Annotated in this window: 43 protein-coding genes; 27 read left to right on the top strand and 16 right to left on the bottom strand. The window is 61.8% G+C overall.

Going from position 1 to position 51,881, the window contains the following annotated elements; all coding sequences use genetic code 11:
* Positions 1-380 precede the first annotated feature (380 nt).
* A complete protein-coding gene (locus ABW043_RS19375; RefSeq protein WP_353922841.1) occupies positions 381-1,553 on the bottom strand; it encodes a GAF domain-containing sensor histidine kinase in 1,173 nt (390 codons plus the stop codon).
* Positions 1,554-1,714: 161 nt separating this feature from the next.
* On the opposite strand from ABW043_RS19375, the gene ABW043_RS19370 reads away from it, so the two are divergent.
* Positions 1,715-2,077: a response regulator gene (locus ABW043_RS19370; protein WP_353922840.1), complete on the top strand. Its 363-nt coding sequence runs from the start codon at positions 1,715-1,717 to the stop codon at positions 2,075-2,077.
* 210 nt (positions 2,078-2,287) lie between these two features.
* Here ABW043_RS19370 and ABW043_RS19365 read toward each other — a convergent pair whose 3' ends face one another.
* On the bottom strand, positions 2,288-5,080 hold the full coding sequence (locus ABW043_RS19365) for a bifunctional aconitate hydratase 2/2-methylisocitrate dehydratase (protein WP_353922839.1): 2,793 nt from the start codon (positions 5,078-5,080) through the stop codon (positions 2,288-2,290).
* Between the two features lie 323 nt (positions 5,081-5,403).
* On the opposite strand from ABW043_RS19365, the gene ABW043_RS19360 reads away from it, so the two are divergent.
* Entirely contained in the window at positions 5,404-10,887 is a 5,484-nt protein-coding gene (locus ABW043_RS19360) for an alpha-2-macroglobulin family protein (protein ID WP_353922838.1), read from the top strand.
* Positions 10,884-13,013: a penicillin-binding protein 1C gene (pbpC, locus tag ABW043_RS19355; protein WP_353922837.1), complete on the top strand. Its 2,130-nt coding sequence runs from the start codon at positions 10,884-10,886 to the stop codon at positions 13,011-13,013. The genes ABW043_RS19360 and pbpC overlap by 4 nt, the downstream gene beginning before the upstream one ends.
* Here the strand turns inward: pbpC and ABW043_RS19350 are convergent.
* The 3 genes from ABW043_RS19350 to ABW043_RS19340 form a co-directional block, all read right to left on the bottom strand.
* Positions 13,010-13,288 carry a helix-turn-helix domain-containing protein gene (locus ABW043_RS19350; protein ID WP_353922836.1) on the bottom strand — a complete coding sequence of 93 codons (279 nt, stop codon included), beginning with the start codon at positions 13,286-13,288 and terminating at the stop codon, positions 13,010-13,012. The genes pbpC and ABW043_RS19350 overlap by 4 nt on opposite strands.
* A gap of 54 nt (positions 13,289-13,342) precedes the next feature.
* Entirely contained in the window at positions 13,343-13,600 is a 258-nt protein-coding gene (locus ABW043_RS19345) for a helix-turn-helix domain-containing protein (RefSeq protein ID WP_353922835.1), read from the bottom strand.
* 81 nt (positions 13,601-13,681) lie between these two features.
* Complete coding sequence (locus ABW043_RS19340) at positions 13,682-15,217, bottom strand: sensor histidine kinase (protein ID WP_353922834.1); 1,536 nt, start codon at positions 15,215-15,217, stop codon at positions 13,682-13,684.
* A 32-nt stretch (positions 15,218-15,249) separates the two neighbouring features.
* Here ABW043_RS19340 and ABW043_RS19335 point away from each other — a divergent pair, with 32 nt between their 5' ends.
* The 4 genes from ABW043_RS19335 (at position 15,250) to ABW043_RS19320 (ending at position 18,806) form a co-directional block, all read left to right on the top strand.
* Complete coding sequence (locus tag ABW043_RS19335) at positions 15,250-15,843, top strand: response regulator transcription factor (protein ID WP_353922833.1); 594 nt, start codon at positions 15,250-15,252, stop codon at positions 15,841-15,843.
* Between the two features lie 205 nt (positions 15,844-16,048).
* Positions 16,049-18,100: a flagellin N-terminal helical domain-containing protein gene (locus ABW043_RS19330; protein WP_353922832.1), complete on the top strand. Its 2,052-nt coding sequence runs from the start codon at positions 16,049-16,051 to the stop codon at positions 18,098-18,100.
* Between the two features lie 59 nt (positions 18,101-18,159).
* Positions 18,160-18,561, top strand: a complete 402-nt coding sequence (locus ABW043_RS19325) for a flagellar biosynthesis repressor FlbT (RefSeq protein WP_353922831.1) — start codon at positions 18,160-18,162, stop codon at positions 18,559-18,561.
* A 5-nt stretch (positions 18,562-18,566) separates the two neighbouring features.
* Positions 18,567-18,806 carry a helix-turn-helix domain-containing protein gene (locus tag ABW043_RS19320; protein WP_353922830.1) on the top strand — a complete coding sequence of 80 codons (240 nt, stop codon included), beginning with the start codon at positions 18,567-18,569 and terminating at the stop codon, positions 18,804-18,806.
* A gap of 144 nt (positions 18,807-18,950) precedes the next feature.
* Here ABW043_RS19320 and ABW043_RS19315 read toward each other — a convergent pair whose 3' ends face one another.
* Both ABW043_RS19315 and ABW043_RS19310 read right to left on the bottom strand, forming a co-directional pair.
* Positions 18,951-19,721, bottom strand: coding sequence for an SDR family NAD(P)-dependent oxidoreductase (locus ABW043_RS19315; RefSeq protein ID WP_353922829.1), 771 nt, complete (start codon positions 19,719-19,721; stop codon positions 18,951-18,953).
* Between the two features lie 18 nt (positions 19,722-19,739).
* Positions 19,740-20,426 carry a GntR family transcriptional regulator gene (locus ABW043_RS19310; RefSeq protein ID WP_353922828.1) on the bottom strand — a complete coding sequence of 229 codons (687 nt, stop codon included), beginning with the start codon at positions 20,424-20,426 and terminating at the stop codon, positions 19,740-19,742.
* Between the two features lie 118 nt (positions 20,427-20,544).
* On the opposite strand from ABW043_RS19310, the gene ABW043_RS19305 reads away from it, so the two are divergent.
* The 4 genes from ABW043_RS19305 to ABW043_RS19290 all read left to right on the top strand — a co-directional run bounded on the left by ABW043_RS19305 (position 20,545) and on the right by ABW043_RS19290 (position 25,110).
* Positions 20,545-22,086, top strand: coding sequence for an aldehyde dehydrogenase family protein (locus tag ABW043_RS19305; RefSeq protein ID WP_353922827.1), 1,542 nt, complete (start codon positions 20,545-20,547; stop codon positions 22,084-22,086).
* A 263-nt stretch (positions 22,087-22,349) separates the two neighbouring features.
* A complete protein-coding gene (locus ABW043_RS19300) occupies positions 22,350-23,309 on the top strand; it encodes a sugar ABC transporter substrate-binding protein (protein WP_353922826.1) in 960 nt (319 codons plus the stop codon).
* A 65-nt stretch (positions 23,310-23,374) separates the two neighbouring features.
* A complete protein-coding gene (locus ABW043_RS19295; RefSeq protein WP_353922843.1) occupies positions 23,375-24,385 on the top strand; it encodes an ABC transporter permease in 1,011 nt (336 codons plus the stop codon).
* A complete protein-coding gene (locus tag ABW043_RS19290; RefSeq protein WP_353922825.1) occupies positions 24,382-25,110 on the top strand; it encodes an ATP-binding cassette domain-containing protein in 729 nt (242 codons plus the stop codon). Before ABW043_RS19295 ends, ABW043_RS19290 begins: the two co-directional genes overlap by 4 nt.
* Before the next feature lie 2 nt (positions 25,111-25,112).
* Here ABW043_RS19290 and ABW043_RS19285 read toward each other — a convergent pair whose 3' ends face one another.
* Positions 25,113-26,999 (bottom strand): bifunctional sugar phosphate isomerase/epimerase/4-hydroxyphenylpyruvate dioxygenase family protein, encoded by a 1,887-nt coding sequence (locus tag ABW043_RS19285; protein WP_353922824.1) that lies wholly within the window; start codon positions 26,997-26,999, stop codon positions 25,113-25,115.
* A 351-nt stretch (positions 27,000-27,350) separates the two neighbouring features.
* Between ABW043_RS19285 and ABW043_RS19280 the strand changes: the two genes are divergently transcribed.
* Genes ABW043_RS19280 through ABW043_RS19265 form a run of 4 tightly spaced genes read left to right on the top strand, consistent with a single transcriptional unit; the run spans position 27,351 to position 28,260 of the window.
* Positions 27,351-27,497: a hypothetical protein gene (locus ABW043_RS19280; protein ID WP_295415152.1), complete on the top strand. Its 147-nt coding sequence runs from the start codon at positions 27,351-27,353 to the stop codon at positions 27,495-27,497.
* Between the two features lie 9 nt (positions 27,498-27,506).
* Positions 27,507-27,965, top strand: a complete 459-nt coding sequence (locus ABW043_RS19275) for a GNAT family N-acetyltransferase (protein ID WP_353922823.1) — start codon at positions 27,507-27,509, stop codon at positions 27,963-27,965.
* Complete coding sequence (locus ABW043_RS19270) at positions 27,962-28,096, top strand: hypothetical protein (protein WP_353922822.1); 135 nt, start codon at positions 27,962-27,964, stop codon at positions 28,094-28,096. The genes ABW043_RS19275 and ABW043_RS19270 overlap by 4 nt, the downstream gene beginning before the upstream one ends.
* Entirely contained in the window at positions 28,096-28,260 is a 165-nt protein-coding gene (locus tag ABW043_RS19265; RefSeq protein ID WP_353922821.1) for a hypothetical protein, read from the top strand. The genes ABW043_RS19270 and ABW043_RS19265 overlap by 1 nt, the downstream gene beginning before the upstream one ends.
* Positions 28,261-28,274: 14 nt before the next feature.
* Here the strand turns inward: ABW043_RS19265 and ABW043_RS19260 are convergent, their stop codons facing one another.
* Entirely contained in the window at positions 28,275-28,955 is a 681-nt protein-coding gene (locus ABW043_RS19260) for a TetR/AcrR family transcriptional regulator (RefSeq protein ID WP_353922820.1), read from the bottom strand.
* A 154-nt stretch (positions 28,956-29,109) separates the two neighbouring features.
* Between ABW043_RS19260 and ABW043_RS19255 the strand changes: the two genes are divergently transcribed.
* Positions 29,110-30,030: a shikimate dehydrogenase gene (locus ABW043_RS19255; protein ID WP_353922819.1), complete on the top strand. Its 921-nt coding sequence runs from the start codon at positions 29,110-29,112 to the stop codon at positions 30,028-30,030.
* Here ABW043_RS19255 and ABW043_RS19250 read toward each other — a convergent pair.
* Positions 30,021-30,704 (bottom strand): GntR family transcriptional regulator, encoded by a 684-nt coding sequence (locus tag ABW043_RS19250; RefSeq protein ID WP_353922818.1) that lies wholly within the window; start codon positions 30,702-30,704, stop codon positions 30,021-30,023. The genes ABW043_RS19255 and ABW043_RS19250 overlap by 10 nt on opposite strands.
* A gap of 199 nt (positions 30,705-30,903) precedes the next feature.
* On the opposite strand from ABW043_RS19250, the gene dctP reads away from it, so the two are divergent.
* From dctP to ABW043_RS19230, 4 genes are all read left to right on the top strand, one after another.
* Entirely contained in the window at positions 30,904-31,884 is a 981-nt protein-coding gene (gene dctP / locus ABW043_RS19245) for a TRAP transporter substrate-binding protein DctP (RefSeq protein WP_353922817.1), read from the top strand.
* A gap of 88 nt (positions 31,885-31,972) precedes the next feature.
* Entirely contained in the window at positions 31,973-32,491 is a 519-nt protein-coding gene (locus ABW043_RS19240; protein ID WP_353922816.1) for a TRAP transporter small permease, read from the top strand.
* Complete coding sequence (locus tag ABW043_RS19235; RefSeq protein WP_353922815.1) at positions 32,488-33,798, top strand: TRAP transporter large permease; 1,311 nt, start codon at positions 32,488-32,490, stop codon at positions 33,796-33,798. Before ABW043_RS19240 ends, ABW043_RS19235 begins: the two co-directional genes overlap by 4 nt.
* Positions 33,795-34,226 (top strand): type II 3-dehydroquinate dehydratase, encoded by a 432-nt coding sequence (locus ABW043_RS19230; protein WP_353922814.1) that lies wholly within the window; start codon positions 33,795-33,797, stop codon positions 34,224-34,226. The genes ABW043_RS19235 and ABW043_RS19230 overlap by 4 nt, the downstream gene beginning before the upstream one ends.
* A gap of 247 nt (positions 34,227-34,473) precedes the next feature.
* On the opposite strand, the gene ABW043_RS19225 is transcribed toward ABW043_RS19230, so the two are convergent.
* The 4 genes from ABW043_RS19225 to ABW043_RS19210 all read right to left on the bottom strand — a co-directional run bounded on the left by ABW043_RS19225 (position 34,474) and on the right by ABW043_RS19210 (position 40,056).
* Positions 34,474-35,373, bottom strand: a complete 900-nt coding sequence (locus ABW043_RS19225) for a dihydrodipicolinate synthase family protein (protein WP_353922813.1) — start codon at positions 35,371-35,373, stop codon at positions 34,474-34,476.
* 65 nt (positions 35,374-35,438) lie between these two features.
* Entirely contained in the window at positions 35,439-37,169 is a 1,731-nt protein-coding gene (gene araD, locus ABW043_RS19220; RefSeq protein WP_353922812.1) for an L-arabinonate dehydratase, read from the bottom strand.
* Positions 37,170-37,271: 102 nt separating this feature from the next.
* Positions 37,272-38,552: a Gfo/Idh/MocA family oxidoreductase gene (locus ABW043_RS19215; RefSeq protein WP_353922811.1), complete on the bottom strand. Its 1,281-nt coding sequence runs from the start codon at positions 38,550-38,552 to the stop codon at positions 37,272-37,274.
* A 175-nt stretch (positions 38,553-38,727) separates the two neighbouring features.
* Positions 38,728-40,056, bottom strand: a complete 1,329-nt coding sequence (locus ABW043_RS19210; RefSeq protein ID WP_353922810.1) for an MFS transporter — start codon at positions 40,054-40,056, stop codon at positions 38,728-38,730.
* Between the two features lie 202 nt (positions 40,057-40,258).
* Here ABW043_RS19210 and cyoA point away from each other — a divergent pair, with 202 nt between their 5' ends.
* The 5 genes from cyoA to ABW043_RS19185 are packed head-to-tail and all read left to right on the top strand — an operon-like array spanning position 40,259 to position 45,205.
* Positions 40,259-41,449: a ubiquinol oxidase subunit II gene (gene cyoA, locus ABW043_RS19205; protein WP_353922809.1), complete on the top strand. Its 1,191-nt coding sequence runs from the start codon at positions 40,259-40,261 to the stop codon at positions 41,447-41,449.
* The gene (gene cyoB, locus ABW043_RS19200) at positions 41,446-43,443 is read left to right on the top strand and encodes a cytochrome o ubiquinol oxidase subunit I (RefSeq protein ID WP_353922808.1); all 1,998 of its coding nucleotides are present in this window, start codon (positions 41,446-41,448) and stop codon (positions 43,441-43,443) included. Before cyoA ends, cyoB begins: the two co-directional genes overlap by 4 nt.
* Position 43,444: 1 nt before the next feature.
* Complete coding sequence (cyoC, locus tag ABW043_RS19195; protein ID WP_353922807.1) at positions 43,445-44,074, top strand: cytochrome o ubiquinol oxidase subunit III; 630 nt, start codon at positions 43,445-43,447, stop codon at positions 44,072-44,074.
* Positions 44,071-44,481, top strand: a complete 411-nt coding sequence (gene cyoD / locus ABW043_RS19190; RefSeq protein ID WP_449394759.1) for a cytochrome o ubiquinol oxidase subunit IV — start codon at positions 44,071-44,073, stop codon at positions 44,479-44,481. The genes cyoC and cyoD overlap by 4 nt, the downstream gene beginning before the upstream one ends.
* A 4-nt stretch (positions 44,482-44,485) precedes the next feature.
* Positions 44,486-45,205 (top strand): SURF1 family protein, encoded by a 720-nt coding sequence (locus ABW043_RS19185; RefSeq protein WP_353922806.1) that lies wholly within the window; start codon positions 44,486-44,488, stop codon positions 45,203-45,205.
* On the opposite strand, the gene ABW043_RS19180 is transcribed toward ABW043_RS19185, so the two are convergent.
* Both ABW043_RS19180 and ABW043_RS19175 read right to left on the bottom strand, forming a co-directional pair.
* A complete protein-coding gene (locus ABW043_RS19180) occupies positions 45,202-46,548 on the bottom strand; it encodes a sensor histidine kinase (protein WP_353922805.1) in 1,347 nt (448 codons plus the stop codon). The genes ABW043_RS19185 and ABW043_RS19180 overlap by 4 nt on opposite strands.
* A complete protein-coding gene (locus tag ABW043_RS19175) occupies positions 46,545-47,213 on the bottom strand; it encodes a response regulator (RefSeq protein WP_353922804.1) in 669 nt (222 codons plus the stop codon). The genes ABW043_RS19180 and ABW043_RS19175 overlap by 4 nt, the downstream gene beginning before the upstream one ends.
* 312 nt (positions 47,214-47,525) lie before the next feature.
* Between ABW043_RS19175 and ABW043_RS19170 the strand changes: the two genes are divergently transcribed.
* On the top strand, positions 47,526-48,722 hold the full coding sequence (locus tag ABW043_RS19170; protein WP_353922803.1) for an efflux RND transporter periplasmic adaptor subunit: 1,197 nt from the start codon (positions 47,526-47,528) through the stop codon (positions 48,720-48,722).
* A 5-nt stretch (positions 48,723-48,727) separates the two neighbouring features.
* Positions 48,728-51,880, top strand: a complete 3,153-nt coding sequence (locus ABW043_RS19165) for an efflux RND transporter permease subunit (protein WP_353922802.1) — start codon at positions 48,728-48,730, stop codon at positions 51,878-51,880.
* The last annotated feature ends 1 nt before the right edge of the window (position 51,881 follow it).

The raw sequence follows: 51,881 nt of genomic DNA, 5'->3' as shown, positions 1-51,881 counted from the left end.
TGCGATACTCATTTCCTGGTTCTTAAAAATTGAAAGATACGCAACAACAGCAATTATTAGCGACACGATACTGCGCCAATTTCGGCCTAGCGAACGACCGATTTCTTGATAGCTAACTTTCATTTCCTCAACCGCCAGAGTGCTCATTCTCAAATCATACTATAGATTAGCGCAGCGTTGCGTCTGGTGACGCCGGAGGCAGGGATGGGGTGGGAAACGGAACGGCCGCTATTGGCTCTAAGGATGCAAAAGCGGACCTAAGTTTTCTCGCGTCTGTTAGCCATTCGCGCGCCGCCTTTTAGGTGCCAAGCTGAGGGCATCCTTTGCCCAGATGCCATAGCCTTCGCTGGGAAACGTAGCCGGAGCTGGGTGAGGATTGGTCACAACGGCATGGTGAACGTGAAACGGGTTTCGCGGGCGTCTGACGAGACCTTGATAGTCCCGCCATGAGCTTCAGCAATTTCCGAGGCGATATAGAGACCTAAACCAAGTCCCTGGAGGCTTGATTGCGCGTCGCCACGATGAAAGGGCTGAAACAACCTTGCAATTGCTGCATCGGGAATTGGCTGCCCCCCATTCGCGACCGACAACTGCAAATTGCCATCGACGACCGCCGCCTCGACAAGGATGGGCTGGTCTTCAGAACCGTGGGTAATTGCGTTGCCGAGCAGATTTGAGAACATTTGCCCAATGCGTGCCTGATCCACCTCCACGCCGTGTGACAGGTCGAAGTGCATTTCAATGACACGGTCAGGGTGGCCGGCTTTGATCTCGTTGACGATCTGGGCTAGCAGCGGCTCCAGCCGCTGATCGACCGCGCGCTGCAGGCCAATTCCCCCGCCAAGACGTCCCCGGGCAAAGTCCATCAAATTGTCGATGAGCCCGCCCATCCGCATGACGCTCTCGCCCATGAGGCGAAGAATTCGAGCGGACTTCGGGTCGTCATGCATCTTGGAGAGCATCCGTCGCCCACCTTCCAGGCCCGCAAGCGGGTTGCGTAGATCATGGCCGAGCACTGCGATGAACTGTTCACGAAGGTCGGAGATCGCCTCGCCGTCAACGAGCTTGGTCTCCGCGATGTTGATCCGATCCTCGGCGTCCAGATGGTAGGCGATCAGCTCGGCAAAAAGCGTGAAGGTGCCAATGATCTGGGGATTGTTGACCTGATGCGGATTGGGATCGATGGCGCAGAGTGTTCCAAAGAACCGACCATCTGGCAGAACGATTGGCACTGAAATATAGCTTTGCAGACCATACAATTGCGGCGTGTGGTGACTCTTATAGGTCGCGTCTTCTGCGACATTGTCGATCGCAACAATATGCCGATGTTGCCGAATTTCGTGACAGAGAGTTGTCTCGACCTTCAGCTCGCCACCGGGTGGCAACCCGAAATGGATGTTGTCGAGAACCTGGCAGGCAACCCAACGCTCTTCAGTCACGCGGGCGACGGCGGCAAAACCCATGCCTGTCGCCCGGCAGACGACGTCCAGAATCGTTGGCACCGCCGCAATTCTTTGCACGGCGTCGATGTCGTTCTGAAAGTCATGGGTCATGGTGGAGCTTTGCAGATGATATCGATGCTATCGTAATGAGTTGCCCCCGACATGTCATGAACTTCATCGTGATACTCATGCCATGCATCGTAATGTGAACAGCGCCGTTGACCAGAATGTCAGTTTGCGTCCGCTGGCCCCCTCATGCCAATGGAAAGCTCATGACACCTCCTTTTGTTATCCTCGTGGTCGAGGACGAGCCCCTCGTCAGCATGGCGCTAGCAGATGATCTGGAGTCCGAGGGATTTGTCGTGATCGAGGCTGCCAATGCGGCGGCGGCAGTCCAGATTCTCGAGAGCCGTACCGATATTCGGATCGTGATTACCGACGTCGACATGCCGGGAACGATGGATGGGCTCATGCTCGCCGCGGCCGTATTCGCCCGATGGCCACCGATCCGTATCATCGTTGTATCCGGGCACCGCAGCGTTGTGATCACGGACATTCCCGATGGCTCGGTTTTTTATTCCAAGCCTTACCGAAGTGCAGAGATCATCAAGACGATGAGCGAAATGCTGGGCTAATGTCCGCTTTTGATGGCCGACAATTACCAGCGTTGCGACCGAAATGGGGTCGAAAGCTGACGTCTCGGGCGCGATTAATGTGAAGCGCTCAAAAAAAACGCGGCGGGAGGCTGACCTACGCCAGAATCTCCTAAACGCAAAAGGCCCTGCTTATTGAGCAGGGCCTTTCGTCATTTGTCGCAATTTCACCCGACTAGGGCTCTGACGCCCTTAGAAGTGCACCGACTTCGAATCCATGGGGTTGGACGAGGTCGGCGGGGCGAACTTCGTCAAATCGATGCCGACCACGGCGGCCTTGTATTCGTCGGCGCTGGGGGTGCGGCCGAGGATGGCGGAGAGGACAACCACAGGCGTCGAGGCGAGGAGGGATTCGCCCTTCTTTTCGGCGGTGTCTTCAACGACGCGGCCCTGGAAGAGGCGGGTCGAGGTGGCGAGAACCGTGTCGCCCTTTTCGGCCTTTTCCTGGTTGCCCATGCACAGATTACAGCCCGGACGTTCGAGATAGAGAATGTTCTCGTATTCCGTGCGGTTGGCGGTCTTGGGCTTGAGGTCATCGAACTCGAAGCCGGAATAGCGCTGGAGGATTTCCCAGTCGCCTTCTGCCTTGAGCTCATCGATGATGTTGTAGGTCGGGGCGGCGACGACGAGCGGCGCCTTGAATTCGACCTTGCCGGTTTCCTTTTCGAGGTTCTTCAGCATCTGGGCGACGATCTTCATGTCGCCCTTGTGAACCATGCACGAGCCGACAAAGCCCAGGTCCACCTTCTTGGTGCCGCCATAGTAGGAAACCGGGCGGATGGTGTCGTGGGTGTAGCGGCGCGAGACGTCGGAATTGTTGACGTCGGGGTCGGCGATCATCGGTTCGTCGATGAGGTCGAGGTCGACCACGACTTCAGCAAAGTACTTTGCATTGGCGTCGGGCGAGAGGGCCGGCTTTTCGCCCGAGCGGATTTCGGCGATGCGGCGATCGGCCTTGGCGATCAGGCCCTTGATGGTCTGGGCAGCATTGTCCATGCCCTTGTCGATCATGATCTGCATGCGCGACTTGGCGATTTCGAGGGACTCGATCAGCGTCTCGTCTTCAGAGATACAGATCGACGCCTTGGCCTTCATCTCGGCCGTCCAGTCGGTGAAGGTAAAAGCCTGGTCGGCGAGCAGGGTGCCGATGTGGACTTCGATGATGCGGCCCTGGAAGACGTTGTCGCCATGCTGCTGCAGCATCTGCGCCTGGGTGGCGTGGACGACGTCGCGGAAGTCCATATGGGGCTGCATCTTGCCCTTGAAGGTGACCTTGACCGACTGCGGGATCGGCATGGTGGCTTCGCCGGTGGCAAGGGCCAGCGCCACGGTGCCCGAGTCAGCACCGAAGGCCACGCCCTTGGACATGCGGGTGTGCGAGTCACCACCTATGATGATGTCCCAATCGTCCACGGTGATGTCGTTGAGGACCTTGTGGATCACGTCGGTCATGGCGTGATAGTGGCCGACCGGGTCACGAGCGGTGATGACGCCAAAGTTGTTCATGAAGGCCATGAGCTTTGGAATATTGGCCTGGGCCTTCTTGTCCCAGACGGACGCCGTGTGGCAGCCGGACTGATAGGCGCCATCGACCAGCGGGGAAATGACCGTGGCGGCCATGGCCTCGAGTTCCTGGGCGGTCATCAGGCCCGTGGTGTCCTGCGAACCGACAATATTGACCGTGACGCGCACGTCCGAACCGGCATGGAGGACCTTGCCGGGGGTGACGCCGACGGCGTTGCGGTTGAAGATCTTTTCGACCGCGGTCAGGCCCTGGCCTTCAACGGTGATTTCCTTGTTCGGGGCAAAGACCTGCGGGGCGGTGACGCCGAGGGTCTGGGCCGCAAAGGTCTGCAGCTTCTTGCCGAAGACGATGGCGTAGGACGAGCCGGCCTTCATGAATTCGGTCTTCTGCGGGGTGAAGGCAGAGGCGATATCGACCAGCTCATTGCCGGCTTCGTCGCGCAGCTTCTTGGTCTTGGCATCGATGGTGAGCACCGTGCCGGTTTCGACCGAGTACTTCTGCTCGAGGATCGGGTTGCCCTCGTTGTTGAGGATCGGCTTGCCGTCCTCGCCGAGCTTCTTGACCCAGTTCTTGAGATTGAGGCCGATGCCGCCGGTCACGTCGACGGTGGTGGCGAAAATCGGGGAAATGCCATTGGTGCCGGCAACGATGGGGGCATAGTTGACGAAGGGCACATAGGGGCTGGCCGGCTTGCCGGTCCAGAGGGCGACGTTGTTGACGCCGGACATGCGCGAGGAGCCGACGCCCATCGTGCCCTTTTCGGCGATCATCATGACGTGCTTGTCGGGGTGCTGCTTCTGCAGCGCGACGATTTCCGCCTGCGCGGCAGGGGTGATCATGCACTGGCCGTGCAGTTCACGGTCGGCGCGCGAGTGGGCCTGGTTGCCGGGGGAGAGAAGGTCGGTCGAGATATCGCCTTCGGCGGCGATGAAGGTGACGACCTTGATCTCGTCGGCGACGTCGGGAAGCTTGGTGAAGAACTCGGCCTTGGAGTAGCTCTCGAGCACGTCCCTGGCGACGGCATTGCCGGCCTTGTAGGCATCGCGCAGGCGGAACATGTCGGCGTCGTAGAGGAAGACCTGGGTTTTCAGCACATCGCCGGCTGCCTTGGCGATGGCGGGGTCATTGCCGAGGGCCACGTCGAGCAGCACTTCGACCGAGGGGCCGCCCTTCATGTGCGAGAGCAGTTCGAGGGCAAAGAGGGGGGTGATTTCGGGGACAAGCACTTCGCCGAGGATGATTTCCTTGAGGAAGGCGGCCTTGACCGTCGCGGCGCTCGTCGTGCCCGGCAGGGTGTTGTAGATGAAGAATTTGAGGGCATCGGCGCGTTGCGGATTGGCGGCATCGCGGATGATTGCGATGATCTCGCCGGTAAGGCCGCCAGCATCGATCGGCTTGGGCGCAAGACCCTGCTCTTTTCTGCTATCGATTTCGGCCAGGTAATCGGAGTAGAGGGTCATCGCAATCTCAACATCATGATGTGTGGGGCGCTGAGACGCAGCGCCACTATTGTGTGTCGCCGGTCAGCCTAGAGCCATTGGGTTCGCATTGCGTAAACCGCGGCCTCGCGACTTGTTACCCCATTTCGCACAAGAAGCGGTACTTTTGAATCAGCAAGGGCAGGTTCAAAAATAGCAACGCTCGGGATGGCGGGTTTGGCGCGCGGAAACCGGTGCATTTCCTTGACCTCACAAACAAAATCCGGCGCTGTCATAATTTCTGCACCACTTGCATTCTCACTGGGGTTGGCTTCCTTATGCGGGGCCGTTTTTGGGAGGGCAGGATGCTGGGTGGACGCCGCGCAATTCGTTCCGTCTTTGGCGCTTTGGTTTTGGCCCTGGTTGGGCTCATGCCGGTTGCGGCCGAGACGAAGATAACGCTCTTCGAAAACACCGACCTGCCCGGGTTCGACTATTCCATCGTCAAGAATACCGACCTCGATAGCTGCCAAGCGGCGTGTAGCGAGGACAGTATCTGTCGCGCGTTCACCTATAATTCGCGCAGCGAATGGTGCTTCCTCAAGGGTGATATCGGCGATCGCGCCGAGTTTTCGGGCGCCACTTCGGGCCGTGTCAGCCGCTCGCCCACCCCGGCGGTGACCGAGGCGGTGCGGCAGGCAGAACTGCCGTTCCCGGCGCAATCGCTGGTCGATTCCGCCAAGGGTTTTGCGCGCGACCTGCCGCAGACCGACGCGCCGGCGCCGAAGTCGATCTATGCCGATCTTGTGGCTTCGGGCGACGAAGAGGTGGCCAACGAAAATTATCAGGCTTCGATGGTGGCTTACCGTCAGGCGCTGGCCATCAATGCCAATGACCGCGCGGTGTGGCAGGCGCTGGCCGAGGCCGCCTTGCGGCGGGCCGATGTCGTGGCCGGGCAGAGCGAGGGGGACAATAGCTATGACCTCTCCTATGTCGGCTCCAATGCGGCGATGAATGCCTTTTTGCGTTCGACGAGCGAAGACGAGCGGGCCGCGAGCCTGCGTGCACTCGCCAATGCCATGGAATATCGCGAGATGTGGCGCGAGGTGATCGCGACCTATCGTGCGGCTTTGGCGCTGGTGCCGGATGCAGATGTCGAGGCGCATCTCGATAGCGTCGTGGCGCAGCACGGGTTCCGGGTGACCGATCATGTGGTGGATGCGGAAGCCGCGTCGCCGCGCATCTGCGTGGTGTTTTCCGAGCCGCTCGGCAGCACCGATCTTTCCGCCTATGTGTCTGTCGCCAATGCGCCGCAGGTTTCGGTCGAGACCGAAAGCGAGCAGATCTGCGTCGAAGGCGTGCAGTATGGCAATCGCTACACGATCAAGCTGCGGGCCGGGCTGGCTTCAGCCAATGGCGAAGAGCTGCGCAAGGATGTTGATCTGAGCGTCTATGTGCCCGATCGCGCGCCCTTCGTGGGCTTTGCCAATAATGCCTATGTGATGCCGGCAGGGCTCGGCGGCGGGCTGCCGATTACCTCGGTCAATGCCGAGACGGCGGAGGTGATGATCTATCGCATTGGCGATCGCGGGATTGCGACGGCGGTGCGCGATGGCGTGTTCCAGGGAAGCCTCAGCCAATACAATGCCGAGGACATTGCCGATCGCGTGGGCGAACAAGTGTGGACCGGCGAGGTTGATCTCGCTCAGGGCGACAACAATGCGCTGACGACGACGGCCATTCCGGTGGCCGAGGCGCTGGGGACGCTGGAGGCTGGGGCCTATGTGATCACGGCGCGGATCAAGGGCGAGCCGGAAGACGATTATTGGTCCGATCTTGCGACGCAGTGGTTCATCGTCACCGATCTGGGCGTGACGACGATTGCCGGCGACGATGGCGTGCATGCCTTTGTGCGCAGCCTCGCGACGGCGCAGCCGGTGGCGGGCGTCGATGTGAGGCTCGTGGCGGTCAACAATGAAATACTGGGCGAAGCGACGACAGATGCGGATGGTCGCGCGGTGTTTGCGCCGGGTCTGGCGCGCGGCACGGGCGGAAGGGCGCCGCAATTGCTGGTGGCGGAGACGGAGGGGGATTATGCCTTCCTCGATCTTTCCAAGCCCGCGTTTGATCTGACCGACCGCGGCGTGGAAGGGCGTCCGTCGCCGGGGCCGCTTGATCTCTTCATGACCACGGAGCGTGGCGTCTATCGGCCGGGCGAAGTGGTGCATCTGACCGCCCTTCTGCGCGATGCAAAAGCCGAGGCGGTGGAGAACCTGCCTTTGACGCTCGAAGTCGAGCGGCCGGATGGCGTCGTGGCGTCGAGCCAGGTGATGGATGACGAGGGGGCAGGCGGCTACTATGCAGCGTTGCCTATGGCCAGCGAAGCCATGCGTGGCTCCTGGACGCTGCGGCTCTATTCCGATCCCAATGCCGATGCGCTGTCGAGCACGACTTTCCTCGTGGAAGATTTCGAGCCGGAGCGTCTGGCTTTTGAAATCAAGCCGCAGGGCGAAGGGGCGTTTAGCGCCACTGACGTCAACCTGATCGATATTGCGGCCAAGTATCTCTACGGCGCGACGGCGCCGGGGCTGTCGGTGGAGGCCGACGCCATTGTGCGGCCGCGCACGACGCTGCCGGAGTTCCCTGGTTTCACCTTTGGGCGTCTCGACGACACCATCGAAACCACGCGTGAGCCGCTCGGTGTCGTCGGGGTGACCGATGACGAGGGCAATGCAGTGGCCGAGGTGAGCTTGCCCGAGGGGCAGGCGACGACGCGGCCGCTAGAAGCGCAGGTGCTGTTGCGGCTGGTCGATACCAGTGGGCGTACGGTCGAGCGGAGCATCACGCGGCCGGTGCTGGCGGATGGCGACCGGATCGGCATCAAGCCGGTCTTTGCCGATGCGACGGGGCTCGAAGAGGGCAGCGAAGCGCAGTTTGAACTGATCGTCGTGTCGCCTGAGGGCGAGAAGGTTGCGGCGACTGGGCTTGGCTGGACGCTGTCGCGGGTCGAGACCAATTACCAGTGGTATCGCAATGGCAGCACCTGGCAGTGGGAGGGGATCACCACCACGCGCGAGATTGCCAATGGCGAGGCTGATACGCCGGATGGCGGTTCGGTGACCGTGGGCGCTAATGTGAATTGGGGGCTCTATCGTCTCGAAGTCGAGGGGCAGGGCACCTCGTCGAGCTATGAATTCTACGCCGGCTACTATTATGCCGATGCGGGTTCGGACACGCCGGACACGCTGCAGGTGGCGCTCGACAAGCCTGCTTATAAGGTTGGCGAGACGGCGAACCTGAAGCTCGATCCGCAATTTGCCGGTACGGCGCTGGTCATGGTGATCGACAATCGCGTTATCGCCATGGAAGCGGTGGAAGTGCCCGAAGGCGGCACGACCGTGCCGCTTGAGGTGACCGAGGAATGGGGGCCGGGCGCCTACGTGACGGCGGTGCTCTATCGTCCGTCCGACACGGCGGAAAAGCGTATGCCATCGCGTGCGCTGGGTCTGGCTTTTGCCGACGTCGAGCCGGGCGATCGCAAGCTCGATGTGAAGCTCGGTGCGCCGGATGTGACGCTGCCGCGGCAGAGCTTTGAGGTGAGCGTTGATCTGGCCAATGTGGCTGCGGGCGAGAAGGCCTATGTGGCCGTGGCCGCTGTCGATCTCGGCATTCTCAATGTTACCAATTTCAAGGTGCCGGCGCCGGATGACTATTACTTTGGCCAGCGCCAGCTCGGCATGGAAATCCGCGACCTCTATGGTTCGCTGATCGATCCGACGCAGGGCTTGCCGGGTGCGATGCGCTCGGGTGGCGATGGTGGCGGTTCGCGCCTCGGCACACCGCCGCCGATTTCGGTGCTGGTGGCGCTGCATACGGGCATTGTGGAAGTCGACGAGGATGGGAAGGCTACCGTCACGTTCGACATGCCTGATTTCACCGGCACGGTGCGCGTCATGGCCATGGCCTGGACCGCTTCGGCTGTGGGGCATGCTTCGGCCGATGTGATTGTGCGCGATCCGGTGGTTGTGACGCTGAGCCCGCCGCGCTTCCTGCGTGTCGGCGACGAAGCGCGGCTGCTGGTCGAGGTCAACAATGTCGGCGCGGCCGCTGGTTCCTATGAGGTGGCGCTGTCCACGGGCGAGGGAATTTCGACCTCGGCGGAGACGACCGACGTGGAACTGGGTGAGGGCGAGCGGACTGCGCTTGATCTCAAGCTCAACGGCATGCAGATCGGCGATTGGCCGGTGCAACTGACCGTCACGGGGCCGGATGGAACGACGCAGACCAAGGAATTGCTGCTTGGTGTGCGGCCGACCAGTGCGCCGGTGACGACAAGCCGGTTGGTGGCGATCAAGGCAGATGGCAGCGTTTCTATCGACGCGAGCTATTTCGATGGGCTCTTGGCCGATACCGGGTCGATGACCCTCGCGATCGGGCCGATTGCGCGGCTCGATGTGCCGGGACTGTTGCTGTCGCTCGACCGCTATCCCTATGGCTGTGCCGAACAGACCTCCAGCCGCGCCCTGCCGCTGCTCTATCTCAACGAGGTGGCGCAGATGATCGGGGTGGCTGGGGATGACAAGCTCAACCAGACCGTTATCGACGCTATTGCCAGCATCCTGGCCAAGCAGACGTCGGCCGGCGGCTTTGGCCTTTGGGGACCTTTCGATGGTGGGGATTTCTGGCTCGATGGGTTCGTGACCGACTTCCTGCTGCGCGCCAAGGCGGCCGGTTATGCCGTGCCCGAACAGGCGCTGAGCATGGCGCTCGATAACCTTTCCAACCAGCTCTCCTATGCCAGCGACTTCGAGAATGGCGGCGAAGACATTGCCTATGCGCTTTACGACCTGGCCCGTGCCGGCCGGGTGGCGATGGGCGATCTCCGCTACTATTTCGAAGCCCGTCTTGATGCCTTCGGTTCGCCGCTGGCACAGGCGCAGCTTGGTGCCGCACTGGCGCTTTATGGCGATACGACGCGCGCCAATGAGGCGTTCGAGGCTGCGGTCGAGAGCGTGGGCAGGGCGCGGGACAGCAATCGCTATCGCAGCGATTACGGTAGCCGGTTGCGGGATATGGCGGGTGTCTTGGCACTGGCGGCTGAGTTCAAGCCGGCGGGTGTCGACCTGACCTCGCTCGCCAACCAGTTGGCAAAGTTGCGCGATCGGACCCGCTATACCTCGACGCAGGAAGACACCTGGACGCTGCTGGCCGCCTCGGCTCTCGGGGCGAGCAGCACTGACGGGTCGATCACCATCAACGGCGAGGCGTTGACGGGGCAGGTCTATCGCCGCGTCGAGCAGGCCGGTTTCGAGACGGTCGAGATTGCCAATGGCGGTTCGGCTGACACAGAAGCCAAGGTGACGGTGACGGGTTATCCGGCGGTACCGCCGGATGCTTCGGATGATGGCTTTGCCATTTCGCGGGCCTATTATCTGCCTGATGGCACAGAAGTCGATCCGACCGAGGGCACGCTCAGCCAGAACGACCGCTTGATCGTGGTGCTGCGCGTGCGGCCGCATGAGCTGGGGTCGGGGCAGTATGCCGTCGCCGATCCGCTGCCGGCGGGCTTTGAAATCGAAAACCCGAACCTGTCGGATGGCGAGGGCGTGTCGGATTTCAACTGGCTGTCGCTCAACATCCCGGCGCATGTGGAATCGCGGACCGACCAATATGTCGCCGCCTTCCGCTATGGCTCTGACCCCGGCACGTTCACCACGGCCTATATGGTTCGCGCGGTGACGCCGGGCACGTTCGTGCTGCCGGGCGCGACGGTGGAAGACATGTATCGTCCTGAATTCCGCGGCAATACGGCGGCGAGCTCGATCGAGATCACCGCCCAGGGCCAATGACGGAAGAGGGTAGAGATACGAAGGACGAGCAGCAGCGCCCATGGGTGGCGCGGCTGACGCTTTTTGGCTTTTCGGTTTTTGTCTTGGTGCTGGCTGGGGTGATCCAGCTCGTGTCGTGGACGACGACGATTTCGGCGTCGTTACCGGCGGTGCCTGATCTCGAGACGCTGCCGGTTTCGGCTGAGGTGACCGACCGGGATGGGCTGCTGCTGCGGCCGTTCACGACGGCGGGTGGGCATTGGCGCCTGCCGGTGACGCGGGCTGGGGTCGACAAGCGCTTCATCGACATGCTGATTGCCTATGAGGATCGTGGGTTTGCGAGCCACGAGGGCATTGCGTGGAATTCCATGCTGCGGGCTGCGGGGCAGTTTGTGCTGGCTGGGGGCAGGGTGGTTTCGGGCGGCTCGACGCTGACCATGCAGGTGGCGCGGCTCATCGAAGGGCAGCCGACGCGCAATGCCTTCGGCAAGCTCAGGCAGATGATCCATGCGCAACAGCTTGAAGACGCTCTGGGTAAAGATGAGATTCTCGATCTCTACCTGACGCTGGCGCCCTATGGCGGGAACATTGAAGGGATTCGAGCGGCGACGCTCGCTTATTTCGGCAAGGAGCCGACGCGGTTGACGACGGCGGAGGCGGCTCTGCTGGTGGCGCTGCCGCAATCGCCGGAGGCGCGACGGCCGGATCGGGATCAGGCGGCGGCTTTGGCGAGCCGGAACATGGTGCTCGATCGGCTGGTGTCGATCGGAACGATTGCCGAGGAAGAGGCGCGGGCGGCAAAGCTTGAGCCGATCCCGACGGCGCGAAAGCCGTTCCCCATGCTGGCGGCGCATATGGCGCAGCAGGCGGTGAAGGCACAGCCAGCGGCGCGAACGGTTGAACTGACGCTCGACAAGAGATTGCAGGATGCGCTCGAGCGGCTGGCGGCAGCGCGGGCGCGGTCGATCGATCCGCGCGTGTCGGTGGCGATCCTCGCGGCGGACATCGATACGGGCGAAATTCTGGCCTCGGTGGGATCGGCGGGACTGTTGGCGACCGAGAGCGCCGGCTTTGTCGACATGACCAAGGCCGTGCGCTCGCCGGGTTCGACGCTGAAACCGCTGATCTACGGGCTCGCGTTCGAACTGGGCCTGGCGCATCCGCAAAGTCTCATAGAAGACCGGCCGACAGCTTTTGGCGGCTATGTGCCGGTCAATTTCGACGGGTTCAATCGCGGTACGGTCACCATCCATGATGCGCTGACGGAATCGCTGAATATTCCGGCGGTGGTGGTGCTCGATGCGGTGGGGCCGGCGCGGCTGGTGTCACGGTTGAAGCGGGCGCATGCCAATCCGCTGTTGCCGGTGGATACTGCGCCGAGCCTTGCGGTGGGGCTGGGTGGTGTGGGGATCACCCTGCGCGATCTCGTTTCCGTCTATGCCGCGCTGGGGCACGGTGGCGTGCCGGTATCGCTTTATGACGGGCTCGGCGAGCGGCCGGTGCCGCAGATTTCGGCCCCGGTGCTCGATCCCGTTTCGGCCTGGTATGTGGCCGATATCCTGGCCGATGTGCCGCCGCCGTTGAATGGTTCGCCGGGGCGTGTCGCCTACAAGACCGGCACGTCCTATGGCTATCGCGATGCCTGGGCGATTGGGTTCGATGGCAAGACAGTTGTGGGTGTCTGGGTGGGGCGGCCCGATGGGGCGCCGGTGCCGGGTCTGTCCGGGATCACCGGGGCGGCGCCGATCCTCTTCGAAGCTTTCGATCGATTGGGAAGTCGCAAGGCGGCTTTGCCCAAAGCGCCATCGGGAGCGCTGTTTGCGTCCAATACAGAACTGCCCTCGCCCTTGCGGCGGTTCAGGCATCCGGATGAGGATCTTGTCGCGCGGGTTTCTTCGCCGGAGATAGCCTTTCCCGCTGATGGGGTGGACGTGGATCTCGGGCTTGGGCGCGGGTCGCTGTCGCCGCTTGTCGTCAAGGTGCGAAACGGCGTGCCGCCCTTTACGTTCTTTGCCAATGGCGCGCCGTTCGGGCGGTCGCAATTTGCCCGGCAGGATAGCTGGACGCCGGATGGGCCGGGCTATGTGACGCTGTCGGTGGTCGATGCCGAGGGGCGGGGCGATACGGTGACGGTGTTTCTGGACTAGCTGGCGTCAGACCGCGTCGAAGGACGGCGGCCGGCCTTGAGAGGCTTGGGACGTGCTTCGTCGAGTGCCGGAGGCACGAAAAGTTCGGCAATGGAGACAGAGAGGGCCGTGGCCACCTTGTCGAGAATGCCGATCGAGGGATTTTCCATTCCGCGCTCGAGCCGGCTGACATAGGTGCGATCCACCGCTGCAAGTTCGGCGAGTTTTTCCTGGGACAGCTTTCGCTCGACGCGAAGGCGTCGCATGTTCCAGGCTACCAGTTCCCGACTATCCATATAAGTTTCAGCGCTCCCCAAGAGAACGCTACACAAAGCAAGCCGGCGGTGCAATCAGGCGTAACGTAGTAGCTGTGCTTGATTTTCTACAATGGTTACTTCGGCGAAGAGATCATGCGGGGTGACCTCAAGTGCCGCGCTCAGCTCATCGAGCTGATCCAGCGTAATTTCGAGCGAAGAGTCGATCAGGTCTGCAACCGCTTCGCTGGGCCAGCCCAGCTTTTCGGCAAGCGTATCGAGGCTGATACCCTGCATTTCGCAGAGCCGCCGGACGTTTTGTCCGAGGAGAGTGGCGGCCGGCAGGCGGTTCATTGGCGTTCCGAATCGTGGACTTGAGCCATTTGACTGTATCGGTGATGGGGCAGCGGCCGGTGGGTATTAAGGAAGGCGCTGCTATCCCTTTTGAGGTAGGACGATGCCCTTGCGGTTCTTTTCGTCGATCATCTCAGCGCCGAGAAGGCTGGCCGCCTGCGAGACGATACGCAGGCCCAGGCTGCCCCGGCTTGACCGATGCGGTGCCGAGGGCACGAAACCATCGATGACGAGTATGCCGATGCCGGTTTCCCGCGGCTCGACCCGAACTTCGACCGTGCCGCCTTCGGGCGTGAGGCGGATGGCGTTGTCTAGATAGTTGGACAGGATCTGGAACAGCAGATCGCGGTCGGAAATCACGGTGAGATCGGTATCTGGCCAGACGAGGCGTTGGGAGCGGCGCTGGGCCTGGGGGATATAGGTGGCGCGCAATCGGTCCATCAACTGCACCAGCGGCAGGGGGGCCAGTTCGGCGCGGACCTCGCCTGTGTCGAGGCGGGCATAGGACAGGATGCGGGTGAGCAGCTCCGAGGTCACCCCGCCGAGCTGGCGAACGCGGGTCAGGGCGGTGTTTCGAATCTCAATGGCGCTCTGGTCGTCGATGGCGGCGACGGTGAGGTTGATGGCTTCGACCGGCTGGCGCAGGTCGTGGCCAAGCGAGCGCACGAGATGGCGCTGCAGTTCATAGGCCTTTTCCAGCTCCTCGGTGCGCTGGGCGACGAGGGTTTCGAGCCGTTCGGTGGTCTGTTGGCGTTCGGTGGTTGCCGCGCCGACGAGAAGGGCAGCGATGGCGGTGGTCAGCAGAAGGGCGGGGAGGCCGGCTACTTCCACGGCACCGGTAAAGATCATGGCGACGGACGGGGTGAGGACGCAGGTGAGCAGCGCTGCCGCCGCGGCATGCTCGAAGCCGCCGCGAAGGGCGAAGACGAGCACGGACGGCAGCACGAGATACCAGAGGTTGATATCGAGTGATGGGCCCAGCGCGCCAATGAGCGATGCGAGGGAGAGCGTTGCCGCCTGAACGACGAAGGCGCGCGCGCTTGGCCAGCGCCAGGCGCCAACCGGCAGGCGCAGGCCCACCATGATGGCGGGAATCATCATGGGCGGGACCATGACCGCGCCCAGCGCATCGCCCAGGAACCAGGGTTCGGCGAGAGGCAGGACGCCGGAGGGATCGACCTGACCGAGCAGCACGCTTTGCCCAATGCCGGCCGCGGAGGCGATCGAGGCGGCGACAAGCGCCGCGCCGATGAACCACTGGACCTCGCCCCAGGTGCGGAAGGGGATCGAGATCCGCATCACATGGGTGAGGAAAAATCCGGTGCCGCCATAGATCAGATAGATTCTGATGCTGTGGAGAATGAGATCGAAGTCGCTGGTGATGTGAATGTCGAAAATCTGCCGCATGGGCGGGGAAGCCAGCGAAAGATGGGCCAGGAGCGGCACCAGTTTCAGCCATCGAGGGGCTGCCATGACGATGGCCATGGTGACGCCGGAGGGCAGGAACCACACACTTGAATATGTTCCCGAAACCGTAAATAGATCGGCGATGCGGAACGATACGAGCCAAATCGCGGCAAGAAGAAGTACCGTGATCGTGGTCCGTAAAATTCGCATAAAATCCACTAAACTGCTGAACTGGTTAGAATTTGTCTAGAAAGCTTTTGATAGTCGACGATCATCTGCTTTTCGCGGATGCCGTTAAATTCTTGCTGGAATCCAGTGGCGCCGATATCGATGCGCAGGTCTTTTCATCGCTTGCAAGTGTGCTGGATTTCTTATCCACGGATGCACCTGTCGACCTGTTGCTGCTGGACTATTCCATGCCCGGCCCAAGTGGCATTGAGGCGGTGGAAATGGCGGCAGCAAGGCGGCCGGGCCTGCGCATTGCCTTTCTTTCGGGCCTCGACGACCCGCAGGTGGCCGGGGAGGCGCTGCAGCGCGGTGTCGTTGGCTGGTTGCCCAAATCCATGCCCGGGGAATCCCTGATCAACGCCCTTAACCTGGTGCTGGCGGGCGAACGATTCGTGCCCGCCGACCTGATGCTCCGGCAGCAGGCGAGCCCGCTGACGCCGCGCGAGCAGGATGTGGCGGCGCTTGTGGCGCGCGGCCTTTCCGACAAGGAAATCGCTGAGCAGCTCGAGCTGCAGGTCGGTACCGTCAAGGTGCATGTCAAAAGCCTCCTGCGCAAATTCGAGGCCGCCAACCGTACCCAGTTCGCCCTGCGTTATCGCGGCTCCTGAGCCCTTCTTCATCGCCGCGCCTCCAGCGCCGCGCGACTGCCGATCCGGCAGCGCGTGGCCGTCTTGGTTTATGCGTGCAAAATTTCCTTGATTAATTGTAGGTCTATTTACATCATTAACGCGCTTTTAATGTGATGCGTACAATCCTCTGATTTGTGAAGGGCCGCATGAAGCGGCTCATTTTTCCAGAAGGAAAGCACCACACATGGGTTCCGATGTTTCTCTCTCGAAGGCCGTTCGCGCGAACCTTCTGAGCCTCCAGAATACCGCCTCGATGATGGACAAGACGCAGAACCGTCTTGCTACCGGCAACAAGGTGAACTCGGCTCTCGACAATCCGTCGAGCTTCTTCACTGCCTCGGCTCTCAACAGCCGCGCCGCCGACATGAGCAACCTGCTCGACTCGATGGCTTCGGGTATCCAGGTTCTCCAGGCTGCCGATAACGGCATCACCGCCCTGACCAAGAACGTCGAGTCCATGCAGTCGACCCTGCGTCAGGCTCGTCAGGACAAATCCTTCCAGACCAAGACCTTCGAAGTTGAAGACGCTTCGGTCATCTCGCTGGTTGGTGGTCAGTTCGGCGATGTCGCCAGCAAGGTTTCGCTCGCTTCGGCTACTGTTCCCGGCGTCAAGTCGCAGCTGGAAACCTCCGGTGCGACCTATGTCGGTCCGGTTTCGGCCTCTGACAGTGCTGATGGTGCTGGCGCTCGTACGCTGATCACCCGCACCGGTTTCGCAAACGGCGACGATATCGTTGTTGGTGGTGTGACCGTGAACCTGGTTACCGCCGACGTTGCCAGCGACACTGCCTTTGCTGCCAAGATCCAGGCTACGCTCGATGCAAGCCCTGAAGCCGGCAAGTACAACGTTTCTGCCGGTACCGGCACCAACGCTGGCAAGGTCATCGTAGAAGCCGCTGATCCGGCTGCTGCAGCTCCCACTGTTGATGTCTCCGGTGCAGCCACGGTTGCTGTAAAGGGCTCTGCTGCCTTTAACTACTCCGGCGTTCCGACGTCGATCACTGTTGGCGGCAACACCATCAACACCGGTGCTTCGTTCGCTGACTTCGTCACCGCGCTCGAAACCGACGGCAAAGCCAATGGCTACAGCGTCACTTCCGACGCCGCCACGGGTGCCATCACCCTGACCAACAAGGCCCATGGCGGTACGGCTCCTGCCGTTGTCGGCGTGACCGGTGTTACGACCACTGCCGTGGTTGCTGGCGCCTATACTGAAGAAGTCGCTGCCGCTACGCACAACTTCACCGTCTCCTATGACGGTAAAACTGCCGATGTCACCATCGGTGGCCTGAAGGCTGGTGCCAACGTCCTCGATATCAAGAACTGGCAGGATGCGACCATTGCGGCCGTGAACGCCAAGCTCGACGGCGCAGGCATCACCGGCGTCGAAGCCAAGTTCGACGACGCTGGCAAGTTCCAGCTCGTTGCCAAGACCGCTGAAGCCAAGACCCTGGCTGTCTCGGGTGACGATGCTGTGGCCCTGTTCGGTACCAACGGTGTGAACACCGGTGTTGCTGAGAAGAGCCAGCTGAACGCCACCAAGACCGTCGACAAGTTCGTTGAGTTGATCAACCGCGATCACGGTACGAAGATTCGTGCTTCGAACGACAACGGCAAGCTGCGTATCGAGAACATGTCGACCCAGGAACTGGATATCGGCATCGACCTTAAGGGCAATGACGCGATCAACTCGCTGAAGGTCGAAGGCAACTCGGTCCGTGACAACCTGCACAAGCAGTTCAACGAACTGCGTGACCAGCTCGACAAGCTTGCTGACGACTCTTCCTTCAACGGCATCAATCTGCTGCGTGGCGACAAGCTGAAGATCACCTTCAACGAGTCCGGCACGTCCTCGATCGATATCCAGGCCAAGGACAAGAACGGCAACGTTCGTGGCATCAACGCTTCCAACCTCGGCATCGAAAGCCTGGTGGCTGAAGATCTCGACACCGATGAAGGCATCGACGCTTTCCTCGGCAAGCTGTCTTCGGCTCTGACGGAACTTCGTTCGCAGGCTTCGGCCTTCGGTTCGAACCTGTCGTCGGTCGAAAACCGCCAGAACTTCACCAAGAACATGATCAACACGCTGGAAACCGGCGCGGCGAACCTGACCTTGGCTGACACCAATGCTGAAGCGGCCAACCTCCTGGCTCTCCAGACCCGTCAGCAGCTGTCGTCTTCGGCTCTGTCGATGGCTTCGCAGCAGGACCAGGCTGTTCTGCAGCTCCTGCGTTAATCGCCAAAACATCTCGGGGGCGGCGGTGTCGCCCCCGGTCTTGCCCAGAAGGAAAGACGATGGCTCTCAAACTCACTGTAAAACCCGGCGAAAGCTTTTTCGTGGGTACGGCAGAAATCACCGTTCAGTGCGACAGCATCGTCAATGTTCTCGTGGGGGGTAAGGCCCCCGTTTTGCGTTCCGACGATTATGTCTCGGATGCCGACCTCGCCTCACCCGCCTTCCGTCTGCGCCATGCCGTGCAGCAGATGTATCTGACCGGCGATGTATCGGGTCATCACGTCGCCTATTTCGAAGCCGTGCAGGCGCTGCTGCAGCAGTCGCCCGAGCATTCGGGCCTCGTCGCCGAGGTCAATGGCATGCTCATGAACGGCGCCGTCTACAAGGCCATCAAGCTTTTGAAGTGCCTCTCCAATCCCGAGCTGACCCAGACGCGGGCCAAGCTCAAGCTGGTAGGTTGATCGCCATGGCCGCTACTGCTTTTGCCGTTGCCCCCGAAATGACCGGTGCCATGCTGATCGCAGGCAACGTGATCCGCCTGCGTCGCATCCGCAATATCAGCCTCGAAGTGTTCGCCGAGCGTCTCGGCTGGAGCGTTACCCAGGTTCGGGCGCTCGAAACCTCGGACAGGTTCAACCTGGCGCTCGATGACATCGACAATCTCGCCCAGGCGCTGGGCGTGGAGCCAGCCGCGCTGTTCGTTTAGGTTTCTTGTATCCCATCCGTTGTCGTCATTGCCGGGCTTGTCCCGGCAATCCATTTTTTGGGGCTTGCCATCCTGCGGATGGCATGGACCACCGGGACAAGCCCGGTGGTGACGATGGAGGGAGGGGCTTTGTGGCTCGCGCCCTCAGCCGTTTGCCCAGCCGCCATCGACGATGAACTGTTGCGCCGAGATCATGGCGCTGTCGTCGGCGGCAAGAAAGAGCGCCATGCGGGCAATGTCGTCGGGCTGTACCCGGCCGGACAGGGCCTGTTGCGCATCGATCTGGGCTTCGGCCGCTTCGTCGATCCAGTGGGTGAGTTGGCGTTCCGTCATCACCCAGCCGGGCACCAGCGTATTGACGCGGATGCCGGATTTGCCGAGTTCGCGCGCCATGCCGCGGGTGAGGCCATGGGTTGCGGCCTTCGCGGTTTCATAGACCGGGATTTTGGGCGACATGATCATCCAGCTTATCGAGCCGGTGTTGATGATCGAACCGCGCCCTGCCTTGACCATGCCCGGCGCCACGGCCTGGATGGCGAAGAAAGAATGCTTCAGGTTCACCGCCATGCGGTCGTCCCAATAGGCCGAGGTGACCTCCTGCCATTCATGGCGCTGGTCGTGGGCGGCATTGTTGACAAGGGCGAGGGCGTCCCCGTGGGCAGCGGCAAAGCCGGAAATGGCGGCCTGATAGGCGTCCGTGTCAGTGATGTCGCAGCGGGTAAAGAGCACGGTCTGGCCGGTGGCGGTCAGTTCGGTGGCGAGGGCCGTGCCGCGCTCGTCCTGGATATCAACAAAGCCGACCTTGGCGCCCTGGGCGGCAAAATTGCGCACCAGTGCCTCGCCAATGCCGGAGGCGCCGCCGGAAATGACCACGGGCATGCCGACAAGGCTCGGATAGCGGGCGGCTTCGGTCATGAATAGTCTCCGGATAGGCTAGATAAAGAGATTGCTGTGCTGGGTTTCTAGCTCAGGCAGGGCGTCGAGAATACTGCCCAGATGCGTGGCCATCGCCGCTTTTGCCCCCTCGACATCATGGGCATCGATGGCCGCCATGATGGCGTTGTGCTCGCGCACGCGACGGGCCATGTCGGCCTCGCTCTGCAGCGTCATATTGCAGACCCGGTCCATGTGCGTCTTCATGTCGGCGATGGCGATCCAGGCGATGCCGACTCCGGCGCCGGTGGCGATGGCAATGTGAAATGCCTCGTCGTGCTCGCGAAAGCCGGCATGGTCGAGTTTTTCCGCCGCCTCTGCCTGTTTGACCAGGAGGCTGGCGATTCGCTTGCGCTGCCAGGCGTCGAAATTTTGTGCGGCCTTGGCGACGACGGCGATTTCCACAGACTGGCGCACGAACAGCGCCTCGGTCATTTCCTTGGCCGAGATGCGGGCGACGACCGTGCCGCGATGCGGACGAATTTCGATCAGTCTGGAATTGGCGAGGCGGATGAGCGCCTCGCGCACCGGCTGGCGGGAAACGCCGAGTTTGGTGGCGATATCCTGCTCGGAAAGCCGCGTGCCGGGGAGCAGTTCGAGCTCGATGATCGAGCGGCGCAGGTCCTTCTCGATGGTCGCTGCCGCGCTTTCACCGCTCTCGGCAGAAGTCTGCATTTCCAGGGTCATATTACATCTCGCCCATGCCATTGACAGCTTGGGTCAATGCGCCATACGGTACCATACAATTCCATACAGGACGCGTTCGAACGGGTCCAGCATCTTCGGGGAGGTGGGTCAGTCCGCCATGGCCATGCTCAGTCAATCCAGCTTTCAGGACAATTTTGCCGTTCCGAATCTTAGTGATCCGCGTGTCGCTAGTAAACGCGCGTATCGCATGGTTATCGACGGGAAATCCGTGGATGCGGTTTCGGGCAAGGTCGTCGAGCGCGAAAGCCCGGGCCATCGCGGCAAGGTCATTGCCACCTGGCCAGCCGGCTCTACGGAGGACGCGTCTCGCGCCATCGGCGCGGCACGTGTGGCTTTCGACGATGGCCCATGGGGCCGCATGAGCGGGGCCGAGCGCTCCACCATTCTCCATGCCATCGCCCGGGGTATTCTGGCCCATCAGGACGAACTCGCGCTGATCGAATGCCTCGAGACGGGCAAGCCGATCAACCAGGCCAAGGGCGAGATCGGCTATTGTGCTGATCTCTGGACCTATGCGGCCGGCCAGTGCCGCGGGCTTGAGGGCGATACGCACAATTCCATCGGCACCAATCGCCTGGGCCTTGTGCTGCGCGAACCCGCCGGCGTCGTCGGCATCATCACGCCGTGGAATTTCCCCTTCATCATCGTGTCCGAGCGCGTGCCGTGGGCGCTCGGCGCGGGCTGCACTGTTGTCGTTAAGCCGAGCGAATTTACCTCGGGTACGACGATCCGGCTTGCCGAGATTGCGCTTGAGGCGGGGCTGCCGGCCGGCGTTTTCAACGTCATCACCGGCTATGGTCCCGAGGTCGGGCAGATTCTCGCCGAAGATCCGCGCGTCGACATGATCGCCTTTACCGGCTCGGTGCGTGTTGGCACCCAGCTTGCCGGCATTGCTGCCAGCAATGTGAAGCGCGTTGGCCTCGAACTTGGGGGCAAGGGGCCGCAGATCGTCTTCGGCGATGCCGATCTCGAAGCGGCGGCCGATGGCATTGCCTATGGCGTCTATCACAATGCCGGCCAGTGCTGCATTTCGGGCAGCCGGTTGATCGTCGCCAATTCCATTCGCTCTGCGCTTTTGGAGCGCCTGCTCGATCTTTCCCGTCGCCTGCCGTTTGGCGATCCTCTGGCCGCCACGACCCGCTATGGCGCAATGGTGTCCGTGCCGCATCTCCACAAGGTGGCGGGCTACGTGGCGGCTGGTCTGGAGGATGGCGCCGAACTGCTGCTCGGCGGCGAGATGATCGACGAAGGCTCGGGCAATTTCTTTGCCCCGACGGTCTTCGACAATGTGCGGCCCAACATGCGGATCGCGCAGGAGGAAATCTTCGGGCCAGTGCTCGCCACCATTGGTTTCGACACGCCGGAGGAGGCTGTCGCTCTTGCCAATGGCACGCCGTTTGGCCTCTCGGCCGGCGTCTGGTCGCGCGATCTCGAGACGGCGATCCAGACGACGCGAAAGCTGCGGGCAGGGCGCTGCTGGATCAATTCGGTGATCGACGGCACGCCGGAAATGCCCATCGGTGGCTACAAGATGAGCGGCGTCGGTCGCGAACTCGGTCGCTATGGCTTTGATGAATATTCGCAGTTCAAGGGTCTGCACATGACCCTTGGGCGCGGTGAACCCTGGTTTGAACACTAGGCGCGGGCCCGCAGGGCGAATTCGCTCCGGTGGAGCGAATTCAGGCGACTAGGCCACGAGGCCTACGGCCGAATGGCGGGAAATACAAACCACGGCGTCATTCCCGCGCAAGCGGGAATCTACCTGAGGAGGGAGATCCCCAGCTTTGCCGGGGATGACGGAGTGGGAATGCCAGAATCTGGCGGCGCAATCTTTGGTCGGAGCACGCCGCCCGAAGCGGGACCTGAGGAGGGCCCGCCACAATCCAAAGGGAGGATTAAGCGATGAAATTGACCAAGTCAAAAGCCGCTCTACTGGCTGGTTGCGCACTATTCGCAACCGCCGGCGGCGTCATGGCGCAGGACCAGGAAAAGGTCTCGGCTACCATGATCATCTATCTCGACCCCAGCGTGCAGTTTTTCAATCCGGTGGTGAAGGGCGCCCAGGACGCCGCAGCAGCCTTCAACGTCGATCTCGACGTGCAGTATGCCAACAATGATCCGGTGCGCCAGAACGACCTGATCGATACCGCCGTGGCAACGGGCGTGGATGGCATTGCCGTCGCCATTTCGTCATCGGACGCGTTTGACGACAGCATCTGCGCGGCCGTCGAGGCAGGCGTCGTGGTCATCGGCTTCAACAATGACGACCTTGAAGGCGCAGCCGGCAATTGCCGCCAAGCCTATGTCGGCATGAACGAAGAAGCCTCGGGCTATGAACTGGGCATCCGCATGATCGAAGCCTTCGATCTCAAGGAAGGCGACACTGTTTTCAATCCGCGCGAAATCCCGGAGGCCAGTTTTGCCGTGGCCCGTGGCGGCGGTATCGAACGTGCCATGACCGAGCATGGCATCAAGGTTGAAACCGTCCGTGCCGGCCTCGATCCCGCCGAAGCGCAGAACATCATGGCTCAGGCCCTGATTGCCAACCCAGATATCAAGGCCGTGTTCGGCACCGGTTCGGTGACCTCCACCGTTGGCGCGGGTGCCATCAAGGACGCCGGCGTCGACGTGCCGTTCGGTGGCTTCGACCTCGCCGTCGAGATCGTGAATGCGGTCGAGTCGGGCGCCATGTTCGCCACGATGGACCAGCAGCCCTACCTGCAGGGCTACTACCCGATCGCCCAGATCGCCATGGCCGCGCGCTACGGTCTGACACCCACCGATGTCGACACCGGCCAGGGTGCTTTCCTCGACCAGGCCCGGATCGGCGTCGTGAAGCCGTTTATCGGCACCTATCGCTAACGTGACCTGCTCCGGCCTTCGGGCCGGAGCTCCACTATCATTTCTGGATACGAAACGTGACCGATATGACCCATGACCGGGCCGTTGCGCCCCGGCGCTCGGCAGGAGAGTGGCTCCATAGCCTGCTCACCATGCCGGCGGGCGCTATTCTGCTTGTCTTCATCGTCGTGCAGCTAGCCTGCATCATTGCGGGGCTGCTGTTCCCCGACGACTTCCGTTATCTCTCATCGGCCAATATGGGCATCATGATGCGCTCCGTGCCGGTGCTCGGCTGCCTCGCGCTCGGGGCCGGCGTCTTGATGATCGCCGGAGAGTTCGATCTCTCCATCGGCTCGGTCTATACCCTCACCGCCATCATCATGGCCATGCTCGTGGGTGCGGGCGTCGATGCGTTTCTCGCCGCGCCGGTCGGGCTGTTGGTCGGCGCCGTTATCGGGCTCGGCAACGGGTTTCTTACCCTCAGATTTCATCTGCCGAGTTTCATCGTCACGCTGGGCGGTCTGCTGTTCTGGCGCGGCGCGGTGCTGCTGATCAATGGCGCGGTTCAGGTGCGGTTCGATCCGAACCCGGTGTTCAACGCGCTGTTCTCGGGCACGATTTTCGGCATCAATGCCGCCTTCATCTGGTTCATCGCGCTGTGCCTCGTGTTCTGGGCGATGTTGCATCGTCATCGGCTGGGCAACCACATCTTTGCGACGGGCGGCAATCGGGCGGCGGCTACCGCCATCGGCGTCAATACCGGCCGGATCAAGATGATCGCCTTTGCCATTGCCGGGTTCATGGCGGCCTTTGCCGGTATCCTCGCAACCACGCGCGTCGGCTCGGTGCAGCCGGGGCAGGGTGCAGGGCTGGAGCTGCAGGCCATCGCGGCCTGCGTCATCGGCGGGCTCTCCCTCCGTGGCGGTCGTGGGTCGATCCTTGGCGTGTTCCTCGGGGTGATGCTGATATTCACCATTACCGACGTGCTGCTGCTGATGCGGGCACCGGGGTTCTACCTCGACATGTTCATCGCCACGCTGATCGTCGCCGCCTCGATCTTCAATCACGGTCTTGATCGCCGGGGAGCCGAGTCATGAGCTTGCTGGAACTCCACAACATCAACAAGACCTTCGGGCCGCTGAAGGCGCTGAGCGACCTGTCGTTTCAGGTCGGGCATAGCGAAGTCGTCGGGTTGCTCGGCGACAATGGTGCCGGCAAGTCGACCACGGTCAACATGATCTCCGGCATTCATCAGCCAAGCTCGGGCTATATCTCGGTGGACGGACAGCGTCAGACCTTTGCCAATCGGCGTGATAGCGCCGAGGCGGGCATCGAGACGATCTACCAGAACACGGCGCTCGTCGATTGCCTCTCGATCTCGCGGAACATCTTTCTTGGGCGCGAACTGACGGATCGCTTCGGGTTTCTGGACCTGAAAAAGATGCGCGAGATTGCCATGCAGGTGCTCGAAAGCGCCGTGCATATTTCGGGTATCGATAGCCCGGACAAGCTCGTGGGCGATCTTTCGGGCGGACAAAAGCAGGCCGTGGCCATCGCCCGGGCGGTGTTCTTCAAGCGGCGCGTGCTGTTGCTCGATGAACCGACTTCGGCGCTATCGGTGCGCGAGACGGAAGCGCTGCTCAATCAAGTGCTGAAGCTCAAGGCCGAGGGCGTGTCGAGCGTGCTGGTGACGCATAATCTCTACCACGCCTATCAGGTCTGCGATCGCTTCGTGATCATGAGCCATGGCACGAAGGTCTTCGATGTCGCGAAGGCCGATACGACGATCGAGGAACTGACCCAGCACGTGGTGCTGACTTAGCCTTATTGCCGCGGCATCTCTGCTGGCCGGATTGCCCGCTTTTGCGCGGCACTCCGGAATGGCGCATTGACGGCGCCATAGCCGACATAGTTGCCGCGGCGCTCGACGATTTCGAAGAAGAAGCCTTCACCAAAACTCTGGGCGTAGATCTGGAAATATTCCCCGCCCGCGTCACGATCATAGAGCAGGTTATTGGCGGCGAGGCGGGTGATCATGTCCTCGTCGAGCCCAAGCCGGGCTTCGAGATCGGAATAGTAGTTCTTTGAAATTTCCAGCACTGGCAGGCCGCTCGCCTTGAGCGCAGCGGCGGTCGCAAAGATGTCGCTCGAGGCAAAGGCGATGTGCTGGACGCTGGAGCCAAATGTTTCGGCGATGAAATGGCCGGCGAGCGTCCGGTGGCTTTCGGCGCCGTTGAGGGTCAGGCGTAGCTCGCCCCCGGGGCTTTCGATCACCTGGCTGCGCACGAGGCCGGAGGGATCGACGACGTCGACCATGGGGCCTTTGTCGACCACGAAAATGGAGCGGTAGAAGAGAATCCAGGTGAGCATCTCTTCGTAGTTCATCGTCTGGGCGATGTGATCGAAATGGGTGAGGCTGGCGTTCGCAGCCTTGGTGGGCTCGGGTTCGAATTCCACGTCCCAGACCTTTGCGAGATCGGACTGGTCATCGAGGAAATAGAGCAGGCCGCCGCCAATGCCGCGGATGGCGGGGATGGTCAATTCGCCGGGATTGACGCGCTGGGCGAACGGTTGGGCATCGAGCGCCTTGGCGCGAGCGAGTGTGGCGTTGGCGTCTTCCACCTTGAGGCCCATGGCATAGGCTGAGGTGCCATGGGTGAGATAGGCGGCGTGGGCCATGCCTTCGCGCTCGGTGTTGACGACGATATTGATCTCGCCCTGGCTGAAGCGTTCGACGCTCTTGCTGCGGTGTTTGCCGGTGCGGGCAAAGCCCAATTGGCCGAGCATGGTGCGCAGCGTTTCGGCTTCGGTTTCGTCGGCGGTGAATTCGACGAAGCTGACCCCTTTGACCGCGACGCGTGGCGGCAGGGCGTCGGCGGAGGGCACGACTTCGGGTTCGGCCTCGCGCACCTGATCCATGAGGAAGACCAGCGAGCGATGGCCATCGAGCGCGATAGTGCGCGGGGAGCCGGCGCGGAACTGGTCATTGAAGATTTCGAGGGATAGCGGGCCATTGTAGCCAGTCGCGGCGACGGCGCGGGCGAAGTCGACGACGGGCAGGTCGCCTTCACCTGGCATGTTGCGGAAGTGGCGGCTCCAGTAGAGGAGGTCCATGTCGAGCGCGGGCGCATCGGCGAGCTGGACGATGAAGATCTTGTCGCCGGGAATGGAGCGGATTGTGTCGGGGTCGATCTTTCGCGACAGGGAGTGAAAGCTGTCGAGGATGAGGCCGACATTGGGATGATCGGCGCGGCGAACGATCTCCCAGGCGTCGCGATGGTCGTTGACGTGGCGACCCCACGCGAGGGCCTCGTAGCCGACTTTCAGGCCGCGTTTTCCCGCACGCTCGCCCAGTTCGCGGAAATCGGCAGCGGCGCGGTCGATGCCGCCGAGGGCGGCGGGGGCGATGCTGGAGCAGACGAGCATCAGGGGCGCGCCGAGTTCTTGCATCAGGTCGAATTTGCGTTCGGCCCGCTCAAAAGCCTGGGTGCGCTGGGGTTCGGGCAGGCCCTCAAAATCGCGAAACGGCTGGAAGAGCGTGATGTCGAGGCCGAGATCGGCCACCATTTTGCGCACTTCGGCGGGGCTGCGGTCATAGGCGAGGAAGTCGTTCTCGAAGATTTCGACACCGTCGAACCCGGCCGCCGCAATAGCTTCGAGTTTCTCCCGAAGGTCACCGCTGATCGAGACAGTCGCAATCGAGGTCTTCATCGCAAATTCCTGAACGAACTAGTTCGTACAAAGTAGGGATGCGATGGGCATCGGTCAATTGGGGATTGGGGGATCCCCTGCGGGGAGGGATTAAGGGTGGAGGATTTATCCACGATCGTCACCCTCGGGCTTGTCCCGAGGGCTCTGAACTCGCGGCGCCATTGGTACGTGAAGTGTCCTCGGGTCAAGCCCGAGGATGACGCGGTGGTGGTTGGGAAGCGCGTGGGGGCCGCCAAACCTTGCGTCTGTCAAACCTTATGCCGGCTTTATGTCGCTGGCCGCATCTCGAATGGAAACTTTACGCGCGCCGGATCTAGGTTCCCTTTGCAACCAATATGGAGTGCTGGGAACATGCGCCCGCCGTACTACCTTTTCTATTATCGCGACCATGAGACCGTTGGCCGGCCCTATGAGGCCGCAGGTGGCAAGTTTGTCTTGATCACCTGTTCGATCGTGCTGGCGGGCCTCGTGGCCGTCGCCTTCTTCAGCGGTTTGTGAGGGCGCGCCATGTCCCTCGCTCTTTCCATGACACACCTTGAAACTTTTGCGCGCCTCCATGAAGGGCGGCCGGACGATGCTCATTCGCTCTGGGCCTTGTCGGAGCGGCTGCCCGGTGGGTTGGGCGGCGAGCATCCAATCTGGCAGACGCTGCTGCAGGCCGAAGATGCCCATGTGTTGGTGGCGACCGAATGCCAGCTTCTGGTCGGAGCCATTGTCACCTGGCACCACAAGGGCGCTGATGTCGCGCGCCTTGCCTGGCTTGGGGTTGATGCTTCCGCGCGGCATCGCGGTATTGGTCGGCTGCTGCTCGAAACCAGCATCGCGCGGGCCGAGATTGCCGGCGCCGGCGAAGTCGTCGCCCATGTTCCTGCCGGCGCTGTCGACCTGCAAGGCCTGCTGGCAAAGAGCGGCTTTGTCAGTGTGAAGGGTGGCGAACTTCGGCTGCAACTGGGGGCATCGTCATGAGCCCGCGTACCCATGATCCGCACTCCGACAAACATGCGCGCGATGCCGACAAGGGTGTCGCCCTGCTGATCCTCTTCATCTGCGTGCCCTTTTGCGCGGCCGCGGGGCTGGTTGCCTGGATGGCTGGATAATGCGCTACCGCAGACACTGGCAGAGCCGCGGCAGGCGCAACCGCTGGCTCGATAGCGACCTCGAGCGCGGCGTGCTCGCCGTGCTTATCCTGATGGCATTGGTGCTGTTCGCCATCGGCATCGGCACCGTGGCAGAGATGATGAATGCAGCAAGCCTGCCCTGAGGGGCAGGCTTCTCTTATTTCAGCGCTTCGGGTTTTGCGACGAATCGCAGGACCATTTCGACCGTGTTGGCCTTGAGTCGCTGCTGCGATTCCTCGGCGCCGAAATCGCGACCGAAGAGCTGCGAGAAGGTCGCGCGGTTCGAGACGTTGAAGAAGCAGAGCGCGGAAATCTGCCAGTGGATTTCAAGGGGATCGAGCCCCTCGCGGAATTTTCCATCCTTGAGGCCGCGCTCGTAGAGTTCGCCGATATGGGCGATGGCGGTGACATTAAGATCGCGCACCAGGTTCGAGCGGGCGAGGAATTCGCCGTGATGAATATTCTCGATCATCACCATGCGGATGAAATCTTCGTGCTGGTGATGGTGCTCGAAGGTGAATTCGACGAGGCGTTTGAGGCCCTCCACCGGCGAGAGCCCGGCAATGTCGAGCTTGGCTTCGCCTTCACGCACTTCGGCATAGGCGTTTTCGAGTGCGGAGAGGTAGAGCCCCTCCTTGTCACCGAAATAGTAGTAGATCATGCGCTTGGACGAGCGCGTCTTGGCGGCGATTTCGTCGATGCGGGCGCCCGAGAGGCCGTTGAGCGCGAATTCCTGGCTCGCCACTTCGATAATGTTCTGGCGCGTCCCTTCCGGGTCCTGCTGGCGCGTAGGCACCTTGCGTCCGGCCTTGGCGATTGGGGCCCCGGAGTCTGACATGGAAGCAAGCCTTTCCTATCGAACCCCAGAATTGACTAAACTAACCAGTTCGTACATTGTGGGGCAAATCGCCTGAGATCGTTTGTAGCGGCGAGGCGAGCACGAAAACAAGAGCGGAAGGGTGTTGAGGCCCACGCTTGAGGGAGCAGGACCTTTGCCCAGTCATATTGATCGCGTGCGCGAAGCCCTGGCGCGTGTCGAGGGCGAGCGTGGCGCTTCCGTTGCTTCGGAAGCTGGGGTGCGCATTGGGCTGCTTGGCCGCGGAATCGGCGCGTCCCTGACCCCGATCATGCATGAGGCCGAGGGCAAGCGGCTGGGGCTCGATTATCGCTACGATCTCATTGATTTCGACCGGCTGGCTCTTGAGGACGCCGATCTCGGCGCCGTGCTCGAAGCGGTGCGCGAGAATGGCTTTCGTGGGGTGAATGTCACCTATCCCTTCAAGCAGGCCATCATTCCGCTGCTCGATGGACTTTCGGGCGAGGCCTCGGCCATCGGGGCGGTCAACACCGTGGTGTTCTCACCCGACCGGACCGAGGGGCACAATACGGATTGCTATGGCTTTGCCCAGAGCCTGCGACAGGGGCTCGGCGTCGTGCCGGTTTCGCGCGTGGTGCAGATCGGCGCCGGCGGGGCAGGGGCGGCGGTGGCGCAGGCGCTGGCCGAGCTTGGTGCCATGGAACTCGATATCGTCGATGTCGACCTTTCTCGCGCCGAGGCGCTGGCGGCGCAGGTCGCTTCGGCTAATGGCACGCTGACGCGGGGGATGACGCCGGAGCGGTTGGCCGAACTGGTTGATGAAGCGACGGGGATCGTCAATGCGACGCCGGTCGGCATGGAAAAGCTGCCAGGGTTACCGTTCGATCCGGCGCTGCTGCAGCGCCATCAATGGGTGGCCGACATCATCTATTTTCCGCGCGAGACCGAACTGATCCGCCGGGCGCGAGATATCGGGTGTCGGGTGCTGCCGGGCGGCGGCATGGCGGTCTATCAGGCGGTGCGGGCTTTCCAGCTTTTCTCGGGCCAGGAGCCTGACCCGACCGAAATGGCCAAGACCTTTGCCGCCTATGCCTGAGTGCTGAGGCGGCCGGTTCCCAAGACGTGTTCGACGCCGCGATTGACGTGGCTTGCCAGCATGGCGAGCGCGCCATCGATATTGCGCGCCAGTGCCAGCTCGAACATGGCCTTGTGATCGTCGACCACACCGACCCCGCGAAAGCTCACGGCCAGCATGTGGTAGCGCAGGAACCGATCGAAGATCGCCGCGTGAAGGTCGAGCAGGGCTTTTGAGCCGCAGGCCGAGATCAGCGCATTGTGGAAGGCGAAATCGTAGCGCACCCAATCGCTCGTCTGTTTGGCCTCACCCTCCAGCAATTGCCTCTCGATGGTGGCGAGCTTGTAGTGCGCTGCAACGACGCGGCCTTCCCATTCGAGATCGCCGCGGCGGAACGAGAGCTGCAAGGCATGGCTTTCGAGCAGCAGGCGGAGGTCGGCGATTTCGCGCAGGTCCGACGCCGTTGCGGGCGCAACGACGAATCCCTTCTGCCCTTCGGCAACCACCAGGTCTTCGCTCGCCAACCGATTGAGGATTTCGCGGAGGGTGCTGACGCCGACGCCATAGGTTTCACGCAGCGGCTCAAGCTTCAGTTTTTGGCCCGGCGACAGGCGGCAGGCGATGATGTCGGCGCGCAGGCGCAGATAGGTCGCCTCGCCGATTGTCTGCTCGTTTTCCGCCTCTGGATAGTTCATCTGCATGCATCTGGTAAAATCAGGAATATCTGATATATACGAAATCAGATGGTGAATGGAAAGAGACCTGAAGAAAGAGTTTCGCGCACCGTTGACATGAACGTACTAGTTCGTACAAAGTGACGACAAGCCGATGGGGAGGACCATTGGCGTTCCCGGGCAATCCGGAACGGGGGTATTCCCCAAGGGAGGAATAGACATGAATCTTTCGCTTTCGCGCCGCGCGCTGATGGTTGGCGGGCTTCTGCTGGCTGCCACCATGCCGTCCCTGGCGCAGGACAAGCCCGTGCTGCGCTTCTCCGCCGTCTTCTCCGAGCAGGACATTCGCGCCGAGATGACCCAGCAGTTGGCGACATCAATCGCCGATATTGCGACGCTCGAACCCTATTACGGCGGTAATCTCTTCAAGCAGGGCACTGAGCTTGTGGCGCTGCAGCGCGGCAATCTCGAGATGGGCAATATCGCCCCGCAGGATATTTCCAACCAGATCCCGGCCTGGTCGGTGCTGACATCGGCCTATCTCTTCCGCGACGCCGATCACCTGCGCACGTTCTTTGACAGCGAAGTCGGCGGTGAATTCAAGGCCATGGCCGAAGAGCAGCTTGGCATCCACATTCTCGGGCCGACCTATTTTGGTGCCCGTCAGGTGGGTCTGCGCGGCGACAAGGAAATCAAGACGCCAGCGGATATGGCCGGCATCAAGCTGCGTATGCCCGGCGGCGACGCCTGGCAGTTCCTTGGCACCTCGCTGGGTGCCAATCCGACGCCGATGGCCTATGCCGAAGTCTATACCGGCCTCCAGACCGGCGCGATCGACGGCCAGGACAATCCGCTGCCCAACGTTGAAAACATGAAGTTCTACGAAGTGATGGACCAGATTGTCCTCACCTCGCATCTCGTCGGCTTCGACCTTCTGGTTATCTCCAAGGGTGCCTGGGACGCGATGACGCCGGAACAGCAGACGGCCTTCACGACCGCTGCAACCGCCGCCATCGACTTCAGCCAGAAGGCGCATCTCGATCGCGAAGCCGCGCTCGTCGAGCAGTTCAAGGGCGCTGGCCTTGCCATCAATACGCCCGATGTCGACGCGTTCCGCGCCCACGCGCAAAAAGTCTATCTCGATAGCGAGCTGGCCAAGGATTGGCCGGAAGGCGTTGTTGACCGGATCAACGCGCTCTAAAAAACTCCTCCGCGATAGGCGGCGCCGCTTGTCGGTGCCGCCTTACCCAACATGCGCTGGTCGCCGAGACCGGTAGCGGGAGCCCACCATGCCCACCTCTTTGAAACCAATCGGCCGGTGGCTTTACGCCCGCGCCGAAAACCTGCTTGCGGCCATGCTGGCGACCATGTTCGTGGTCTTCATCATCCAGATCGTCTTCCGCTATGTGCTGAATTTCCCCATCGGCTGGACCCACGAAATCAGCGTCATAATGTGGCTCTGGATGGTGCTGTTTGGCACCGCCTTCGTCGTCCGAGACAGCGAGGAAATCCGCTTCGACATTATCTACAGCGCGGTCGGGCCGAGCACGCGGCGGATCATGGTGCTGATCAGCAGCCTCAGCCTCGTGGTGCTGTTCTCAATCTCGCTGCCGGCGGTCATCGACTACATCGCCTTCATGAAGGTCGAGAAGACGGCCTATCTCAAGATCCGCTTCGACTACCTCTATTCCATCTACGGCATTTTCGCGGTCGCCATGATCGTGCGCCAGCTCGTGCTTGCCTTCCAGGCGGTGTGGGGCAAAGGCGCGGACGAGTTCGACCCGACCAAGGCGAGTTCCGGCATATGACCATCTCTTTGGCTTTCGGCCTGTCGCTGGGGCTGCTTACAGTCCTGGCCTTTCTCGGCCTGCCCATGGGCCTCGCCATGATCTGCGGGTCCGTCCTTTATCTCTTCATGCGCGGACAGGACCCCGGCATCGTTGCCGAGCAGTTCCTCAATGGCATGTATTCCAACTACATCATGCTCGCGGTGCCGCTGTTCATCCTGGCGGCCGAGATCATGAATTCGGGCACGCTGTCCGAACGCCTGCTGAAATGGTGCGACGCGCTTGTGGGGCGTTTCCGCGGTGGCCTCGCGCAGGTCAATGTGCTGCAGTCGATCGTTTTTGCCGGCATGTCCGGCTCGGCCGTGGCCGATGCCGCCGGCTCGGGCAAGATGATGCAGTACATGATGACCAAGGACGGCAAATATACGCCCTCCTATGCGGCGGCGCTGACTGCCGTGACCGCCGTCATCGGGCCGATCATTCCGCCTTCCATTCCCATGGTGCTCTATGCGCTGGTGGCCGATACATCCATCGGCTACCTGTTCCTCGGGGGCGTCGTGCCGGGGCTGCTCATGGCTGGCGTCATGATGGTCCAGGTGGCGATCACGGCCCGCGTGAAGAATTTTCCCGTGGAAGAGCCAGTGCCGTTGCGCAAGCTGCCGCGGATGACCTGGGAGGCGCTGCCTGTCCTCTTCATGCCGGTGGTGCTGATGTATGGCATCTATGGCGGGGTCACGACGCCGACCGAAGCTGCTGCCGTCGCTGCCGCCTATGCGCTGCTCGTCTCGGCCTTCATCTACCGTGCGGTCAAGGTGCCGGAGCTCTATCAATCGGTGCTTACAAGCGCCAAGACCACGGCCTCCATCGGCATGCTGATCGCCGGGGCGCTGGTGTTCAACTATGTGGTGACGGTGGAGAATATTCCACGCACGATCAGCGCCATCCTGCTCTCGTGGGACCTCAACCCCGTAACCTTCCTGATCATCGTCAATATCATCCTCCTGGTGCTCGGCTGTGTGCTTGAGGGGACGACCATTCTGCTGGTCATCGTGCCGGTGCTGATCCCGACGGCGCAGGCGCTGGGTATCGACATGGTGCACTTTGGTGTCGTGGCGGTGGTCAACATCATGCTTGGGCTGATTACGCCGCCTTATGGGCTCCTGCTCTTCATCATGACGCGAATATCGGGCTCGCCCATGCGGGCGATCATCGGCGATGTCATGCCCTTCCTGTGGTCGCTGATCGGCGCGCTGATCGTCTTCACCTTCGTGCCGGAAACGGTGCTCTGGCTGCCGCGCATGTTCGGTTATGAGGGTGTCACCCCATGAAGCCGGTCTATGTGCTGAATGGGCCTAATCTCAATCGCCTGGGCAAGCGGGAGCCGCATATTTACGGCACCACGACGCTGGCCGAGATCGAGGAGAACTGCCGTAGGACTGTGGTCGGCCGGCCGCTGATTTTCCGGCAGACCAATAGCGAGGAGACGCTGATCGGGCTCGTGCATGAGGCGATCGACGAGGGGGCGGGGATTGTCATCAATCCCGCCGCCTTCACCTTCACCTCGCTGGCGCTGCTCGATGCGCTAAAAATGTTCGAGGGGCCGGTGATCGAGCTGCATATCTCGAACATCCACAAGCGTGAGCAGATCTATCACAAGTCCTATGTGTCTATGCGGGCCGATGCCGTGATCGCCGGGCTTGGGGCCTATGGGTATGAGGCGGCGCTGGTGGCGTTGCTGAGGCTCGTGAAGGACTGACACACTCTCAACTATCGTCACCACCGGGCTTGTTCCGGTGGTCCCCAGCGGAGGCGAGATGGGTTGCCGGGACAAGTCCGGCAATGACGATGGGTGGGGGGCCGAGTACGAAGCCTTCGCCCATCTCAGACCGTCACCCTCGGGCTCGACCCGAGGGCTCTGCACTAGCTGCACCAACCGTAAGTGAAGTGTCCTCGGGTCAAGCCCGAGGATGACGGCTGGTGGGCTGGAGAAGTCGAGAGCCGGGCTAGTGCAGCCCGTTCTCTGCGATGAACGCCTCGAGCTTGTCCTGTTGCGTCTTGGTCAGCGGCCAGGCGGAGGGTGGACGGGTGGGGCCGCAATCGCGGCCGAGGGCCTGTAGCGCGGCCTTTACGCCGGTGACGTTGGTGCCGTTCATCTCTTCGGCGCGGATGTCCTCAAATGCCTTCATGCCGGCGATCAGCTTGTTAGCACTGACATAATCGCCATTGTCGAGCGCGGCATGGATGGCGAGGGAGCGTTCGGGCCAGACATTGATGAGGCCGGAGGTGAAGCCGCGGGCGCCGACGGCGTAGAGGGCGGGGGCCCAGACTTCGGCGAGGCCGCCGACCCAGACAATGTCGGGATCGCAGGCCGCCTTGGCTTCGGCGAGTTTCAAGGGATTGGGCGTTGCCCATTTGACGCCCTTTACGCCGGGCACGGCGCAGAGGTCGGCAATGGCCTTGGTGCCGATGGCGTCATTGCGGAGATAGAGCATCATCGGCAGGCCGCCCGAGGCGTCCGCGATGGCTTTCAAATAGTCGACGATGCCGCGCGGGGCGACGAAGGGATCGGGTGGCTGATGCACCATGAGCGCCGTGGCGCCAGCGAGGGCAGAGGTTTTTGCCAGTGCCTGGGCATCGCGAATGCCGCGGCCAACACCGGCCAGCACCGGGGCGCGGCCAGCGACGAGGTGGACCACTTCGCGCACCATGGTGGAGGCTTCTTCAGTCGTCAGGGCATAGAATTCGCCAGTATTGCCATTGACCACCGGCATGTGGAGGCCAGCGCCGAGGGCTCGGTCGAGAACGGGCACCAGCTTTTGCGGGGCGATGTCGCCGTTCTCGTCATAGGGCGTGACGAGAATGCCGGAAATGCCTGTCAGGGCCCTGTCGAGCGTGCGTGTCATGGTCTTGTCCTCGTTTGATCCGAAGCTGCCTCATCCGAGGTTTGGTGACGCTCGGTGCCAATTACTTAGTAGATGTCGGGTTCGCCCGCGGCGGCGCCAAAGCCGCGTTCGAGGAAGTCGAAGTCGCAGCCCTTGTCGGCCTGGGTGACGTGTTTGGAATACATCCAGCCCCAGCCGCGTTCGAAGCGGGGGGCGGGTGGGGTCCAGGCGGCGCGGCGGCGCTCCAGCTCGTCCTCGGCGACCAGCATATCGAGCCGGCGATTTTCGAGGTCGAGTTTTACGATATCGCCGGTGCGCAGCAGTGCCAGCGGGCCGCCGATATAGGATTCGGGGGCGACGTGGAGCACGCAGGCGCCGTAGGACGTGCCGGACATGCGCGCGTCGGAAATGCGCAGCATATCGCGGTGACCTTGCTTGATCAGCGCCTTGGGGATGGGAAGCATGCCCCATTCCGGCATGCCGGGGCCGCCGAGGGGGCCGGCATTGCGGAGGACGAGGACGTGGTCGGGCGTGACGTCGAGGTTTTCATCGTCGATTGCCGCCTTCATCTCGGCATAAGAATCATAGACCAGCGCCGGGCCCTGATGGCGGTAGTATTTTGGGTCGCAGGCGGCGGGTTTGATGACGGCGCCATCGGGGCAGAGATTGCCGCGCAGAACGGCCAATGAGCCCTCGTGATAAACGGGGTTCGAGAGGGGGCGGATGACGTCGTCATTATAGACGACGGCGCCTTCGAGGTTTTCGCCCAGCGTCTTGCCGTTGACGGTGATGGCGCCGAGATGCAGCCGATCAGTGATCTGTGTCATCAGCGCGCGAAGGCCGCCGGCAAAGTAAAAGTCCTCCATCAGGTAGCCCTGGCCGTTGGGACGGACATTGGCGAGGAGGGGTGTGGTGCGGCCCAGCGCATCGAGATCGTCGAGCGAGAGATCGACGCCAGCGCGGCGGGCCATGGCGATCAGATGCACCACGGCATTGGTCGAGCACCCGGTGGCCATGGCGACGATGGCGCCATTGCGGATGGAGGCTTCGGTGACGATGTGGGCGGGCGTCAGGTCATCCCAGGCCATGTCGACGATGCGGCGGCCGCAATCGGCCGACATGCGCTGGTGGGCGGAATCGACAGCGGGAATCGAGGATGCGCCGGGCAGGGTGAGGCCCATGGCATCGACGATGGCGGTCATGGTGGAGGCCGTGCCCATGGTCATGCAGACGCCGGCCGAGCGGGCAATGCCGCCTTGTAGGCCTTGCCATTGTTCATCGGTGACATTGCCGGCGCGACGTTCGTCCCAGTATTTCCAGGCGTCCGAGCCCGAGCCCAGGGGCTTGCCGGCATAATTGCCGCGCAGCATGGGGCCGGCGGGCAGGTAGATCATCGGCACATTGGCAGTGATGCCGCCCATGACGAGGCCGGGCGTGGTCTTGTCGCAGCCACCCATCAGGACAACGCCATCGAGCGGGTGCGAGCGGATGTTTTCCTCGGCCTCCATGGCGAGGAGGTTGCGGTAGAGCATCGAGGTCGGTTTGGTGAAACTCTCGTCCACCGAGAGTGTCGGCAGTTCGACCGGGAAACCGCCGGCTGCCAAGACGCCGCGCTTCACCGCTTCGACGCGTTCGGGAAAATGGCTGTGGCAGGCGTTGAGTTCGGACCAGGTGTTGAGGATGCCGATCACGGGCTTGCCCATGAAGTCGGCTTCCGAATAGCCGAGCTGCATCAGCCGCGAGCGGTGGCCAAAACTTCTCAGGTCGTCCGGCGCGAACCAGCGCGCCGAACGCAATTGGTCGGCTGATTTTCGCAATGGCCTTCTCCTCTTCGGGCCGTGACCGCTGGCAACTTCGCCCATTCTCCCAAAGGGCGTTGTCGATGCCAGCAGTCTGCTAACCAAATCGTCCCTTTGAGGTCAGAGTTTGACCAGTGTCCGCACGTCGACCGGCAGGCCAGTCGCGAAGGACTGGTTGGCGGCGATGCCGGTCAGGATCGAGAGCGCGCCATCGCGATGGTTGGCGCCATAGCCCGGACGCGGCGTGGCGTTGCCGAAGATTTCTTCGAGCATGATCTTGTCGCCGCCGCCATGCCCGCCTTCGCCTGCAGGAACGTGGACGACGCGAGATTCGCCGTGGAGCGGGAAGTGGTAGAGATCGACGCCCTTGGCCGCACCCTCGGCGGTCGAAGTGGAGCCGGCATTGATATAGGAAGTTTCGCGGACCATCAGTTCCAGGCGACCGCCGGTGCCGTTGATGGCAACGTTAAAGCCTTCCCAAGGGGCATAGGCGTAGAGCGAATAGGTCATCACCGCCTTGTTGCGGTAGCGGACCATGACATTCATCGTGTCTTCGATGGAAATGCCGTCGCCAAAGACGTTCTGGTCGCGCTGGTAGCCGTCTTCCTTCTCGGCATCCCAATAGAGCGCCTTCTGCGTCGGGGTCGAGGTGAGGTCGATGGCGAACTTGTCGTCCTTGGCAGCCTCTACGCCGGTCGTGCGGGTATAGGGCGTGAAGACGCCGCGTTCCTCAGCATTGGCGCGGCCGTAGAACTTCAGGTCGCCCATGGCAAAGACCGTGTCGGGCTGGCTACCGAGCCAGAAATTGACGAGGTCGAAGTGGTGGGTCGATTTGTGGACCATCAGGCCACCGGAATTGCGCTTGTCGCGGTGCCAGCGGCGGAAATAGTCGGCGCCGTGGCGGGTATCGAGCAGCCATTCAAAGTGAATCGAGGTCGGGGTGCCGATGGCGCCTTCGGCGATCAGTTCGCGCAGGGCCGAATTGTGCGGGGCGTAGCGATAGTTGAAGGTGACGCGGATGTTCTTGCCGGTGCGCTCGACGGCGTCGAGGATTTCCTGGCACTTTTCCTTGTCGACGGTCATCGGCTTTTCGGTAATCACGTCGCAGCCGAGTTCCATGGCGCGGATGATGTACTTGTGGTGGGTACGGTCGACCGAGGTGACGATGACGAAATCGGGCTTTTGCTCGGCGATCATCTTTTCGAAGTCGCTGGCCTTGTAGGTCGGCACTGCTTCGCCGCCGAGTTCTTCGACGAAGAGGCGGTTGGTGTAGTCCATGCGGGTCTGGTTGGTGTCGCAGAGGGCGACGACGCGCGAGTTATCCTTGTGGGGTCCAAGGATGGCCTCGTAGAACATCCTGGCCCGTCCGCCCGTGCCCACGATTGCATAAGTCTTGGCCATTTCCGCTCCTCGCATGCCATCAAAATCTGCGGCTGATGACTCATCCTATTCGCCGCGCGGTTACATGTACCATACAAGATTGGCGACTTGCACTTGTTCTTTTGGGGGGAGGCAAAAAAGACGAAGCGCGCGACCACGGGTGTGATCGCGCGCCTGATTGAAGCTGCAATAACAGTTAGTTAGTGCGGGCGAGGTGCCGGTTGAGATAGAGCGCCACGAGCGTGCAGACGGCGCCCGAGAGCAGATAGGCACCCGAAGAGATGAGGCCAAAATTGCTCGAAAGCAGCAAAGCCACCAGCGGCGCGAAGCCGGCGCCGAAGAGCCAGGCGAGGTCCGAAGTCAGCGCCGAACCGGTATAGCGATAGAGGCGGGTGAAGTTTGCGGCGACGACGCCCGAGGACTGACCGAAGGACACGCCGAGCAGGGCAAAGCCGATGATCATGTAGATGGTTTCGCCGGTCTGGCCGGCGCCGAGGAGGAGCGGGGCGAATATGCTGAAGACGCCGATGGCGGCAGCCGAATAGCCGAGAAGCTGGCGGCGGCCGATGCTGTCAGCGAGATAGCCCGAGAGGACCACGGCGACGAGACCGACGCAGGCGGCGGCGATTTCGATGACGAGGAAATTGGCCGGCACTTCCTGGGTGTAGAGGAACACATAGGAGAGCGGGAACACGGTCACCATGTGGAAGAGGGCGAAGCTTGCCAGCGGCGCGAAGGCGCCGATGACGATGTTGCGCCAGTCATTGGTGATCGTTTCACGCAGTGTCGAGGGCTCAAGCTCGCCGCTTTCGAAGAGGTGGGTGTATTCGGGCGTGACCACGATACGGAGGCGCGCGAAGAGCGCCACGATGTTAATCGCGAAGGCCACGAAGAACGGATAGCGCCAGCCCCAGCCGAGGAAATCTTCGGCCGAGAGGGCCCAGGAGAGATAGGCAAAGAGGGCGCTGGCAACGATGAGGCCGATGGGGGCGCCGAGCTGGGGCACCATGGCGAACCAGCCACGCTTTTCCTGGGGCGCGTTGAGCGCGAGGAGGGAGGCGAGGCCATCCCAGGTGCCGGCGAGGGCGAGGCCCTGGCCGATGCGGAAGATCACGAGAATAGCGACGGCAAGCCAGCCGACCTGATCGTAGCCGGGGAGGAACGCGGTGGCGACGGTCGAGACGCCGAGCAGCATCAGGGCGATGGTGAGCTTGACGCCTCGGCCGTAGCGACGGTCGACGGCCAGGAATATTGCCGTGCCGATGGGGCGGGCAACAAAAGCAAGGGCGAAGACCGCGAAGGACAGGAGCGTGCCGGTCAGCGGATCGGCAAAGGAGAAGATGAGACTCGGGAAAACCAGCACCGAAGCGATGGCATAAACGAAGAAATCGAAGAACTCCGAGGTGCGACCAATAATCACACCGATGGCGATCTCGTTGGCGTCGACGGGTCTGTGAGTGGAATGGAGCTGGCGCGCATCGTGCTCAGCGGTTGTCTCAGGGACGTGGGGTGTGGAGGCGGCCATGTCGCTAAGCTCCTGGCATTATTGAAGTTCTGTACCGCGTCCGGGGTGACAAGTGAACGCGGCCAGTGGTCCGCAGCGGACCGGTTTGGATTTGTCTTGCATCAAAGACAGTGCGCTTACGAGTGGACAAAATGTCCGATGGCGCAGAGGGTGCCATGAGAGTAGTCCGCAAACCAGCGCAGTCTTCCTCCCAAGGGCCGCAATGTCTCGTTTTGCCAAACTTCTTCTCGTGCCCCTCGTGGCACCACTTCTCGCCGGCTGTAATGCCGTGGTGATGGCGCCGGCTGGCGATGTCGCCTTGCAGCAGCGCGATCTCATCATCATCGCAACGGTGCTCATGTTGCTCATCATCATTCCGGTGATGGTGCTTGTCGTGCTGTTCGCGCGCAAATACCGGCAGGGCAACAATGCCAAATATGAGCCGAACTGGGATCACTCGACCCAGCTCGAGCTGGTGATCTGGTCTGCCCCGCTCGCCATCATCATCTGCCTTGGCGCGGTGACCTGGGTTTCGACGCATCTGCTCGATCCCTATCGCCAGCTTGGTCGCCTCGGTCCGGACCGGCCGGTGATCGCCGAAGTGGAGCCCCTCGAAGTGGAGGTCGTGGCGCTCGACTGGAAGTGGATGTTCATCTACCCGCAATACGACATTGCCACGGTCAACGAGTTCGTTACGCCGGTCGATCGACCGATCAGCTTCAAGCTGACCGCTTCGACGGTGATGAATTCCTTCTACATTCCCGCCATGGCCGGCCAGATCTACGCCATGCCGGGCATGCAGACCCGTCTGCACGGCGTGATCAACGAGCCCGGTACCTATAGGGGCATTGCTGCCCACTATAGCGGCCACGGTTTTTCGGGCATGCATTTCCAAACCAAGGGCGTCAGCGATAGTGAATTTGAGGCCTGGGTGGCCGAGGTTCGCAACTCGCCCGACATGCTCAACCGCCAGCGCTATCTCGAGGTCGAAAAGCCCAGCGAGCACGTGCCGGTCATGCACTTCGCCGGTGTGGAAAGCGGTCTTTACACCGCGATCCTCAACATGTGCGTCGAACGCGACAAGATGTGCGTGAGCGAGATGATGTCCATCGACGAGCAGGGTGGCCTCGGCCATGCCGGCGTCAACAATCTGGCGCCAGAGCTCTATGGTGGCGGGGAAAAGAACCGCTCGCCCTTCGGGCCGCAGAAGACCTATGTCGCCGCCATCTGCTCGACGGACGAAGCCATTGCCATGACGGCAAAGCTGCCGGCCATCAAGGCACCGAACGCTGCGCCGCTGGTAGGCAAGGGTCTTATTCGCCCGGAAATGGTCGCGCATAGCAATGCGCCCGCGCTTGACTGGCTCGCCGGCAAGCTCGCCTTCAACCAAAACACCTCGGCTGACGCGCTATGACAAACGAATTCTGGTCCTTCATCTTTGGGCGTCTCACCTGGGACGTCCTGCCGCTGCATGAACCGATCGTGGTCATCACCTTCCTCGTCGTGGCCGTTGGTGGCCTCGCCGTGGTTGGCGCGCTGACCTATTTCAAGCTTTGGGGCTATCTCTGGAAAGAATGGTTCACCAGCGTCGACCACAAGAAGGTGGGCATCATGTATATGGTGCTCGGCCTCGTCATGCTGCTGCGCGGCTTTGCCGATGCGCTGATGATGCGCCTGCAGCAGGCCATCGCCTTCAATGGCTCGGAGGGTTATCTCAACGCCCACCACTATGATCAGCTGTTCTCCGTGCACGGCGTGATCATGATCTTCTTTGTGGCCATGCCGCTGATCACGGGCTTCATGAACTATATCGTGCCGCTGCAGATCGGCGCGCGCGACGTCAGCTTCCCCTTCCTCAACAATTTCTCGTTCTGGATGACCACCGGCGGCGCCGTGCTGGTGATGATGAGCCTCTTTGTCGGCGAATTCGCCCAGACCGGCTGGCTGGCTTTCCCGCCATTGTCAGGGATCGAGCATTCACCGGCCTCGGGCGTCGACTACTACATCTGGGCCCTGCAGGTGGCGGGTGTGGGGACGACCTTATCGGGCGTCAACCTGATCGCGACCATCATCAAGATGCGTGCCCCGGGCATGACGCTGATGAAGATGCCGGTCTTCACCTGGACATCGCTCTGCACCAACGTGCTCATTGTTGCGTCCTTCCCGATCCTGACGGCAGTGCTGACGCTGCTCGCGCTCGATCGTTATGTCGGCACCAACTTCTTCACCGCCGATTTCGGCGGTAGCCCGATGATGTATATCAACCTCATCTGGATCTGGGGCCACCCGGAAGTCTACATCCTGATCCTGCCATGCTTCGGCATCTTCTCGGAAGTCGCCTCGACCTTCTCGGGCAAGCGTCTCTTCGGCTACACGTCCATGGTCTACGCGACCGTCGTGATCACGGTGCTGTCCTACCTCGTCTGGCTGCACCACTTCTTCACGATGGGGTCGGGGGCGAGCGTCAACTCGTTCTTCGGCATCACCACGATGATCATCTCGATCCCCACGGGGGCGAAGATCTTCAACTGGCTCTTTACGATGTACAAGGGCCGCATCCGCTTCGAACTGCCGATGATGTGGCTCATCGCCTTCATGCTCACCTTCACTATCGGTGGCATGACCGGCGTGCTGCTCGCGGTGCCGCCGGCCGACTTCGTGCTGCACAATTCGCTCTTCCTCGTGGCCCACTTCCACAACGTCATCATCGGCGGCGTGCTGTTCGGCATCTTTGCCGGCATCAACTACTGGTGGCCCAAGGCGTTCGGCTACAAGCTCAACGAATTCTGGGGCAAGGTCTCGTTCTGGCTCTGGAACGTCGGCTTCTGGTTGGCTTTCGGTCCGCTCTACGTGCTGGGCCTGATGGGCATCACGCGGCGCCTCCGCACGTTCGACGACCCGTCGCTGCAGATCTGGTTCATCATCGCCGGTATCGGCGCGCTGGTGATCGCAGGTGGCATCGGCGCCATGCTGATCCAGTTCGGCGTGTCGATCCTTGGCAAGAACAAGGAATGGGACACGACGGGCGATCCGTGGAATGGCCGCACGCTCGAATGGGCGACGTCCTCGCCGCCGCCGCAGTACAACTTCGCCTTCACTCCTGTCATCCACGACAACGATGCCTGGGCGGACATGAAGAACAGGCACTCGCAGCGGCCGATCAAGGGCTTCATGGAAATCCACATGCCGCGCAATACCGGTACGGGCGTCGTCCTGGCGGGTCTCAGCGTCGTGCTCGGCTTTGCCCTCATCTGGTACATGTGGTGGCTGGTCATCCTGAGCTTCGTGGCGCTCATCGGCGCTGCCATCATCCACACATTCAACTATGACCGCGACTACTACATCCCGGTCGAGGCCGTTGCCGAGGTCGAAGACACCCGCACGCGCCTGCTGAGCGGAGCCCGCTAAGATGAGTTCAAACGCAACCACCGCCGAGGGTGAGGCCCCGCAGTTCTACGAACTGGTGCCGCACCACCATGCCCCGCATGGCTCGACCCAGATCGGGTTCTGGCTCTATCTGATGAGCGACTGCCTCATCTTCGCATCACTCTTTGCCATCTATGGCGTGCTCGGCGGCAATTTTGCCGCCGGCCCATCGCCGGAACACCTGTTCAACCTGCAACTAGTGGCGGTCAGCACGGGCGCGCTGCTGCTGAGCTCGATCACCTATGGCTTCGCCATGCTCGACATGGACGAAGGCAAGAAGACCGGCACGCTGGTCTGGCTGGTGATCACCGGCATTCTGGGCGCGGTGTTCCTGAGGCTAACGCTCTATGAATTCTACCACATGATCCATGAAGGCGCGGTGCCGCAGCGTTCAGCCTTCCTGTCCGCCTTCTTTGTGCTGGTGGGTACGCACGCCCTGCACGTGACCTTCGGCATTCTCTGGCTCGTGACGCTGCTGATCCAGATCGGCACCAAGGGGCTGATCCCGGCCAACAAGATCCGCGTGCAGTGCCTGTCGATGTTCTGGCACTTCCTCGACGTCATCTGGATCGGCGTTTTTACCGTTGTCTATCTCATGGGGATGCTGCGATGAGCGCTTCTACCTCCCACGACACGCTGGCCTCGGGCACGCATGCGCATCCCAATCCGGAAGTGCATGGCGACGGTCACGATCACGGTACGCGGCGCACCTACCTGATCGGCTTTGCGCTCTCGGTCATTCTCACCGCCATTCCGTTCTGGCTGGTGATGGGCAATGTCATTGCCGACACCACGATCGCGACGCTGGTGATCATGGCTTTCGGCGTGGTGCAGATCTTTGTGCATATGGTCTATTTCCTGCACATGAACACCAAATCCGAGGGCGGCTGGACGATGATGGCGGCGATCTTCACCATCATTGTCATCGTCATTGCCCTGTCGGGCTCGCTCTGGGTGATGTTCCACCTCAATACCAATATGATGCCGGGCCATATCATGAACCCGGCAGACCTGATCTGACGCGATGACTGAGCGGGAAGGGCAGGGGGCACGAAGGCTCTCCTTCGGCCTCGTTGCCTTTGCCGCCTTCGCTGCTGTCTGTGCAGTGGGTTTCGGCGCGCTCGGCGTCTGGCAACTCGAGCGACTTGCCTGGAAGAACGGTCTCGTCGCCGCGGTGGAGGCACGCAGCACCGCTGCGCCGCTTGATCTCAATCAGGCGGATTGGGATGGGATCGACGCCTCGGCCAGCGAATATCAGCGGGTGTCAGTCAGCGGCCGGTTCGAGGGCAGCGATACGCTGAGCCAGGCCGTGACCGTCTATGGCGGCGGCTTCTGGGTGATGACGCCGCTGGCGCTCGATGATGGTCCGGTGGTTCTGGTCAATCGTGGATTTGTGACGGCCAGCCAGCGCGATGCTGGCGTGGACCGCCCAGAGGGCGCCGTGACCGTCTCAGGGCTTTTGCGGGCAACCGAGCCGGATGGCGGTTTTTTGCGGAGCAACGATCCCAGTGCGGGACGCTGGTATTCGCGTGATGTGGCCGAGATCGGCGCGGCCCGTGGCATCGGGAATCTGGCGCCGTTCTTTGTCGATGCGGATGCGAGTGGCGCAGCCTATCCGATTGGAGGGCTCACCGTCCTTGCTTTTTCCAACAATCACCTACTCTACGCGCTGACCTGGTTTGGGCTGGCACTGCTGTCGCTCTTCGCACTCTACTGGCTGCTCAGGGACCGCTGGCGGTCCTAGGCCTTGGTGATCGGCAGGCTGATCTCGAAGAGGGCACCGCCTTGCGGAGCGGTCGCGACGCTGACCTTGCCGCCGTGACGCTTGATGATGTCGTAGACAAGGCTGAGGCCAAGACCGGCGCCGTTCGGCGATTGCGACAGGCGGTGGAACGGCCAGAAGATCTCCTCGCGGTGCTCGGGATCGACTCCCGGGCCGTTGTCCGACACGCAGACGCGGCCGTCGGTGTTGACCTCGACGCGGATGTGCACCTGCGGGCCGCCATGCGACATGGCGTTGAGGACGAGATTGGCGATGGCGCGCGACAGGGCAGAGGCGTCGCCTTTTACGTTCACACGCGTTTCAGGGCCAACAAACTCGATGTCGCAGCCTGCATCGATGGCGAGGGGGGCGAGGTCGGCAGTGACCTGCGCAGAGATATCCACGAGGTCGACGGTCTCGAAACTGTCTGGCGACAGCGCCAGGCGATGAAGATCGAGCAATTCGTTGGCCATGCCACCGAGCCGGGCGGAATCCCGCTGCAACTGGCGCTTGTCGGCGCCGTCGGGGAGGGATTCAAGGCGGGTCTGCAGGATGGCGATGGGCGTGCGCAATTCGTGCGCAGCATCGGCGAGGAAACGCCGCTGGCGGGCGATACCGCTGTCGAGACGATCCAGGGCCTCGTTAAAGGCGCGCACCAGGGGCACGAGTTCCACCGGCACGCGCTCGTAGGACAAGCGCACGTCGCTCTGGCCGATATCGATCTGTTCGGCATCGCGTGCCACTTGCTCCACGCCGAGGAGGGACCGGCGGATCAGCGGCGGGATGGTCAGCACCGTTGCGGCCGAGAGCAGGATGATCAGGCCAACGAACATCGGATTGCCGAAGGCCTTGGCGACCACGCTGAAGCTGACGGCAGGGCCGCCACCGGTCATCACCCAAAGCCGGCCAATGTTCGAATTGCGGGTGCGGACGATGGCATAGGGGCTCTTGGAGTCGCCGAAATCGGTGAAGTTTGCCGAGGAGACATGGACGAGGTTCTGCGGGAAGAGGTTTACGGGCGCGGGTACGTTGCCGCGCCTCAGGATATTGCCTTCCGCATCGACCATGATGAACCAGAAGTCGGGATAGGCATCGACGACTTCCTGCAGGTCGGAATTGGGCTCGAGGGAAAAACTGCCATCCTCGACGCGCTGCACGGAGCGGACGATATCGTCCACGACGCTTTCGTCGAGGCCCTGCTGGGCGCTGACGGCGAGAAGGAAGGGCACGGCGGCGACGAGCGTGAAGCCGACAAGCACGGCGATCTGGATGGTGATGAGGCCGCGCGACAGGACGCGTCGCAGCGATAATGGCCTATGTTTCATGAGGTTGCCTTGAGGAGGTACCCGATCCCCCTGATGCTGTGGATCTCGACATTGGCGGGAGCGAGCTTGCGTCGCAGCCGGGAGATATGGGCGTCGAGCGTGTTGGAGGCGATCTCGTCGTCGAACCCGTAGACGGCTTCCTCAAGCGCGGAACGGGCGACCGTGCGGCCGGCGCGGCGGACGAGGACTTCGAGGGCGAGCACTTCGCGGCGGGTCAATGTCATCGGCTCGCCGGCGGCAGTGGCCGTGCCATCGCCGAGATTGAAGGTTAGCTTGCCCACGGTGATGCCCATATCGGCGATCATGGCCGGGCGGCGCATCAGGGCGCGGATACGGGCGACCAGTTCGTCGACGACAAAGGGCTTTGCGAGATAATCGTCGGCGCCTGTTTCAAGGCCTTCGATGCGATGCTCGGGGGAGCCGAGGGCGGAGAGCACGATAATGGGGAGCCCGGCCTGCGCGCGGCGCAGCTGCGGGATGATTGTCAGGCTGTCGCCATCGGGCAATTTGCGATCGAGAACCGCAATCGAATGGACGGCATTTTCGACAGCTTCGAGCGCCATTTCCAGGGTCGAAACATGATCTACCAGGATGTCGTGGCGTTCGAGGGCACTGATCAATGCTCGTGCCAGATCGAGCTCGTCCTCCACCAAAAGTATGCGCATGGTTACCTCATCATGGATGGGGTTATGTCTGACAATGATTGCCATTGCATTGCGTGGACTTTGCAGTTTCGCAATGTTGCGGCAATATGGACAAAGGAAAAGGAGCCGAACGCGAGAATTGTAACCCGCGCGGCGACCGGCACTCCGGACTTTGCGCCAATCCTGTACTGGACACAGCCTTGGCCGAAAGCTTGAGACAAATGCGCAGGACGACCCCGCCCTCGCCTTTCCATTGCTCGTACATCTCCCGATAGGCCAGTGCCCACAGGCCGATAGACTATCAATCGACCCCATTTCATCAGGACACTCTCCATGACCACAGCCCATGAAAAGCCCGAATGGGCACAAAGCAAGCGGGAAAAAGAAAACGCCCGCCGCGTCGCGGAGGGGCTCAAGCCCAAACGCAGGATTGGGCCCTGGATCGTGCTTGGGCTGATCGTGGTTGGTGGTGTCGTCTTCTTCGTTACGCGCCCGCCCGCACCGGCGCCGGTGGAAGTTGCCGAGGCAGCGCCGGTTGTCCGGCAGTTGCTGACCTCGGAAACCACCGAGATCGCGCCGCAGACGCTGCGTCAGACAGTGCGGGTTACCGGCACGCTGGTGCCGTCCAAGCAGTCCGTCGTTGCCGCGCAGGCCGGAGGTCGTGTGCTCAGCGTTGCCGTCCGTCCGGGCAATAACGTCAAGGAGGGTCAGGTTCTGGTCGAAATCGATCAGGCCAATCTTGCCCTGCAACTGGCCCAGCAGCGCGCCACGGCCGACGCGACCCGTGCACAGCTTTTCTCCTCCCAGCAGCAGCTCGAGCGCACTGAAGAATTGGCGCGGCAGGGGCTGACTAGCCCATCGGCGCTTGAACAGGCGCGCTCGGCAACGGCAGCGCTCGAGGCCAACATGACGGCGCTCGAGAGCGCAGTGTCGGTGGCCGAGCTGGCGCTGAGCAATGCGACCGTTCGTGCGCCCATCGATGGCGTCGTCTCGGAACGCTCCGTCGAGGCCGGTCAAACGATCGCCGCCGGCACGGCGCTGTTCACCGTCGTCAATCTCGATGAAATGGAGTTCCAGGCGTCGGGTTCGGTCAATTCGAGTGCGGCTGTCGCGCCCGGCCAGGCCGTGGAAGTGACGGCTACGGGCCTTGACGGACAGACGTTCGAGGGTGAAGTGACCCGCGTCAATCCGGTTGCGGCGAGCGGCACGCGCACCATTCCGATCTATGTGCTGATCGACAATGAGGCGGGCCTGCTGCGCGGCGGCATGTTTGCCACCGGGCAGATCACGGTTACCGAAAAGGCCGATGCCATTGCCGTGCCTGTTTCGGCGCTGCGCGAGGATGCCGAGGGCGACTTCGTGCTCAAACTCGATGGCGGGACGCTCGTGCGGCAGGCGATCGAGCCGGGCGAAGCCTGGCATCGCGGCGGGATGGTGGAAGTCACCGGCCTTGCCGCAGGCGATGTCATCGTCTCCGCGCCGCTGGCCGAACTGACGGCTGGCTCTGCCTATGAGACCGTAGAGGACTGACGCCAATGTTCCTCACGCGCATCAGCGTCAACAACCCCGTCTTTGCCACCATGATCATGGTGGCCATCATGGTGTTCGGTATCTATTCGTACCAGCGCCTCCCCATCGAACAGATGCCCGATGTCGACTTTCCGGTCGTCGCGGTCGTCGTTTCCTATCCCGGCGCTTCACCGGAATCGGTCGAGGCCGACATCGTCGAGCCAATCGAGGAGGCGGTGAATACCATTGCCGGTCTCGATTCCATCCAGTCGACGGCCCAGTCCGGCCAGGCCATGGTGCTCATGATCTTTGATCTTGAGCAGAACTCCCAGCAGATGGCCCAGGAAGTTCGCGACAAGATCGACCCGATCAAGGCCGACCTGCCGGACAATGCCGGCGATCCGCGCGTGCTGCGCTTCGATCCGTCGGCCCTGCCGGTGCTGTCGCTTGCCGTCAGTTCGAGCACGCTGTCGGACCGCGATCTGACCTCGTTGACCGAGGACATCATCGTCAAGCGCCTCTCCAATATCTCCGGTGTTGGTAGCGCCTCGGTCGTGGGCGGGGTGCCGCGCCAGCTCAATATCCAGATCGACCCCGACCGCCTGACGGCCTTCAATATCTCTCCCAGTGCCGTGATTTCGGCGCTGCAGAGTTCGAACCGGGATCTCTCGGCTGGTTCGATCACCGAGGGCAGCATCGTGCAGTCCATCCAGGTGCTTGGACGGCTCGAGAACCAGGAAGACTTTTACGACATCATCGTGGGCAACCAGGGTGGCCAGCCGGTCACGCTGCGTGACGTCGCCACCATCGAGGACGGTACGGGAGAAGCTTCGAGCCTTGCCATTCTCAATGGCGAGCGGGCTCTCGCCATTGACATTCTCAAGACCCAGGGCGCCAATACCGTCGGGGTTGCCGAGGCTATCCGCCACACGATCGACAACCTGCTGACGGGCGAACTGGCCAATGCGGGCGTCAATATCGAGGTGGTGGTCGACAACGCCAAGCCGGTGGAGGACTCGTTCCACGCCGTCCAGAACATGCTGATCGAAGGCGCTCTCCTCGCCGTCGTGATCGTCTTCCTGTTCCTCAATTCCTGGCGTTCGACTGTCATCACGGGCCTCACCCTGCCGATCTCGATCATCGGCACCATGGTGGCGCTCAATTTCCTGGGCTTCACGCTCAACATGATGACGCTGCTGGCCCTATCGCTGGCGGTGGGTATTCTGATCGATGACGCCATCGTGGTGCGCGAGAACATCACGCGCCACCTGCATATGGGCAAGAGCCACCGTCAGGCGGCTTTCGACGGCACCAATGAAATCGGGCTCGCCGTTCTTGCCACGACCTTGTCCATTGTCGCCGTGTTCCTGCCGGTTGCCTTCATGGATGGCATCATGGGCAGGTTCTTCCTGCAGTTCGGCGTCACCGTTTCGGTGGCCGTGCTCATCTCGCTCTTCGTGGCATTCACGCTTGACCCGATGATGTCGAGCGTCTGGTACGATCCGTCGTCCGATCCGAACGCCAAGCGCGGGCCGATCGGCCGGGCCATCCAGCAATTCGACCGGCTCTTCGAGTGGATCACCGAGGGTTATCGGCACCTCATCCGCTGGGGTCTGAAGTATCGCAAGTCGGTGCTGCTACTGGCCGTGCTTTCCCTCGTGGGCTCGCTGCTGCTCTTCCCTCGGGTCGGCGTCGAATTCGTGCCGGCGACGGACAATGGCATCTTCACGGTCACCGCCGAAACGCCGGCGGGATCGACCAAGGAACACACTGCGCGGAAGCTGTTGCAGGCCGAGACGGTGCTGCGCCAGATTCCCGAAGTGGACCGGACCTATTCGACGATTGCCGGCGGCCTTGCTGCCAGCGGCGCCAATTCCGGCACCATGACGGTTACCCTGGTCTCAAGCTCGGAACGCACCCGCTCGCCGCAGGATTTGATGCCCGAGGCCCGGCGCCTGCTTGAGGCTGTTCCTGGGGTCAAATTCCAGGTTTCGGCTGCTTCGGGTCTTGGCCAGTCGACTGCGCCGGTCTCGATTACGCTTTATGGCGACAGCTTCGTTCAACTCGGCCAACTCGCTGACCAGTTGATGGCGGAGATGGAGGAGATCGATGGTCTTATCGACATCACCTCGAGCCTTGATGATGCGCAGTCGGTAGTTGGTATAAATGTCGACCGGGAACTCGCCAATAATCTCGGCGTCTCCATGTCGCAGGTTGCCGCAACCCTCGGCCCGCTGATCAGCGGCGAGGAAGTGGTGGATTGGACGGCACCAAACGGGGAAATCTCGTCGCTGGTCGTTCGTCTGCCAGAGAGTCTGCGCAACGATCTCGATGCGATCAGCAACCTGCCGATCGCGCAATCGGGTGCTACCGGCTCGAACAGCATGATCAAGCTTGGCCAGGTGGCGGAAGTCGTCGCCAGTACGGGTCCGGCGACGATCAATCGCCAGGACCTGCAACGGGGTGTGACCGTCGAGGCTTACCTCTCTGGTGTCGAGCTGGGGACGGTGACGCCGCAGATCCAGGCCGCCGTCGATAGCCTCGAATTCCCGACGGGCTATCGCAGCAGCTTTGGTGGCGAAGTCGAGCAGATCGCCGAGACAATGGGTGCCATCGGTTCGGCACTGCTGCTGGCGGTGATCTTCATCTACCTCGTTCTTGCCAGCCAGTTCGGCAGCTTCCTGCAGCCGATCGCCATCATGGGCTCGCTGCCCCTGGCGCTGATCGGCGTGATGGTGGGCCTGCTCGTTGGCGGATCGACGCTCAACATGTTCTCGGCCATTGGCTTCATCATGCTGATGGGTCTGGTGGTGAAGAACGCCATCCTGTTGGTCGACAATGCCAACCAGCATGTGAAGGCCGGTTGGAACCTCTACGAGGCTCTGGTCGAGGCTGGCGCCACGCGCTTCCGGCCGATCATCATGACGACGCTCGCCATGATCTTCGGCATGCTGCCGCTGGCGTTGAGCCTGCATGAGGGGTCGGGGCAGAATGCACCCATGGCCCATGCCGTTATCGGCGGTCTCATCAGCTCGACGGCGCTGACCTTGCTCGTCGTGCCGGTTCTCTTGACGTATATCGACAGCTTCAGCGCTTTCACGCGACGCTTCCTGCCCAAGGGGCCCGTCGACCACGAGCCCGAACCGACCGAAGCCGTTCCGGCCAAGCTGGCGGAATAAG

It is taken from the genome of Devosia sp. (genome assembly GCF_040509215.1).
Classification (GTDB): Bacteria; Pseudomonadota; Alphaproteobacteria; order Rhizobiales; family Devosiaceae; genus Devosia.
Note: the sequence above shows the minus strand (reverse complement) of the source record. Positions and strands in the feature narration are given on the sequence as shown.

Bases quoted from the DNA above. Each gene is read 5' to 3' on its own strand.
- ABW043_RS19370 (WP_353922840.1), top strand. From the start codon at position 1,715: ATGACACCTCCTTTTGTTATCCTCGTGGTCGAGGACGAGCCCCTCGTC.
- ABW043_RS19180 (WP_353922805.1), bottom strand. From the start codon at position 46,548: ATGAAACATAGGCCATTATCGCTGCGACGCGTCCTGTCGCGCGGCCTC.
- ABW043_RS19250 (WP_353922818.1), bottom strand. From the start codon at position 30,704: ATGAACTATCCAGAGGCGGAAAACGAGCAGACAATCGGCGAGGCGACC.
- ABW043_RS19260 (WP_353922820.1), bottom strand. From the start codon at position 28,955: ATGTCAGACTCCGGGGCCCCAATCGCCAAGGCCGGACGCAAGGTGCCT.
- ABW043_RS19170 (WP_353922803.1), top strand. From the start codon at position 47,526: ATGACCACAGCCCATGAAAAGCCCGAATGGGCACAAAGCAAGCGGGAA.
- ABW043_RS19165 (WP_353922802.1), top strand. From the start codon at position 48,728: ATGTTCCTCACGCGCATCAGCGTCAACAACCCCGTCTTTGCCACCATG.
- cyoD (WP_449394759.1), top strand. From the start codon at position 44,071: ATGAGCGCTTCTACCTCCCACGACACGCTGGCCTCGGGCACGCATGCG.
- ABW043_RS19175 (WP_353922804.1), bottom strand. From the start codon at position 47,213: ATGCGCATACTTTTGGTGGAGGACGAGCTCGATCTGGCACGAGCATTG.
- pbpC (WP_353922837.1), top strand. From the start codon at position 10,884: ATGACGGAAGAGGGTAGAGATACGAAGGACGAGCAGCAGCGCCCATGG.
- ABW043_RS19185 (WP_353922806.1), top strand. From the start codon at position 44,486: ATGACTGAGCGGGAAGGGCAGGGGGCACGAAGGCTCTCCTTCGGCCTC.
- ABW043_RS19210 (WP_353922810.1), bottom strand. From the start codon at position 40,056: ATGGCCGCCTCCACACCCCACGTCCCTGAGACAACCGCTGAGCACGAT.
- ABW043_RS19340 (WP_353922834.1), bottom strand. From the start codon at position 15,217: ATGCGAATTTTACGGACCACGATCACGGTACTTCTTCTTGCCGCGATT.
- ABW043_RS19350 (WP_353922836.1), bottom strand. From the start codon at position 13,288: ATGGATAGTCGGGAACTGGTAGCCTGGAACATGCGACGCCTTCGCGTC.
- ABW043_RS19235 (WP_353922815.1), top strand. From the start codon at position 32,488: ATGACCATCTCTTTGGCTTTCGGCCTGTCGCTGGGGCTGCTTACAGTC.
- cyoB (WP_353922808.1), top strand. From the start codon at position 41,446: ATGACAAACGAATTCTGGTCCTTCATCTTTGGGCGTCTCACCTGGGAC.
- ABW043_RS19310 (WP_353922828.1), bottom strand. From the start codon at position 20,426: ATGACCCTGGAAATGCAGACTTCTGCCGAGAGCGGTGAAAGCGCGGCA.
- dctP (WP_353922817.1), top strand. From the start codon at position 30,904: ATGAATCTTTCGCTTTCGCGCCGCGCGCTGATGGTTGGCGGGCTTCTG.
- ABW043_RS19315 (WP_353922829.1), bottom strand. From the start codon at position 19,721: ATGACCGAAGCCGCCCGCTATCCGAGCCTTGTCGGCATGCCCGTGGTC.
- ABW043_RS19360 (WP_353922838.1), top strand. From the start codon at position 5,404: ATGCTGGGTGGACGCCGCGCAATTCGTTCCGTCTTTGGCGCTTTGGTT.
- ABW043_RS19320 (WP_353922830.1), top strand. From the start codon at position 18,567: ATGGCCGCTACTGCTTTTGCCGTTGCCCCCGAAATGACCGGTGCCATG.
- ABW043_RS19275 (WP_353922823.1), top strand. From the start codon at position 27,507: ATGTCCCTCGCTCTTTCCATGACACACCTTGAAACTTTTGCGCGCCTC.
- ABW043_RS19305 (WP_353922827.1), top strand. From the start codon at position 20,545: ATGGCCATGCTCAGTCAATCCAGCTTTCAGGACAATTTTGCCGTTCCG.
- ABW043_RS19300 (WP_353922826.1), top strand. From the start codon at position 22,350: ATGAAATTGACCAAGTCAAAAGCCGCTCTACTGGCTGGTTGCGCACTA.
- ABW043_RS19365 (WP_353922839.1), bottom strand. From the start codon at position 5,080: ATGACCCTCTACTCCGATTACCTGGCCGAAATCGATAGCAGAAAAGAG.
- ABW043_RS19325 (WP_353922831.1), top strand. From the start codon at position 18,160: ATGGCTCTCAAACTCACTGTAAAACCCGGCGAAAGCTTTTTCGTGGGT.
- ABW043_RS19230 (WP_353922814.1), top strand. From the start codon at position 33,795: ATGAAGCCGGTCTATGTGCTGAATGGGCCTAATCTCAATCGCCTGGGC.
- ABW043_RS19295 (WP_353922843.1), top strand. From the start codon at position 23,375: ATGACCCATGACCGGGCCGTTGCGCCCCGGCGCTCGGCAGGAGAGTGG.
- ABW043_RS19270 (WP_353922822.1), top strand. From the start codon at position 27,962: ATGAGCCCGCGTACCCATGATCCGCACTCCGACAAACATGCGCGCGAT.
- cyoC (WP_353922807.1), top strand. From the start codon at position 43,445: ATGAGTTCAAACGCAACCACCGCCGAGGGTGAGGCCCCGCAGTTCTAC.
- ABW043_RS19265 (WP_353922821.1), top strand. From the start codon at position 28,096: ATGCGCTACCGCAGACACTGGCAGAGCCGCGGCAGGCGCAACCGCTGG.
- ABW043_RS19330 (WP_353922832.1), top strand. From the start codon at position 16,049: ATGGGTTCCGATGTTTCTCTCTCGAAGGCCGTTCGCGCGAACCTTCTG.
- ABW043_RS19375 (WP_353922841.1), bottom strand. From the start codon at position 1,553: ATGACCCATGACTTTCAGAACGACATCGACGCCGTGCAAAGAATTGCG.
- ABW043_RS19225 (WP_353922813.1), bottom strand. From the start codon at position 35,373: ATGACACGCACGCTCGACAGGGCCCTGACAGGCATTTCCGGCATTCTC.
- ABW043_RS19215 (WP_353922811.1), bottom strand. From the start codon at position 38,552: ATGGCCAAGACTTATGCAATCGTGGGCACGGGCGGACGGGCCAGGATG.
- ABW043_RS19280 (WP_295415152.1), top strand. From the start codon at position 27,351: ATGCGCCCGCCGTACTACCTTTTCTATTATCGCGACCATGAGACCGTT.
- ABW043_RS19290 (WP_353922825.1), top strand. From the start codon at position 24,382: ATGAGCTTGCTGGAACTCCACAACATCAACAAGACCTTCGGGCCGCTG.
- cyoA (WP_353922809.1), top strand. From the start codon at position 40,259: ATGTCTCGTTTTGCCAAACTTCTTCTCGTGCCCCTCGTGGCACCACTT.
- ABW043_RS19285 (WP_353922824.1), bottom strand. From the start codon at position 26,999: ATGAAGACCTCGATTGCGACTGTCTCGATCAGCGGTGACCTTCGGGAG.
- ABW043_RS19240 (WP_353922816.1), top strand. From the start codon at position 31,973: ATGCCCACCTCTTTGAAACCAATCGGCCGGTGGCTTTACGCCCGCGCC.
- ABW043_RS19345 (WP_353922835.1), bottom strand. From the start codon at position 13,600: ATGAACCGCCTGCCGGCCGCCACTCTCCTCGGACAAAACGTCCGGCGG.